We start from the raw sequence: 49,298 nt of genomic DNA, 5'->3' as shown, positions 1-49,298 counted from the left end.
TGAAACTCAGTATATTGTATAAAAGTCGCTCAACTTTAGGAGGTTTGGTTTCTCGTCTGAATTACGCAACAAAGCCACTCAGAGTTGGTGATCTTTAATATGTTCTATCTGATATAGTTTCGTTTTTACTCCTTTTTATTTTTTAAGTGGCTACTTCTAATTTATTGATTTTTATTGCTTTGTTTTGAATCCGACTGTTGTGGGATGATAAATGGGATCTGATGTGAAGAGCTATTTATTGACGGAAAGAGATAAGATATAAAAACGACGGCGTGTGATAACTAGATTAGATTACATAATTAACAGTGTAATAAATGCCATTCTTTATGGATTATTTTCAACGAGACTTAATTGTTACGGTTCGTTATTATTAACTCGTTAACGCATCCATTGCTAGGAAGTTAACTTACGCATATTGTTTTTTTCATCATTTGCAGCAAATATAATTTGCTGCTTTTTTTTAGCCAAAAAAGTTCAAAGCTTGAACTACAAGCTCTGAACTCTTATTTATACTTAGTGATTTTCTACTTTAATAAGTAAAACACCGTTTAAAAGTATCGCGTAACCTAGTAACTCTAAGCTTTCTTCAACCAAGTTTTTCACGTCTCTATTGTATGAGTTCCCCATGAACTCGACCCAAAAATCACCATACCCTGCAAATCGTGAGAATAAGAAAACAATAAAAAATCCAATCGTTAATGTCGTGAAGCTAGAATGAGAAATGAAAAGTTTTACCTCATTTTTTATGTTAACTATATTATTAAAACAAAAATAACAGACCGAGACTATTATAATCCAAGCAGGATACTTCCATGAACCGTGAGGGAAATACTGCTCTATGTGGTAGTCCATTTCTCTAACGAATATAACCATAAAAAATGAAGACATTATTACTAATATGTGTTTGAGTTCAAGATATTCCTTAGATTTATACAAACACATTAACGATGAAAAAAGCACAAATGCTATTTGAGTCATTTCTATAAGAGAGTTCTCCGATGTGCTTTTGTCCATTTTTACGCTAAAGTAAATCGTTGCTAACGTATAAATAACCAAAAAAATAAGATAAGATATTTTATATACTAACAAACTAGTGACCGAGGTGTGTTTTTCTTCAATATACATCGTAACTTGTATAGGTGATGGATTTGTTAGTATTATAAATCAAGAATTTTTTATATTTAGTGAATTAAGCGCCATTTAGAATGGAACTTAATTCACCTAACATTAAACTTCGATGAATATTAAACGTTACTGGTTTAATTTATTGTTTTTATTTGATTTTTTATTTTATGTTAATTTTGGTTAAATAGAATCACCTAGCTTTTATTGAAATGCTTTTCCCATATTGGTGGTATGCCAATTTCTTCTTGAACGATATCAATGAATGCCCTAACCAATGGTGATTGCTGACGGTGTGAGTACATAGCATAAATATCACCAAAATCTTGAGTTTCATATTCTGGTAAAAGTTGAACTAAATTAGAAGACTCTAGGTTGTTAGGAAGCATAAATTGACCTATAAGTGCTGCGCCCAGACCTGACTTTACGCTTTCAATTATTAGCTCAGCTTCATTTACCATATATGACCCTGATATTGGGTATGTATCTAAACCATCTGATTTTTCTTTGTCGTAGAATTTAAGTTTGTCGACAATAAAATTACCATTTGAATAAATAATAAAAGGTAGCTTAACTAACTCATCAGGCGTTTCTGGGTTACCATGTTTTTCAATTAAGTTTCGAGAAGCAATGATTGCAGTCGTATTTTTTGCTAATTTTCTTGCTACCATTGATGAGTCCCTCATAGGTCCGATTCGAAAAGCAATATCAAAATTACTTCTAATCACGTCTACATGAAGATCATCTAGCATTAGTTCAACACTTGCTTTTGGGTACTTATGTAAAAACTTCTCTATCGAAGGTTGTAGATAGAGTTTTCCAAATAATGTTGAGCTTGAAATTCGTACTTTCCCTGAAGGCTCAGTCTGAAAGTTCTCCGCTATTTGTTGAGTATCATCAAGGAGTTGAGATATTTGGTCTGCTTTTTCAACTATTTGCTGGCCGACTTGTGTTAATGAAAGAGAGCGAGTTGTTCTGTTTAATAGCCTAACGCCTAAGTGCTCTTCTAACTGCTTGATGTGTTTAGATAAAACAGAGCGGTCGATATTCATCCCATCTGCTGCTTTTGCAAAAGATCCAGCTTTAGAGACTTCTAAAAGCAGGTGTAGTTTATTTGCTAAATCCACAATGTTTATCCAAGTTAGATATTAGCGTATTAGTTTCATGTATAACTACTGCTCTGTCTAGAAATTATTAATATACTTAATAACCAAAAGAAAAGGGAGCAATAGCTCCCTTTAGTATGAATTTAAATGAGTATTTATATTATGGTTATAGTGTTTGACGTTTTTTGTTTCGACTCACTAACATGTAAAAAACAGGTGTGAGTAGTAATCCAAATACCGTTACGCCTACCATACCCGAGAATACGGCAATACCCATTGCTTGTCGCATTTCCGCTCCGGCCCCTGTACCAATCATTAATGGAATAACACCAGCGGTAAATGCAATTGATGTCATTAGAATCGGTCGAAGACGTAAACGACATGCTTCCAAAATCGCTGATAAGGTATCTTGGCCATTGTCTTTAAGTTCTTTAGCGAACTCCACCATCAAGATGGCATTTTTACACGCTAGAGCCACAAGGACAATCAAAGCAATTTGTGTGAATATATTGTTGTCACCACCAATGAACCAAACACCTGCTAGTGCAGAAAAAATGGTCATAGGAACGATCAAAATGATAGCGAATGGCAGTTTTAAACTCTCGTACTGCGAAGCTAGCACCATGAAAACTAACAAGACAACAAGTGGGAATATATACACCATCGTGTTACCAGCCAAAATCTGCTGGTAGGTTACATCAGTCCATTCATAAACCATTCCCTCTGCTAGGTTTTGATCCAGTACTTCCTCAATAGCCGTTTGGGCTTGATCTGAACTGTAACCAAAAGCAGGACTGCCGTTTAGTTCTGCACTAGGGTAGCCGTTATAGTGCATCACGCGGTCAGGCCCAATCGTGGGTATGATCTCCAGTACAGCGCCGAGAGGAACCATTTGTCCGGCAGCATTTCTTACTTTGTAGTTAAGTATTTGGTCAGGTTCGAGACGATAGTTCATGTCTGCCTGGGCATTCACTTTGTATGTTCTACCAAACATATTGAAGTCATTGACGTATAATGATCCTAAATAAACTTGAAGCGCATCAAAAACCTGCTCTAGAGGAACACCTTGCAGCATCGCTTGTTCACGATCTATTTGGATGTCCATCTGCGGCACTTGTATACGAAATGTGGAATATAATCCCATCAGCTCGGGTCTTGTTGATGCCTCACTTATTACCAAGTTCAATTGCTTGAAGAGCTCATCAAACCCCTTGTTCGCACGGTCTTCGATTTGAAGTTTAAAGCCGCCAGTAGAGCCAAGTCCTTGGATTGGTGGTGGTGGAAAAATCGCAACGAAGGCTTCATCAATGATTGAAAAGCTCTTATTCAAAGATGCAACAATCGCATTTGCTCCGAGAGTTGGATCATTTCGTTTATCGAAGTCCTCAAGCGTAACAAAAACGATGCCACTATTCGGACTGTTAGTAAAACCATTGACCGATAAGCCTGGGAAAGAAATGGTTTGTGCTACGCCAGGTGTTGCCAGCGCGAGGTTTTCCATTTCTTTAATAACGGACTCTGTTCGATCTAAACTTGCTGCATCTGGAAGTTGGGCGATCGCAACTAAATACTGCTTATCTTGTTGAGGAATGAATCCTCCAGGAACAGCTTTGAATAGAGAAACCGTTCCCCCGAGTAACGCAATGTATACCACCACAACAACAAGGCTAAAGCGAATCAGCTTCTTGACCAGAGCTTGATATTGGTTCGAGCTATACTCAAAAATTCTATTGAATGGCGCAAAAACATACTTACCAAAAACCGCATCCAAGAGCTTGGTTAGCCGATCGGGTTTTGCGTTCTTATCTTGTAATAGCAGTGCTGATAAAGCAGGCGATAACGTCAACGAGTTAATTGCTGAAATAATCGTCGAGATCGTAATTGTTAGTGCGAACTGCTTATAAAACTGACCGGATAACCCTGTAATAAAGGTCGTCGGGATGAACACCGCACATAACACTAAAGCAATTGCAATAATTGGCCCGGTAACTTCGGTCATTGCTTGTTTCGTTGCTTCTAGTGGTGCAAGTCCATTATGGATGTTCCGTTCCACGTTTTCGACGACGACAATGGCGTCATCGACGACGATGCCTATGGCGAGAACAAGCCCAAACAACGAAAGCGTGTTAATCGATACTCCAAGCATTTGCATTACGGCGAACGTACCGATTAATGAAACAGGCACCGCAATGATAGGGATGATAGACGCGCGCCATGTTTGCAAAAACAAAATGACTACAACAACAACTAGTACAATTGCCTCTAGCAGAGTATGAACCACCGCGTCTATCGATCCACGAACAAAGACGGTCGGGTCGTAGGCTATTTCATATGAAACTCCAGCTGGAAAGGCTGCTTGTAAACGGTCCATGGTTGAACGAACCTGATTAGATAGCTCAATAGCATTAGCACCAGGGCGTTGGAATACGGGCATCGCCACCGCTGGTTTACCATTTAACAAGGCGCGCAGTGCATAAGAGTTTTGACCTAGCTCTACGCGTGCAACGTCTTTAAGACGTGTCAAAGCCCCTGTTTCGTCAACTTTTACTACAATGTCGTTGAATTCATCAATATTCTCCAAGCGGCCTTTTACGTTCAACAAAACTTGGAATTGGTTTTCATTAGCGGCTGGTTGCGCACCTAATGAGCCTGCTGCCACCTGTTGGTTTTGAGATCGGACGGCGGACACAACGTCCATTACGGTTAGATTTCTAGAAGCGAGCTCATCTGGATTTAACCACAAGCGCATTGAGTACTCGTCACCACCGAAAAGGCGCACATCGCCGACGCCTCCGAGCCGAGCTATCTCATCTTTCAAGTTTAAATTAGCGTAGTTAGCTAAATAACTGACTTCACGGCTAGAATCTGGAGAATATATATGCACAACCATAGTGAGATCAGGAGAGGCTTTTTCGGCAACAACTCCTAACCGTTGGACGGCTTCTGGTAATCGGGGCAAAGCTGTAGTGACGCGATTTTGAATTTGAACCTGAGCTTTGTCCAAGTCCGTACCTAAAGCAAAGGTTACGGTCAATGTCATTCTGCCGTCACTGGTTGCCTGTGAAAACATATATAACATGTTTTCTGTACCATTAATTTCTTGCTCCAGAGGCGTAGCAACTGTTTCTGCGATTACTTTTGGGTTCGCACCAGGATAGTTTGCTGTAACTACTACTGTAGGAGGGACAACCTCTGGATATTCACTCACAGGCAACTGTAAAAGTGAAATTGCGCCTACTATTAATATCAATAGCGATAACATAGAGGCAAATATGGGTCTTTGAATAAAAAAGTGTGCAAATTTCATTCGGTTGTCTTCTTAGTCTTGAGCTAAACGTTTATTTGGCAACGATGTTGAGTTTGAAGCCATAATCAATGAGGTGTTGCTAATATCTAGCGTGACATTTTTTGGTGTGATTTTGCTATTTGGGCCAACTTTTGCTGGGCCATTTACCGCAATAACTGAGTCGGCGTTCAAGCCATTCTCGATGGCACGAAATGTTCCGTAACGTTCGCCTAAGGTTACGATGCTGTATTGCAACGTATTCTCTCCATTGAGTGTTAATACAAAGCGGTTTTCTAGATCTGTGCCAATAGAACGCTCTGGAACGAGAACTCGTTCAACTGGTTTGGTTGTTGATATCTGAACTCGGCCAAACGATCCCACTTTTAAGTTTGATTTTGTTGCATCGAATACCGCTCGAACCTGCAAAGTACCGGTGTTTTCGTTGATGGAGTTGTCGACAAAGTCAACGCGTCCAAAAAACTCCTGCCCATTTTGTCCAGATAGTTCAAGACGAGTAGGTAAGTTAGAGTCGGCATTGATTGTCGAGAAGTAACGGTTCCAAGTTCGCTCATCGACATCAAAGTATGCATATACCTGATCGTTAGAGACAATGTTTGATATAACGCTTTGATTTGCGTTTACATTGTTTCCTTTAGTAATGAATGCTCTTGAAATAGTGCCGCTAATAGGGGCATATATCTTCGTAAACTCAAGATCTAACTTTGCGGATTCTAACTGAGCACGCAAGGCCATTAGTTCTGCAGAGCGTTGTTTTACTGCGGTATCTCGGGCCTCTGCTTGTTCCGCTGAGATGGCCTTTCGCTTAACAAGTTGAGCGGCTCTCTTTTGTTCGTTTGCTGCTTGCTCTAGCGCAGCTCGAGCACTCTTAACTTGCGCTTCAAGTCGTGAGACCTGAGCTTTGAAGGTTCGATCATCAAGAGTGACGAGTAAGTCGCCTTTGTTGACACTCTGTCCGTCTTTGAACTCTACCGTTTCAATAACTCCGGAAACGCGCGGCATTAAAGAAACTTTCTCTGGGGCTTGAAGCCTTGTTGTAAAGGTGAACCACGATTGAACGGGCTCATAGATGACTTTGGAGACGTCTATCGTAGGTAAGGGAGTATTAGGTTGTTTGGTTATCTCTTCGTCTGCACAAGCAGCTAAAACGGATAAAAGGCCAATGCCGAAAACTTTCTTTAACATTTGTCGCGCCCTAAATGATTCTGTTCATACTAAAAGGAACGGCATTGTATTCATTGTACCTATGGGTAAATAGGCCCTCAGCGAACATAGAGTAGTGATAAAAATGCACGATTAAATATTGGTCAAAATGCTCACTTTTTGGTTTGAAAAAGGTCAGTTTAGGGTTTTAAAGACGTGGAGTATTGTTAAATGTAATAAGCCATAATAGATAGGAATAACTAAACAGAAGCTAAAGATAGCGACGAAAATTAAAGCGTTTTTAATTCGTGCATTATTTGCAATTCACTGATGCAATTTGAACCATAAAAAATTGAAATTAATTTTGTAAAATCCATTTCCCATCACATAAAGAATAAAAACTAAATAAGGAATTGTGCAGTGGATCTCGCAAGCCAACTTGAATTACTACTGGATGTCTCTGAATACGGAACTTTTGCTAAAGCTGCTGACAGAAATCATATAGATCGTTCAGCTTTGTCAAAACAGATCAAAAAGCTAGAGGATGAATTGGGCTTACGGCTGTTAAACCGTTCCACGCGTTCGCTATCCCTGACCAATGCTGGTGTTGAGATGGTGGCGCAAGCTAAGAAAGTAAGAGAGGTTCTAACTGAAACTCGTAGTATTGCTGCTACATTTCAGGATGAACCGAAGGGTAACCTGAAAATATCAAGCTCCACTTTCTTTGGCAGAGCTTACTTAAATCAGGCAGTTAAAGAGTTTATAAAACAGTACCCAAACATTACTGTAGAGCTGCTGCTCGATGATAATCGAGTCGATGTTATCCACGAAGGTTTTGATGTTGTGTTTCGTATCGGACCAATCCGAGAGTCCAACATGATAGTGCGTAAGTTGGCAAGCAATAATATGGCACTGGTTGCATCGAAGAGTTTTATTGACAAGTATGGAACCCCGAGCTCTCCAGAAGAGCTTATAAAAATGCCAGCAGTAATATACTCTAATGCTAACTTTAAGGCGGATAAGCTACGTATAGCGCCAAGCCAGTCATCAAGCGACGTTAGAACGTATAATATCAACGGGCAGTACTTCGTGAATGAAACTGAGTTAATGCTCGATGCCGTAAAATCTGATCTAGGGTATGCTTTAATAGGGCAGTTCTTTCTTCAGGAGAGTTTGAGTAAACAAGATCTTGTACAGTTGCTTCCTGATTATAATCTTCCCGCAATAGGGGAAATATATGCAATGTATACTCACCGAAATCAACAACCATTAGCCAAACTGTTCATTGATACTGTTCAAAAAATAATAGGAACGCCTCCTGTTTGGATGGATTATCTCGACTAATATGAGTACTAGGACATAATGTTTTAGATTGAGAGCTTGTTTATATTTATCCATAGAATATGGTTGAATTTGCACTTTAAAAATAATTGCCACTGTTCATAATTTCACTCGATTCAAACAACACAAGTAGTGGTAATTAAATGAAAATGACAAGAACGTCGATCGCAATCGCAGCACTTTTCTCTGCAAGTGCTGCAAATTCAGCCGTAGTTTATGAAGATCAAGAATCAGTGTTAAATATTCATGGCCGAGCGCAAGGGATGTATTATTTCTCTGATGATAAAAATGCTGACGGAGATAATAGCTACATTCGTGTAGGACTTTCAGGTGAGTCTAAAATAAATGAAGATCTTTATGCCTTCGGCTTATATGAGTTGGAATTTAAGTCTAATCGCAGAGATACTGATGGGATTGAAGATGATGAATTTGATATCCGAAAAGGCTATGTAGGCGTTGGTGCAGATTACGGAACAGTAAGTTATGGACGTCAATACGGTGCGGTCACTTTAGTATCTGATTACACGGATATTTTCCCGGAGTTTGGTAATGAAGCTGCTGGCGTAAGTGCGGATCTATATGGTACCGGTCGCTCCGATTCAGTATTTAAGCTAACGACAAGCTATGAAGGTTTGAATATTCATGTTAGCTATCAGGCTGAAAACGATGAAGTGTCAACAGATGCAGCCTCTTATGGTGCGGCGGCGGACTACAAGTTGCCATATGGCTTCAAAGTTGCGCTTGGTTACAACGAAGGTGAAGGGCAATCGGGTGCAGAAGATGCAGAGCTGCTAACGGGTGCTATTGCATTTGAATACGACAAGTTTTATGCCTCTGTTTTATACAGTGATGGTGAAAACTGGGCTAAAGATGGTTCTGAAAGTAATATTGATTACACCGGTATTGAAGCAGTTGCCACTTATGAAGTAACAGATAAGCTTTGGGCACTAGTTGGCTATAACAATCTAGAGCGTGATGATGAAGATGTCGTCGATTACTACTCACTAGGTGCAGAGTACGATTTGACTTCTAATTTTAAAGCACTAGCAGAATACAGAATTACAGATGTAGACAATGAAGACGATATTCTTGCAATAGCTGCGAGATATTCATTCTAAAAAATTAATAAATATAAAAAGCCTGAAACTATTTTCAGGCTTTTTATTTATCGGTGTAATTTTATAAGTGCTGATTTTCATCCATATATAATGGATTATATTGATCGTTACTTGTTAAAGTGTTTTGGATATAATTGTTTTGTTAGCTAGTCCACTGCTAGTTTTCATTTTCATATTTTTTGAATGATGATTTTTTCTTTGGCAACAAGAAGTATCTTGTTGCCTTTTTTTTACGTCTTATGGTTAATTAAAACAAAAAGAGTTTTTTTATATATTGCTATAAACGAGAAAAATATAACGAAAATTGTCAATCTTAGGTTGAGTTAATCTTCATAAAAAAGTGAACTCAATTTCAAGGGTCTTTTTCATTTAAGTGATGTGGAATCCATATGGCGAACCAAGTGAATGATAAAGCGCCAAACGACGAAATGTATCTCAATGAAGATTGGAAAAATTATTTTTATGTAAACGATAGAGGTAGGGATTGATACTGTTTATGTAAGGAGAGAGCGATTTATGAAAAGCAGTCGTTTCAATATGATTAGACACCTTTACTTTCTTAAAATAGGAAGGGCTCTAAGAAAGTAAAGGTGCAGATGATTTTTTAGTTTTTACCGCCGTCACTTGTTCTGAAGTGATAATCGAAGTTTATGATTGCACGATATTTAACTTCATCACGGTTAAGTGCGTATTCTTCAACTCTCACTTTACTATCATCGATTGCAATATCACGAGGGAAACCGCTTCCAATGATGTTTAGACGATTTCTAAGTTCATGTTTTGATAGCGTTTGGTATTCATCGACAAGATCAAACGCAGAGCTATAAGCGGCATCTTTTGTCGTAAAGTCATTGAGAACAACTTTGTTTGTAGAGTGTTCGACATGAATACCAGCAGTAGCAGATAAACTGAATAATAATAGTGATGAGAGCGTCATTAGTTTTTTCATATAGTCACCTTTTTATTTGTATTACAAAGTCAAGATGTCCAACGAATCCTTGTTAATATCTCTCGACAAAGGTGATAGTGCCATTATAGAAATGTGCTGTACATCACATTTGTGACCATTAACTATGGAAGAATTGTCAACAATAAAACTCAAGCACTCTTGACATTACGGTCAATGTGAAAAAGCGAATATCTGTATGGTTTCGTTATTAATTAAACCACTCTCGGAAACGCTGACTATTCAGTCAAAGCGTATGTTTCTTGTCGTTATAGTGACCTGCCTACAACTTAATCACTTAATGCATGCAATTCAATTGCAATGGCTTGGTATAGATTTTCATTCAGATCTTCCAGCTTAGTAACGATCCTACAAATTCTAGTGATTAAAAAGTCATTGTTTGTGGTTTTTTATTCTATTGTCGTGTATAAAAAAACTTTACAACAAATGATAAAGGAATATCCATGAAAAAGTTATTGTGTTTTGCTGCACTGGGGTTAGCTGTTTCGACGACGGTTAATGCAGACCCAATTTTAGACGACATCAAAAGTACAGGGGAGCTAAAAGTCTGCTTTGATTCTGGGTATATGCCTTTTGAAATGACAGCAAAAAATGGGCAGTACATCGGGTTTGATATCGATTTGGGTAAGCAAATGGCGCGTGCCATGGATGTTAAGTTTGTTCCGGTAAACACTTCATGGGATGGCATTATCCCAACACTGTTGACTGGTAAGTGTCACATGATTATGGGCGGGATGACTATCACACCTATGCGAAATACTCAGGTGAATTTCGCTGATCCCTATGTGGTTATTGGTCAATCTATTCTCGTAGATCTCAAGCATGAAGGTAAAGTGTCTAGTTACCGTGATCTCAATAGTCCAGATTATGTTGTTGCAACTAAGCTTGGGACAACGGGTGAGCAAGCGGTAAAACGATACCTTCCGAAAGCTAAGATAAATCTATACGAAACCCAGTCTGAAGCGGTACTTGAGGTTGCCAACGGAAAGGTAGATGCGTTTGTTTATGACTTTCCTTACAACTCTATTTATGTGGCGGAAAACAAAGGGCAGTTAATGCACTTGGCTAAACCGTTTACTTACGAGCCTTTGGGTTGGGCTGTGCCGCAAGGAAATCCAGATACGCTTAACTTCTTAAACAACTATTTACGTCAAATTAAGGGCGATGGAACTTACGATCGCATTTACGATAAGTGGTTTAACGACGATAAATGGTTAAAGCAAGTCAAGTAATCATATTGTTATTGTAGAGGAGCGGTTAGCTTCTGGCTCGGTTCATCGCCAACCAAACGGTTCGTGCTGTGAAGCTAACGCTTTTCTTTATTCAAATACCCAACCAACTTTAATCAAAGTCATTCTCGGAATCACATGCAAAATAACTTTAAATCCCTATTGTGGAACGCTGTTTTTGTTCTTGTTTTGCTATCAATTTGCGGTCTTGTCTATCTGTCAGGTAAGCGAATCGATTACAGCTGGAATTGGGAGCGTGTCCTTCCTTATATTGCCACTAACGCTGCTTCATCCATTACCGCGCCTGTCGATGGGAACATCATTCTCGACGAGAATAACCAACTGGCTCTGGAGAGTATTCATGGTGATATTGTTCTTGAACTAAGCCAATATAAGTCTGTGGACGTCTATGAAGGTGATCTTATTTTTGAAGGAGATACCTTAGCAACTATAAAAGAGTGGCGCTCTGGCCCAATTTTAGATGGTGTTGTGACGACAATTAAAATCTCGCTCTGGTCACTTATCATTGCTCTAGCGTTGGGCTTAGTTGTCGGACTAATGCGTATATCCAGCAATCCGGCATTAAAAAAGCTGGCGCTTGTGTATGTCGAGGTCATTCGTGGAACGCCTCTTTTAGTACAGATTTTTATCGTTTACTTCTTTATTGGTACTGTGCTTGACCTTGAGCGTTTTACTGCGGGAGTGATAGCGCTCTCCGTGTTTACCGCCGCTTATGTCGCAGAAATTGTGCGGTCAGGAATCCAGTCAATCCCAAGAGGACAAATGGAAGCGGCGCGTTCACTAGGAATGAATTATCCCAAAGCGATGATTTATGTCATTTTACCTCAAGCGTTTAAGCAGACATTACCTCCCTTAGCCGGGCAGTTTATCAACCTGATAAAAGATTCCTCACTTGTCTCCGTGATTTCGATTACTGATCTGACAAAAGCGGGCAGGGAAGTCGTAAGTGGTAGTTTTGCCCCATTTGAAGTTTGGTTTACCGTAGCGGCCCTTTATTTGCTTCTGACTAGTACCTTATCTTGGGCAATACAAACGTTAGAAAAGAAATTGGCAGCAAGTGATTAATGGTGGAGTCATTAATGGAATACATTATTTCAGCAAAAACAATTAATAAAATTTACCCTAATGGCTGCCATGCGCTCAAGGACGTATCGGTAAATGTAGAAAAAGGGGAAGTGATTGTCATCGTAGGACCGTCAGGTTCTGGTAAGTCAACATTCTTACGGACGATCAATCAATTAGAGACAATAAATAGTGGGTCTATTATCGTAGATGGTATCGATATGTACCACAAATCTACGGATATCAATAAACTACGCGCTGATGTGGGCATGGTATTTCAAGGCTTCAACCTTTTTCCACATAAAACGGCGATAGAGAACGTCATGTTAGCACCTTTAAAGGTTTCTAAACGTGACCCTGAATCGGTGAAGAAAGAAGCAAAAGATTTGCTTTATAAAGTTGGTCTGTCGGAGAGAATGGATAATTATCCTAATCATTTATCAGGCGGACAGCAGCAGCGCGTCGCAATCGCTCGTGCGTTAGCAATGAAGCCCAACATTATGTTGTTTGATGAACCCACATCAGCACTAGACCCTGAAATGGTTGGAGAAGTTCTTGATGTGATGAAAGATTTGGCCAAGGACGGAATGACCATGGTCGTGGTTACTCATGAAATGGGTTTCGCAAAAGAGGTCGCTGATAGGGTGTTGTTTATGGAAGATGGTGAGCTTTTGGTTTCTGACTCTCCTGAGCGATTTTTTGATAACCCCTCCAATCCTAGATTACAGAAGTTTTTATCTAAGGTCTTATAATAAAAAGAAAATTTGATTGAGGGTTAGTCCCTCAATCACTTCATGCACTATTGTGGCTCGTAACGCCCGCCTCGCCGAGAGACATAGATAATGGGCTTTTTACTCGAAGTTAATGGCGATAACATTATCTTGGTCCGAATGAAAGGTCTGGTAAATACTAGAGTGTTTAATCAGCCATTAAGTTTTTGTTCACTTTAAACATAACAATTTCATTTTGAATTGATAAAAATTGTGTTTGAATAGAGCTTATGGATGTTTGGCGGTATGGATGTCTAAATGAAGAAAGTAACAATTTTAGATGGTGGCATGGGGCGAGAGTTAAAACGTATTGGCGCCCCTTTTTCTCAGCCGCTTTGGAGTGCACAAGCGCTAATTGAATCACCACAACATGTAAAAATGGCCCATGAGAATTTCATAGACGCTGGCGCAGAGATTATCACTGTCAACAGTTATGCATGTGTCCCATTTCACTTAGGCGAGGAACTCTATGCAAAACGGGGGACTGAGTTAGCAAAATCTGCAGCTAAAATTGTCAGAGATGTAGTCACCAGCTCTAACGATAGAGTGCTCGTTGCGGGCTCTCTTCCTCCTGTAATGGGGTCTTACAGGCCTGAATTATTCGAGCCGAAAAGGGCACTGGAAGTGGCCTCTGAGTTATTTGAAGCTCAAGATCAATATGTTGATATTTGGTTAGCTGAGACCGTGTCTAGCCTCGCTGAAGTTGAAGTTCTATCAATAATTTTAGCCAAAACAGATAAGCCCAATTATATTGCTTTCACCTTAATGGATGAGCCTAACTCTTTGCCTCGCCTTCGCTCAGGGGAATCTCTTAAAGTCGCGGTTAATACGCTGTTGAAAACAAATGTTTCAGGTATCTTTTTCAATTGCTCTATTCCTGAAGTTGTCGAGCAAGCGATCATAGATACACAAGCAGTATTGAGTGAGTCAGGTAGAGAATTGACGATAGGTGTTTTCGCAAATAGCTTTGCTCCGATAAAGCAAGCGCACCAAGCCAACGAGACCATTCAGGAAGTTCGTCATTTCTCTCCGACTGAATATCTTGAGTATGCTAAAAAGTGGCATGCGCAGGGAGCGAGCATTATTGGTGGTTGCTGTGGGATTGAACCACGTCATATTAAATTGCTAGCGACTTGGAGAGACACTCTCGAAAACGCTTAATTTTGGTGAAGCGCAGGGAAGTATGGCAAGAGGTTTTGTTTTTCATTCATCGTTATAGACAAAATAAAGGTCTTTCATATCTGGCAAAGTAACAAGATGCTTTAACTTGCTCATTACTTTGCCAGTTTTCCTCGAGATCTTTATTAATTATTTTTGGTTCAGATTAACGACAATCTTTCCAACTGTTCTCTGATTTCGCATGTCCAAGAGTGCGTTACCTACATCCTCTAAGCCGATGATCTTCAGTTTCGGTACTTCCAATTCTCCATTTTCTAATAGCTCAGACACTTCCTTTCCGGCATTAACGATACTTGCAAACCCTCTCTCGCCAAAGACATGACCAGAGCCCAAACTTATTTGGTGGAAGCCCAAGCCTTTTAAGAAGGCATCTGGATATTGAGAAGGGTCGACAGTCTTGACGAGCTCCACCATTTCGCCCTCAAAGGTTAACACCGAGGCTGCAATTCGGTCGTTATCACCGCCTACACAATCGAGTGCAACCTCAACGCCATGATTTCCGGTAATGTCCATTACTCGCTGAACTACATCTTCATGATGATAATCAATCATATGGGTTGCTCCTAACGAGGACAAATATGCGTGATTAGCTTCTGAACTAGTAGCAATGATCTGTTCAACACCAAATGTCTTTGCTAACTGAATAGCAAAGCTTCCAACGCCGCCAGCACCTCCGGCGATAAAAATGCTGCTTCGATTTGAAATATCGAGCTTGTCTACCAAAGCGCGATATGCGGTCCAGGCTGCGCAAGGTGTAGATGCTGCTACTTCAACCGGAACCTGAGGGTGCTTTATAAGCGTTCTTGAATCATGGATAGCAAATTCAGCGAATCCTCCGTGATGGCGTCTCATGTTTCCGTGATACAACACTTTATCGCCAACCTTCCAATCAACGACCGCATCGCCTACAGAGACTATTTCTCCTGATACGTCTAACCCGCCAACAAAATTGTTATCCATGTTAGTGACCATGTCTGACCAATAATGGATTTTTGCATCGACAGGGTTCAAACCAACAGCGTTAACTTTAACCAATACATCAAATTGGGTTTCTAGTTTTGGTGTAGGTAATTCGGATAAAGAGAAAGTATCTTTATCTCGTTGGTAAGTTATCGCTCTCATAGGTTTTCCTTATTATTAAGAATGGTCGAAAGTCATACTAACTCAGAGGGTGCTGCTGCAATAATTATGGTTTTTTCTTATTTTGATAATTTTAGGTTATGTTTGATAAAAAGGATTCGAGATGCTCTGAAATTATCATCGACAACCAGTCTGCATAGCTAACGACATGTCACTTTATGATAAGTAATGACTAGTTTTATTATTCCATTTTTATGGAAATATTTTGTTGATCTTTTGTTTTGTGATTCTATAATTCCAGAAATATCGAAATAAAGGCTTATCTATCAGGTAAGCTTGTTAGCGAAAAATGACGAGGAGAGTAAATGTGAATACAGAAATTATAACTATGGCTAAAGAAGCGCTGGATATGTTTGCGTTTCTAGCAACCGAACTTATCATCTTATTTCTGGCAATTAGCTACATTGTCGGTGTGTTGCAAGATTTTCTAACGCCAGAAAAAATTCAATCTATTCTCAGCTCGAAAAAGGGTAAAGGTTACTTCATTGCTGCGTTGCTAGGTTCGATTACGCCTTTCTGTTCGTGTTCGACCATTCCTTTCTTAAAAGGCTTGTTGCGTGCAAGAGCAGGTTTTGGACCTATGATGGTGTTCCTATTTGCAAGCCCGTTGCTTAACCCAGTGATTATTGGCTTGTTTGTGGTGACTTTTGGTTGGAAAGTTGCGGTATTTTACTTTGCTATCGCGATGTCAGTATCAGTGGTAGCAGGCTATGTACTTGAAAAACTAGGGTTTGAACGTTACGTCAAACCAGAAGCATATCAAGCGGTAGGTTCTTCTTCGTGCGGTACTTCTTGTGGCGATTCAAGCAAGAAAAAAGAAGAAGCGAGACCAGCATCAAGCTGTGATACCAGCGCCTGCAATGAACCTACGCCAGTTGCGGCGAAAACATCTTGTTGTGGTGATGTACCAAAACCTGAACCTAAAGTGGAAGTATCTTGCTGTTCATCTGGCGGTAGTGCAACAGCGACAGTCGTGGAAGAGAAAGAGCCTAGCCGCTGGGTACGTATTTGGCAATCAACTTGGAAAGACTTTAAGCAAGTGTTCCCTTATCTCATGATGGGCATTGCGATTGGTTCATTTATCTATGGCTTCATCCCGACGGAGTTCATTGCGGAGTTCGCTGGTGAAGCGAAGTGGTACGCGATTCCGGTCGCAGCAATCATTGGTATTCCATTGTACATCCGTGCAGAGGCGGTCATTCCACTTAGCGCGGCACTAGTACAAAAAGGTATGGCTCTTGGATCTGTTATGGCGCTTATTATTGGTAGTGCTGGCGCAAGTCTTACAGAAGTGATTTTGTTGAAATCAATTTTTAAGAACCAAATGATCGCTGCCTTCCTAATCGTTATCTTAACGATGGCCATGGGAGCGGGTTACTTATATAGCTGGGCTTTTTTATAAAAATAACCCTCGGGCGATTGCTCGAGGGCTCTGTTTTTGTCGCCATATAGGGAAAGGGAAGTTTCCTATACCGCGCAGACTATAAAAAAATAACGAGGTTACTCGTAAATACTATAGGAGAAATACTTGCTGGCGATGGTTTTATGCTTACCGCTCTGGATCAATTTTTGTATTCCGCTATCGAGTAATGCTTTTAATTCTTTGTCTTGTTTTCTCACTGCTACGCCAATGCCACGGCCGAACCACTTTTCCTCTGTAAACGCTGGTCCAGTAAAGTGATAGCCTTCACCTTGTGCAGTTTCAAGAAAACCAGCACTTAAACCGATTGAGCCGCCAAATACAGCATCTAACCGTCCATTGAGTAGATCGGTAAATGCCTCATCGAACGTACCATAACGACGAATATCAATATCTGGATACAAGGCAGAAAGGTACTTATCACCAATTGTGGCTCTTTGAACTCCAATAGATAAACGATTTAGGCTGCCGTCATCCATGTTGATTTCTCTATCATTTTTCATTACAAAACGAGTCGGTACTTTTGCATAAGGGACGGTGAAATCGACTTTCTTTTCTCGTTCTTCTGTGATTGTCATTGCAGCAATAATCGCATCGTTCTTGCGACTAAGGAGAGAAGGGATGATGCCATCCCAATCCATTTTTGAGATAACGCACTTTACTTCTAACTCTTTGCATAACGCGTTAGCGAGGTCGACTTCAAACCCTTCTAGCTTTCCCTCTTTTGTCGTCCAGCTAAATGGGGGGTAAGCCCCTTCAACAGTGAAGCGAATTTGTTTCCACTCTTTCGCATGGCTGAAAACTGAAAATAAGCTAATAAACAATACGACTATCCATTTCATAAACGTTTCCTTGTAACTATTTGGAAACCAATGTTTAACACAAAGTAAGCAAATATCAATGAAAGTGCATATATGTGTGACCTTTCGCCCGCATTGTGTGAGCGAAAGGTTGTGCGTGTATTACAGCTTATCTTCAATAGTTACGAGGGGAACTCTCGTTGAGACAGCGTGAAGTGCAATGTTGTGAATCATTTCATCGACCGTGGTACAGCTATCCATTAAGATCGAAACATCATACTTGTCCGCAGATTTTGAGATAGCAGTATGTGTGACGCAGTTTTGTGTCATCATTCCGCATACAAGTAACTCCGTTACATTTTTGCTTGCCAATACTTCTTCTAAACGTGTTCCTTCAAAGCTATCTGCGAAGTGCTTTACCACGATTTCGGAATTCGGCGCTAAAGCAAGAACTTCTGGGTGAATATTGGCACCGTCGCTGCCTTCATTGAAGAATGGGGCAATACCCATGGCAGGGTCGGCAATATGCTGAATATGAATCACAGGAATGTTTTGCTCATTGGCTTTAGTTATTGCTCTCTTAACATTGTCTAAAGTCGATTCTGTATTCCATAAAGGAAACTTTCCTTCTGGGAAATAGTCGTTTTGCAAATCAATTACAAGTAGGGCTTTTTGAGTCATTTTCTTTTCCTTTTATTGAGGATCATTGCGGTACGAATAATATAAAGACTTTTAGCTACCTTCTTTAGAGTCTAAAATGACACAAAAGAGTCAAAAAGCGACACTTGAAGATAAATGAAAATAGCACTCGTTAATTACCCAGATAGCTCGCAAGCCTCCGTATATGGTTTAAGCGAACTCTTCGAGATGGCAAACCGTGCGGCGGCTAAATTGGGCGTTGATGTACACTTTGAAGTAGAGATATTGGATCACTGGTCAAACACGCACTTCGATGTGAAAACAGCGGTAATGATTCCGCCTAGCGGCACTGGTCAATATTACTTAGAACCAGAGCCAGAGCTACTCGACTGGTTAAAAGTCCAATATAGTAAAGGTGCGATTTTAGCCTCCGCCTGCGCTGGTACTTTTATTCTTGCTCAAACCCAGTTGTTGACCAATAAGTCTTGTACGACACACTGGGGCTTGGCTCCTTCATTAGCGAGTCAGTTTCCCGATATCCACGTAAGACAAGAAGCCATCCTTATTAACGAAGGAACGATCATTACGGCTGGGGGTATGATGTCATGGGTGGATTTAGGTTTGGAGCTGGTTTCCTTATTTGCGTCACCGGCAGTAATGCGCCTGTTAGGCAAAATGTTGGTTATTGATACTGGTCCGAGAGAGCAACGCTTTTATCAACAGTTTACCCCAAACTTCCAACATGGTGATGAGGTAATTGTTCAACTACAGCACTATATAAACGATCATTATCAAGGAAAACTGAGCAATAAAGAGCTTGCAGAGTTGAGTTGTTTAACAGAAAGGACATTGCAGCGACGCTTTAAAAAGGCGACAGGTTTCAATGTTAACCAATACATACAAAGCTTAAGAGTACAAAAAGCTTGTGATTTACTTGAGTCGACAACCCTAACATTTGACGCAATATCATTTAGAGTGGGTTACCAAGATGTGAGCGCGTTCAGGAAAATATTTAATAGGATCGTAGGTTTAACACCGAAGTCGTTCAGATCTCGGTTCTGTTCATGAACGCCAGAAGTAAGATAATGTTGGTATTAAACATTTATAACTCAGAAGCAAACACACATATTTTTACAAGCTGGCTTAGCGTGATGAAAAGGGATAACAAGCTAAGCCAACCGTAGCGATCTTCTAAGTATTGAGAACTTTTTAGGATGCTTAAAGTGTTCTCAAATTACAACGACTTGTATAGGCCGCTGTTAATCGAAAAGCTATGTGATTTCCAAAACCAGTTTCCCAGTATGTTGCTTGCGTGAAAATACTTCTTGCGCTTGACCTATCTGGTTTAAGGGAAATGACTCCGCGACTAAGGGGCGAATTGCGTTCTGTTCGATATAGCGAACCAAGTTACCGAATACTTCTGGTGCCAAAACGGTACAACCAAATAACGCTAGGTCTTTAAGGTAAAGAGTTCTTACATCCAGCTCGACAATTGGGCCGCCTATGGCGCCGGAAACAGCGTATCTTGATCCTGGCTTTAGTACCTGAAGAAATTGTGGCCACTGCTCTCCTGCGACCAAATCAATCACTACGTCAACGCTGTTTTCTCCGAGAGTCGCCGTTAAATTTGCATCGCGAGGGATAACTTGGTTTGCTCCTAATGCCGTGATCTGTTCTTTCTTTTCTGGGCTGGCGATAGCAATGACGTATGCTCCACGCGCCTTCGCCAGTTGGATTGCGGCAGAGCCAACACCACCGGATGCCCCTGAAATCAGTACGGTATCGCTCGCTGTGACATTAGAGCGGACAAGCATGTTCTCGGCAGTTGAATAAGAACAAGGGAAGGAGGCCAAATCGATATCCGATAAACTACTCTTCACTGCATATGCATGTTTACTGTCAACAACAGTGAACTGAGCGAAGCCACCATCACATTCTGAACCGAAGTACCAAGGCGAGCTAAGTGCTTGACTGTTGAAGCGCGTAATACATGGTTCGATGAGCACGCGCTGGCCGACTCGTGATGGGCAGATATTCTCACCAACAGCGACGATGGTACCGCATACATCGGCACCTTGGATTCGAGGGAGAGATAGCGCGTCTCCTGACCAACTTGCATCCATGCTATTGGCGTCGTTTTTAGAATACCATGCTGTTCGGGTATTGATGTCGGTGTTATTGACTCCGGCGGCGGCAACTTGGATCAATACATCATCAGGCGAGGGGACTGGCACAGGTAGATCATCGCGGTAACGAAGCATATCTGGCCCACCATGACCGATAAGTTGGACGCCTTTCATGACTTTCGGGATTGTGGTCATTGATTGTTCTCCTTCATTAGTTCTAGCAGAGTGTGCTCAGCGGATGCAAAGGCAGCGTGACCGAGAACCGGCCATGCGTTGGATAGACCTTCATGTAACAAGAAGAGTGTGGTTGCGAGGTCTTCTCGCTGACTTAGTTGGCCCATAAGCTGACGGACCGCCAATTTGTGTTGTTTTACTGCTTGATTAATTGATAGATTTTCTGGATAGGCTGCTAATGCATTGATGGACATGCAGCCATTCGGTGCAAACTCCTTCATCCAATCCTCGAGGCGAGTGAATAGGTGTAATACAGCCGGTGTTCCATTGGCAGGGGCGTCTTCGAGCAAAAAACTCAAATACCTTTGATGGCGATGCTCGAGAGCTGCAACAATCATCGCTTCCTTGGAGGGGTAGTATTTGTACAGGGTTCTCAGGCTGACTTCGCAGGCGTTTTTGAGTTGGGGTACGCTAGGCTCGGCGAAGCCATACTGACTGAATGCTTTTTCTAGGCTTGCTGCGATTTTTTCTTTCACTATTTGATACACCAGGTAGAACGTTTGTTTTACCTAAGGGTAGAATAAACTTTCTACCTCAGTCAATGGTGTATTTAAACTCTGTATTGAAAGCCCGACGTAATGCCGGGCTAATTTAAGTGATTTTTATCGATTTGGAACGTGAATCAGTGTGCCGTTGCGTGCTGCTCTCCACGCTTGTCTAGCATTCCGCTGAAACGGGTTAGTAGTAGAGCACCTAATACTACGATCGCGCCAATCCAAGGTGTGTGCATCAGCCCAGCATTGGCCACGATAAGGCCACCGCCCCAAGAACCCAGTGCAATACCTACGTTAAATGCAGCAATGTTGAGACCAGAAGCCACGTCGACTGCATCAGGTGAATATTTCTCTGCTAGTTTGACAACATAAACTTGAAGCCCTGGAACGTTACCAAAGGCAAACGCACCCCAGACAAGAATGGTCACTACTGCAGAAATTGGATTAAATGCTGTGACACTAAACACGAGCAATACCACAATTAGGCCCGAGAAAATCGCTGTCAGAGCTTTGATTGGCCCCATAGAGTCGGCCATCTTTCCGCCCCAGATGTTGCCGAATGCGACTGATACACCATAAACCAACATAATTAGGCTGATAGCGCTAGAGCCAAACCCCGAAACTTCTTCCAAAATAGGAGCCAAGTAAGTGAAGGCTGTGAACGTACCACCGTAACCGAGCGCGGTGATTGCGTACACCAAAAGTAGACGAGGTTGAGTCAAGACTTTTACTTGCGATGACAGCTTGGTTGCTGGTGGTTGTTTCAGATTACTCGGCACTAGCAGAGCGCTTCCTATCAGTGCGATGATTCCAAGGATCGCGACGATTAGGAAGGTTGCCTGCCAACCAAATGTCTGGCCAATCCAGGTGCCAAGTGGCACGCCCGTCACTAGAGCTACGGTGAGACCGGTAAACATAATAGCAATTGCGCTAGCGGCTTTTTCTTTTGACACTAGGCCAGTGGCGATAGTCGAGCCGATCGAAAAGAACACACCGTGTGCAAGCCCGGTCAGTATCCTTGCTGTAACTAGTGTGTTGTATCCAGGTGCTTGCCAGGCTAACAGATTGCCAAGAACAAACAGTGCCATAACAGAAAGCAGAACGTACTTTCTTTTCCAGTTACCAGTCAGCGCTGTTAAAACGGGAGCACCAACCGCGACACCAAGTGCGTACAGGCTAACTAAAAGACCCGCTGAAGGTAATGATACGTTGAGGTCGGAGGCCATAGTCGGTATCAGACCGACAATTACAAACTCCGTGGTTCCAATAGCAAAGGCGCTAAGCGTCAATGCAAGTAAAGCTAAAGGCATAACAACTCTCTCTTAAAATCATTGAATATGAATGGATAAACGAATAGCCCGTCTCCATGTCGTGTATTATTAAAGAGTTATTCGTTGCGAAAAATGGTGTTTATTACAAAATACTTTTGTTATAAATGATTAAAATGCGCAGTTAAGAAAGGGGATGAAATGTTAACCCGATCAGATGAATTAGAGATTCTCATGGCAGTTGTGGATAGTGGTGGATTTTCTTCCGCTGCTGATGCACTAGGTATTCAAGTCGCTAGGGTATCTCGTGCGGTTAGTAAAGTTGAATCACAGTTGGGGGTAACCTTGCTGAATCGCACGACACGCAGAGTGGAAGTTACTGAGGAAGGGCATCAGTTTGTTGAAGCGGTTCGCTTAGGTTTACTACAAATACAGCAAGCTGAAGAAGAGATCATCACACGAGGTGAATTACCCAAGGGGCGCTTAAGAGTTGATGCCGCTAGCCCATTTGTTTTACATCAACTCGTGCCGTTAATTCAGCCATTTAAAGAGGCTTATCCTGATATTCAACTCGATCTTACCTCTAATGAGGGTTTTGTGGATCTATTGGAAAAAAGAACCGATGTGGCGATACGTATTGGACGATTATCGGATTCAACACTGCATGCTAAACCTTTAGGAACAAGCCCACTATTTATCGTTGCCACGCCTGGTTATTTATCTAAACGAGGTTTCCCTGAAGCGGTGAGCGATTTGCGCAGTCATAACTTGATCGGTTTTTCTGGCGCTAAAGTGTTAAATCAGTGGCCATTACGAGGGTTTGAGATGATAGAGCCTGATATCCTATCCAGCAGTGGTGAAACGGTTAGACAGTTAGTGCTGGCAGGGAACGGCATTGCATGTTTATCTGGCTTTATGGTGAAAGATGATCTTGATTCTGGACGGTTAGTGGCATTGTTTGAATCGGAAAAAATCACAAATACTGGACGAGAACAGGTCAATGCTGTCTTCTACAAATCTTCTTCAGTCTCTAAACGTATTTCCGCGTTCATCGACTTTATTCAACCAAGACTTACTTTAAAATAACTCTATTATTGTTGTTTTAACAAAAGAGTTTTGTCGTTATTGCAGCTTTTGTTTTTCCAAGTGCCAAGCCTAGCGTGCCACCCCTTAGTAAGGTGGCACATATTTTTATTTGATCTTAGTTAAAGCGTGGCAACACGTACTGAGCGATCTGTTCCATTGATTTCTCAATTGGTTGGCTATTACGACGGAAATGCAACCCGATGTGATTGACTCCTGCTTCTTGCATTTTTTCTAGCTCATCGCTCAAGCCATTGACTCCGGCCCGGATACCAAAATGATGCCGAACGACTGGTGCATTTGGGTTATCGACTAAATCAAGATGAATAAAGCTGGCGTAGGGTTTGTTTCCCGCTACGGAGCGCCAAAGTGCAACGCGGTGTTCATGATCATCAGGTGTGCCTGGGTAGGCGAGCCAGCCGTCTAGGTTTTCTCCTATCCATTGTGGACTTTGCTGCGCTAACCCTGCGACATAGATAGGAATATCAGCAAACTCGGGTAATAACTGTAGATCGTTACCCAGCTTATCATTTTGCGTATCTTTCAAAATCTCTACACTTTCTCGAAAAGCTGAGCCACGGCTGTCAAAGTTGGCATTAAAAACGGGATATTCACTAGGGCGGTCTCCACTAGCCACACCGAGTATCAGGCGGTCACCACTTAACTCGTTGATGGTCGCAGCGGCTTTTTTCACTAGCCAAGGTTGTCTTAACGGTAATACTATCGCTGCTGTCCCTAGTAGAATGTTGTCGGTGCACGCAGAGAGATAGCCAAGATAACTGAACGGTTCATAAATTTGTGCCGCGTCTCCAAAGTTAGGGTCGTACAACGGGACATCTCTCACCCACGCTACGTTAAAGCCTAACTTATCGGCTAACATAATACGCTGTTTATGTGCACTCATGTCTGGTACGCCGAACGGTTTTCGTTGGAGCAGGCGTTTTTTCTGGCCTTCTTGGGTCCAGTCATTATCTAGGGGGAGCTCAACCCCGATGGTGAATCTGTTACTTAAATCTTTATGCATTATGAAGCCTGACTATTACTGTGAGTACTAGGAGGCAAGGTGCCTCCCTGATATTCAGGACACTATGAGATTTTTGTTGTGAGAAAAAGCGGCAAAAAGACAAAAGTGTTTTGCCACAAACAGCGGTGGTCTTTAAAGGAACTGGTGGTTCTCTACCTTGATTTCTTGCTTGATGAAGTCAATAAAAGAGCTGATCCGGCGTGAGGTACTGGCATTTTTGTAATACACCGCATGAACGGGCTGTTCGACATTATGCGTGTGTTCACTAAGCACGCCCACTAAGCGACCAGCTTGTCGGTCAGAGTAGGTCATAAAGTCAGACAGGCAAGCTATCCCCGCACCATGTAAGGCTAAACATCTTAGCGTCTCGCCATTATCAGATCTTAGGCTACTCATAATACGCAGAAGTTTGTTCTTATCATCCATGATCGGCCATTCCTTAAGATACTCCGGCTTGTTGAATCCAAGTAGCTTGTGATTGAGTAACTGATCTATTGAGGTTGGAGTACCATGTTGTCTTAAATACTCTGGACTTGCGACGATTCGAATCCGACTTTTACCAAGAAATATCGCGCGCATGGTTGAGTTTTGTAGCTCACCGATACGAAAAGCAATATCGGTTTTTGTTCCCAAAAGGCTAATATTTTCCTCATTGGAATTGAGATCGATTTCGACTTCTGGATACAAGCTCTGATATTTAGCAATGTGCGGCGTTAGTACGTGCAGTAAGAAGGGGGTAGCTGCGTTTATTCGTAGGAGGCCAGAAGGCTTATATTTCTGGCTTTTCAGTTGTGCTTCGGCATTCTCTACTGCTTCTACAATATGTCTGACTTTATCGAGGTATATCGTTCCTTCATTAGTAACATCTAACTTACGGGTTGTGCGATTTAACAAGGTCGTTTCGAGTTTGGCTTCTAGCCGAGATACCGATCGACTCACCGCCGAGACGGTCATCGATAACAGTTCAGCCGCAGAGCTGATTGAACCCGTATCGACCACGGCCATAAAGGTGCGCATTTCATCTAGAGTAGCTTTCATTGTTGAATATATTTCAAATTAGATTTGAGTATTGTTAACTTTACGGAAAGTTTCTTGCGGCGTAAAGTTTTGCTTCGAATCAACTATAAAATCGATAATTCAGGAGATTTAGATGAAAGTACCATCATTTGGCGTCGGCACGTTTCGTTTAGAGGGTGAAGTAGTTAAGGATTCAGTCCGTAATGCGTTAGAAGTGGGTTACCGCGTAATTGATACTGCACAGATTTACGGTAATGAGGCAGAAATCGGTGAAGTATTGACACAGTCCGGTATTGCACGTGATGAGCTATTCATTACGACGAAGATCTGGGTTGATAACATGAACACGGAACAACTCATTCCAAGTCTAAAAGAGAGCTTAGAAAAGCTAAATACAGATTATGTGGATTTGACCTTGATCCACTGGCCTGGCAATAACAATAACTTGAACGAATACATGGCTTCATTACTTGAAGCTAAATCGCAAGGGTTAACCCGTAATATTGGCGTATCCAACTTTAATATTGACTTGTTGCAACAAGCGATAGAAGTGGTCGGTAAAGAGAATATTGTTACTAACCAAATCGAGCTTAGCCCTTATTTGCAAAATCGTAAGTTGGTCAGCTTCATGCAGGAAAACGATATTCAGGTAACGTCTTACATGACCTTGGCATATGGGAAAGTACTTGGGGACCCAACTATTGCAGGTATTGCTGAGGACTATCAGGCCACGCCCGCTCAAGTCGCGCTTGCTTGGGCTTTGTCAAAAGGTTACGCGGTGATCCCGTCTTCAACTAAACGAGAGAATTTGGCAAGTAACCTGAAAGCACTTGAACTTAATCTGAGTGAAGAGACGATTGCAAAGATAGATGCGTTGGAAAGAAATGGCCGCGAAGTAAACCCTGAAGGGCTAGCGCCTGAGTGGGATGATTGAGTGAGTTTCACGGGAAATCATTGTCTAAATGACACCTCTGCAATCGCTGACTTCCTCAGCGTTTGACGGTAGTACAACACCATAGACGATAACGGCTCGCTTGTCTGACGATAGTGCGAGCTTTTATCTTTTTGGCCTATTAGTTTACTGTATTCTCCCGGCCTTCAATTTGGCCGGGAGACGTCATTTAGAGAACAGTTACCATTCGATTGTAGAGCCATCAAATACGCGGAAGCTTCCGGATTGCTCAAGTGTTAGCTGTTCTGCGACCGAAACAATACCAGCAACACTTTCCTCGGCAGAAAAGGTTGCGTCCTCACCGCCCATATCGGTTTTTACCCAGCCGGGATGAACTGCGACAGTTTTTACTCCTCGCGATTCGAGATTGCGTGCTGCTGATACTAGAACCTGATTAAGCGCTGCTTTAGATGCTCGATAACTGTACATGTTACCTGAACTGTTATCGCTTAAACTCGCAACTCGGGTTGAGATTCCCACGATGGTTTTGTGCTGACTTTTCGCAACGTTGTCTTGTAGTGCTTGAATTAGCAGGGCAGGTGCGACGGTATTTATGTTTAGTACTTCTAGCCATTTTTTCTGGGTCATTTCGCCAAGCGTTGCACACTCTTCGCCTAATACACCTGCATTCAGAATTAAATGATCGAGCGGACGATCCGCTAATCGAGTGGCTAACTGATCGATATCTTGTTGGTTAGTGACGTCTAGAGCCATCAGTTGAAGTTGATTAGATTGGGTTACTAGTTCATTGAGCTGCTTAGCATTTTCTGGTGAACGACAAGTTGCGATAACTTGCCAACCTTTTCCAAGGTAGTGGCGGACAAATTGCAAGCCTAAGCCACGGTTAGCGCCAGTGATTAATACAGTAGACATCGCTTCTCCTACGTTGTTGAGTTGAACAACGACCATATTAGAGGCGACGTATAAGCATGTAATCAAAACAGTATAAAAATGGCCTAGAATTCGACATTGTCAAACCTTAAAGTTTGAGAAAGATGCTGGCAAAGTGTTTTAGCCTAGTGACCGTCAGTTCGGAGGCAGCACCGCTGACACCTGCAACAGCAACGACCTTACCATCCAAGTAAAGGGGGATCGCTAAGCAATTGAGGTTTGGCTCTGCCTCTTCTAAATCGAGTGCGTAACCTGATAATACAACCTGATTAAGTTCAGTTTCTAACGTGGGGGATATTTGGCTTTCAAGGCGCAATGTTCGGCGAAGCTCATCATCAAAACTAAGAAAAACCTTGCCGATCGCAGATGTTGTGAGTCCTTCTCGTTTCCCTCTCGGGCTACGGATAGTAAGAGGGTTATCCTGCTCTATAGCATCGATATACAAGTACTCTTTAGCGCCACTTTGTACAGCGAGGTAAGCAGTGTTGTTAGTCATTTGGGCCATTTTTTTCAGCAATGGAACAAAATGTTGTCGGATAGCTTCGTTTTTTTGTTCAATCGGCTTAGACAGTTCATAGCATCTAAACCCTAGGCTGTAGCTATGGTTGTGTTTGGATACATATCCAAGAGAGTGTAGAGTCGCAAGTAACCCGTGAACAGTCGTCTTATTTAACTGGATCGCATTACTGATCGTCTGTAATGATAGGGGAGACTCACTCATCGAGAGCAACTCGAGGATTAGAAAACCTCGCTCTAGAGACTGAATGTTTTTTCTTGCCTTGGGCACAAAGACTCCTTGATGATGGTGTTGCATCTGAATGGCTTACTGATGCTTCCACCTATAACAAACCACTACGCTGGTGGTTTGGTTTTATTAGAGAATATACTCAGCACTTAAACTGATCGGCTCGTTGTATGCGTCCACAAGGGAGTTTTTTCCTTGCTTCTTAGCATTGTATAACGCTTGGTCTAATATCGAATAGAGCTCATCAAAGTTGGTGAGTGGCATTGAGGTTGATAGATAGGCCAGACTCGCAGATATATTCAATTGATGGTCATTAAGCGAATGTACACTCTTTTCTGAAATTGTTTTATGCAGACTTTGTATTCTAAAGGGAACGTCAATCTCATCGACGTTTTTCAATAGCAAGATAAACTCTTCTCCACCTAAACGACCCAAGTAATCTCCCTTATTAAGTTTAGCTTTAAGCGCTTTGCATACCTGTTGTAGTACTAAGTCGCCAGTCGGATGACCGTACTGATCATTAATCGCCTTAAAGTCATCTAGATCGATTAATGCTAGAACGTAGCGGAAGTCTCCTTCCGCTTTGGAGGTTTGGCTTTTAATCGTCTCTATAATTGCCGCTCTGTTTAATGCACACGTTAAGCTGTCTATTTTGGCTTTTAAGCGTGTTTGTCGCTGAACCATCAATGCCAGAGCGAGGAGAATCAATAAACAGAAAACAACAAAATTATAAGTGCGTTGTTGGTCTGTGAGTTTTTCAAACTGGTACTGACTTAGAAGAGTTTCGTTGTTCAACTGCGCGACTTGTAGATTATATTCATACTCTTTTTTAGAGAGATCTAGTGCCTCTAACGCCTTGATATTACTCGCGTCTCGGTTCGTTAGTTCAATCGTCGAGTAGGCCTTGTGATGCTCCAGTGCCTTTTTGTAATCATTTTGAGCTTGGTATGCTTTTGAGAGGAGTAATTGGGCTTGCGCTTGCAATAAGGGCCTAGCGTTTTTTACCGCTAATCTTAACGCAATTGTACCGTGTTCAATCGATTTTTCGGGTGTATGGTTCTTTAAATATGCCAATCCAGCAGCCAAATGACCCTCTGTTTCAAGGTGCGTATTCTCATAAGTTTGGGCAATGTTTAATGCTCTTCCAATGTAATCTACCGCGGTATCCAATTGCCCAGAATCGGCCAAAGCAGCAGATAACCCTAAATAGGTCAACCCTTGCCCGTATGGATAATGAAGTTGTTCGAGAATCGTTAATGCATTTTTGTAGTGGCTGATGGACTTATCGAGTTCTTTGCATTTTCTGTACATCGCTCCTAGACTATGTTCGACTTGCGCAACTTCAAGAGGTGTCCCTTCATCTTGGCGAACCAGTAAGGCTTGAATGAGATATTGCTCTGATTGTTCAAATTGCCCCAGCTCTGCAAGTAAATTGCCGACGTCATTGTAAATCCCTGAAGGATCGCTTTGCGTCGACATGTTGGCCATCAACTGTCGATACAAACTTAAGGCTTTTTCATAGTCACCGCGGTAATTGTAGTTATTTGCTATTACGCGCAAAGCAAGATCAACAGGGAAGTTTTCTTGATGCTTATGATTTAAGTGGCTCTCTAAGGATGAGCAATAAAAGTTTGCTTTGTGATAACGACCTTGTTGATTCAGCGTATAACAAAGTTGATAGTTCATCAGAGCCTTGCCTTCGGAATCGGATATTTTCTTCATTGTCTGTCGCAAAGAAGAAAAGCTATCTACTGAGGCCTCGTAACTACCATGCTTACGTTCCTTTAAGGCAAGAATATATTCTGATTCTAATTGAGAAAAACGGTTGTCTAAGACTTGACTGCTGCCGTAGTAAGGCTGATTTATGTTTGACATATATTCATAAATCAATCCACTTACGTAGAGCTTTTCGCTGTCCGATTTCGCTGTATGGTAGCGATCTTGAAGCATGCTCAATGCCGACTCAGGGTTGCTTCGTAGTGTGGTTTGGTAGACAGAGTGCCACTGTGTGATATTTTGGTTTGGTTCAATATCTTGAGTGTCGCTTGCGTATGCTGGAGTGAGCAAAAGTGACGCAAGCAAGGGATAGAGCACGCGCATGTTTAAACGAGCCTTTAATTTAAGGTGCCTTTAAAGTTGAGTTATCATAGCGCTTTTAACGCATCAGCGTTGTGATTAAGTTGGGTGTACTAAGAAAAAGAGCAGTAAAACTATGTACTTGGTCGAGATATTGAAAAAAGAGGCATAAAAAAGAAAGACCTCAACATAAAGTTGAGGTCAGAAATCTTTAATCAATGTAAAGCTTTGCTAGATCTTGAGGCTCCATTTCTTTGCCTTCTAACTGATCGTTCCAGTTAGTTCCAACAAGAACACCATCTTCAGCAAGAGTCAAAAGCCAATCCTCAACAAAGATATCTAATGGGATTTCTAGTACAGTAAAATCTGCCCATTCTTCAACATTATGTGCTTCTGCATCTTCTTTAGAAGACCAGAAAGGCATGACTTCGCTGTTTTCGAATTCAGTTGAATCGCAAGATAGCCAACCTTCTTCATTGCGTAAACCCCAAACCAATTGGTTTTCTTTCGTTTCTGCAACAAAAAGGTCAAGGTTCGCTTGGATATCTGATGTAAGTTTGCTCATTTCAAAACTCTCGTTGTTATGACGTGGCTAGAGTAACACTAAAGTGCCGATTCCTAAAGCATAATACGGTTGTCGAAATGAGTAAAAATAAAGGAGCCGAAGCTCCTTTTCTGAGGTTAAGTATTCACTCGTTTTTGTTTGCTTTATGCTCACAGAGCAAACAAAAACAGGTACTTTACCTTTCTGGAAGAGTTGTGAATATTGTCCACTCTCTTTTTATCTCGCCTTTGTAACCAACGACTGATGCGGTTACTCGACGATTTAAAGCATGGCTGACTTCATCGGTCCCTTGCTGTGCTAAGTGAGTGTCACCAAAACCAACAATGCGGACTCTACTCGGTTCGATTTCGTAGCTTAGTAGGGCTTCACGGACATTGCGTGCTCGTCTTTCAGAAAGATCTTGGTTATGCTTTGAACCACCAACTTTACTAGCATAGCCGTGCAGCTCTATCGAAGTAGTAGGGTACTCTTTTAAAAAGTCGGAAAGCTCTCGAACTTGTCTTCTGAAGACTGGATTGATCTCATCAGAGTCGTTAGCAAAAAGTATCCGCACTTGCATGTTATCTGATGCTTTAATGTATTCTCCACAACCGTCGTTGTCGACCTCTGAGCCTTCAGGTGTACCTGGGCACATATCTCGAGCATTGATGACACCATCGTTATCGTCATCTTGCAAATCTGCTATTTGTTCTGCATTTGGTACAGGACGATACTCATATTCGTCTTCAGCAACAACGTGTTGAGTGATGGCGAGCATACCCAATGCAAATAGAATCTTCACTGGTTTCATGATCAGTACTCCACCTTTTCATTCCATTCTGTAGGTACATCGACACGCAAGGCATTTAACAATTGGCCAGTCGCGTTCATAACGCGGTACTTGGCGTACTGCTCTGAGTATCGAGCATCCAAGTAGTTCTTTCTCGCTTCGAAAAGTTCGTTTTCAGTATTTAACAAGTCCAGCAGAGTGCGTTTTCCAATGCGATACTGCTTTTCGTAGGCGATGACAGTTTCAGAGGCCGAATCTACGTGATCCGCTAGGAACTCTTTTTGTTGAAGTGTTAAATCTAACGCACTCCAAGATAGACGAAGACCTTCTTCGACTTGGCGGTATGCACGTTCTCTTAAGTCTTTTGCTTTATTTAGTTGGTAGGCAAAACTTTCAGCGTTGGCTACGTCACTACCACCGTTAAAGAGGTTGTAACGCATGCGCAACATCGCTGTTGTCTCTTCGCTGCTTCCTTCAATACCGCTTGCATCATCACGCCATGTTTGAGCCGCTTCTACCGATATCGTTGGGTAGTAAGCTCCCTTAGATTGCTTGTATTGGAACTTTGCAGAGTCCACATCAGCTACCGAGATTTTGATTACTGGGTGTGACTCGAATGCCAAGTCAATCGCTTCATCGATGGTGTAGGGAATAAAGTTTTGGTCCGCTCTTGGGAAAATCAATCCTTGTGGTGACTGTCCGACAAGGCGTGTAAAGGTGGTGTGGCTGTCATATAAGTTGTTCTGAGCTGCCACCAAGTTACCGTGAGCCTTTGCTAAACGAGCCTCTACCTGGGTTAGGTCTGCTGTAGAACCGATACCTGAGTTAACTCGCTTTTTAATGTCTTCATAGATCTTCTTATGCACTTTCAAGTTATTCTCGGAAAGTGTAAGAATTTCATAAGCTTTTACTGAGTCTAAATAAACTTTCGCGACCTCTAGAGCGGTGTCTTGGGCATCAGCTAGAAGTTGATAACGGACCGATTCAGCATCAGCTGCTGTTCGATCCATATCATTAAGTGTCGCTGAACCATCCCATATTAGCTGGGTTAGTGTCACGGTGGCTTCTTTTCTTGTCAGATCGGTTGAATCTCGCCCTGACTCTGCAGGTTTGATTCCTTCGTAACCGATACCGGCATCTAAGTCTACGGATGGGAGGTAAGCACCACCAGATGCTTCATTCACATACTGCTTGCTAACGAATTCATTGAACGCACTTTTGATGTCAGGATTGGTTTTTAATGTGTTTTCAACCGCTTGCTCTAGCGTTTGCCCAAAAGCATGACTAGCGGTGAACATACCAATACAAAAGGCGTTGGCACGAGTCCACTTCACTGTGATTCTCCCTGACCAAGCGACGGTCAACGTCACCGTGAATGCGGTGAACGACACGCCTGTGGTTGAAAGCGGCATTGCAGACCAAACCTTGGCAGAAGACTTTACGCCATACAGCATCGATCTAAATACCGCTTTCAGCGATGTGGATAACGCCGATGGTGAGTTAACGTTTAGTGTCTCTGGCAACAGCAACATTCAAGTGGCGATCGTCAATGGGATTGCTACGTTCACTCCAACCGCAGACTGGAACGGCTCAGAAGCGCTGACCTTTACTGCCACCGATCCAAGCGGTGAAAGCGTTAGCCAAACGGTGAACTTCACGGTTACCCCTGTGGCGGACATCGTGGCAGATAAAGCGACGGTTGTGGAAGACACGCCAACCATCATTAAGGTCTTAGGCAACGACACGTTCGAAGGCAACGACAAAGTGGTGTCGCTGGATAGCAATAACGGTCCAGCTAACGGCACGGTCTCCGTCAACCCGGATGGCAGCGTCACTTACACGCCAAACGACAACTACCACGGTACAGACAGCTTCACCTACATCGTCACGTCCGGTGGGGTATCAGAGTCCACCACGGTGAACGTCGATGTGACGCCAGTGAATGATGCGCCAGTGGCGACCAATGACAATGCCGTTACTGACGAAGATACACCAGTGACGATTGATGTCCTGCCAAACGATACTGATATTGATGGTGATACGCTGTCTATCCAATCGGCGTCCGTACCTGAAGCGCAAGGCACAGTCGAGATTGTTGATGGCAAACTGGTGTTCACACCGGCTGAGGACTTCCATGGTGATGCTGAAATCACTTACACCGTGACCGATGGTTCGCTGACTGACCAAGCGACGGTCAACGTCACCGTGAATGCGGTGAACGACACGCCTGTGGTTGAAAGCGGCATTGCAGACCAAACCTTGGCAGAAGACTTTACGCCATACAGCATCGATCTAAATACCGCTTTCAGCGATGTGGATAACGCCGATGGTGAGTTAACGTTTAGTGTCTCTGGCAACAGCAACATTCAAGTGGCGATCGTCAATGGTATTGCTACGTTCACTCCAACCGCAGACTGGAACGGCTCAGAAGCGTTAACCTTTACGGCCACCGATCCAAGCGGCGAGAGCGTTAGCCAAACGGTGAACTTCATAGTAGCGCCAGTGGCGGATATCGTGGCAGATAAAGCGACGGTTGTGGAAGACACGCCAACCATCATTAAGGTCTTAGGTAACGACACGTTCGAAGGCGACGACAAAGTGGTGTCGCTCGATACCAACAACGGTCCAGCCAACGGCACGGTCTCGGTCAACCCGGATGGTAGCGTAACCTACACGCCAAACGACAACTACCACGGTGCAGACAGCTTTACCTACATCGTTACCTCCGGTGGGGTATCGGAGTCCACCATGGTGAACATCGATGTGACGCCAGTGAATGACGCGCCAGTGGCGACCAATGACAATGCCGTTACTGACGAAGACACGCCAGTGACGATTGATGTCCTGCCAAACGATACTGACATTGATGGCGATACGCTGTCTATCCAATCGGCGTCTGTGCCGAGTGACCAAGGGACAGTTGAAATTGTTGACGGCAAGTTGGTGTTCACACCGGCCGAGAACTTCCATGGCGACGCTGAAATCACTTACACCGTTACCGATGGTTCGCTGACTGACCAAGCGACGGTCAACGTCACCGTGAATACGGTGAACGACACGCCTGTGGTTGAAAGCAGCCTCGCAGACCAAACCTTGGCGGAAGACTTTACGCCATACAGCATCGATCTGAATACCGCTTTCAGCGATGTGGATAACGTGGATGGCGAGTTAACGTTTAGCGTCTCTGGCAACAGCAACGTGTTGGTGTCGATTGAAAATGGCATCGCGACCATTAGCCCAACGGCAGACTGGAACGGCTCTGAAGCGCTGACCTTTACTGCCGCCGATCCAAGCGGCGAGAGCGTTAGCCAAACGGTGAACTTCACGGTAGCGCCTGTGGCGGACATCGTGGCAGATAAAGCGACGGTTGTGGAAGACACGCCGACCATCATCAAGGTCTTAGGTAACGACACGTTCGAAGGCGACGATAAAGTGGTGTCGCTCGATACCAACAACGGTCCAGCCAACGGCACGGTCTCGGTCAACCCGGACGGCAGCGTGACCTACACGCCAAACGACAACTACCACGGTACAGACAGCTTTACCTACATCGTTACGTCCGGTGGCGTCAGCGAGTCCACCACGGTGAACGTCGATGTGACGCCAGTCAATGACAAGCCTGACAGTGAGGACTTTACGCATGTGACTGACAAGCCTGTGACGCAAGTTGTATTTGATACTGATACGAAACCTTTAGGTGATGGCGACTCTCAAGATCATATCGCGGATGTTGAAGACGACTTAAAAGGCAACGATCTACATGTCCGAATTACTGAACTGCCAACCTCAGGTACGTTGTTCTTTAAAGATAGTGATGGTGAGTTGCACGAAATTAAAGAAGTAAGCGATACGCTTTATGACAAAGACAGCCTTTACTATGAAGCTGATAATGTTGGCTTCTTATTAGGTATCAAAGATCGTCCAAATACGCCTAATGGCTCGGAATCTACAACAGATTTCAATAACTGGGGATTAAGTGAGGATGGTGGTTCATCACATTCCCGTACTGAGCATTTAGCAAATGGAGCTTCTATCACCATTTCTTCTGATAGCGGTGAGCTTGCGCAGTACAACCGCCAGGTGTCACACATCGGCAATGGTATCGCTGACAATGATGGGCAGGGTATTGAGAAAGGTGAATCGATTACGATCGATTTGTCTAATAATCCTGTGGGCAGCGTAAACCTTGGCTTAGATGGATTAGGTGGATTGTTTGATTACGGTGATGACAACGCAGCACTTATTACGGTTACATACTTAGATTCAAATAATGTCCAACAGACTCAAACGTTCGAGTTTTTGAAGCCTGAAGGCAACTTCATGCTATTCCAAGAAACAAGCGTTGGTTATGGGAAAGATCTAGCTCTTCCTGAAGGTTCGGTCATTACTCAGTTAGATTTTTCTACGAAAAATGAAGGTAACTGGGAGTTACGTTATGTAGAAGGTGTTCCTGCCGAAGACAGCTTTGGATATGTGGCAGTCGACTCTGAAAATGGCGTTAGCGATCCATCTACAGTCAATATCGTTAACGAAATGTTAGATGGTAATGTTGCGGAAAACGGGCCAAGTCTGTCTGTGGTCGGTGATAGTGTGACCGAGGGTGACAATGTCACGTTCTCGGTTGTTCTAAATGAAACCACTAGCACTGCCGTTAAGTACCAAGTTGATATGCTTGCTCAAGGTTCTTCAGTTGATAAGAATGACGTAAATCTATCAAATGCAACCTATACAAATGGTGTTGTTTTCTTAGGTGGTTACTTGATTGTTCCTGCAGGTATAAGTAGCTTCGAAATATCGATTCCGACTATTGATGACTTGGTTGTGGAAAGCAGCGAAACGATCGTTCTTGAGATCGGCGGTGAAACGGGGACGGCAACAGTTCTTGATAATGACAGTACAAAACTTAGCGTAGTAGATGCCGGCGATGTCATTGAAGGAACTGACGCAATATTTACCGTTTTACTCTCTAACCCTGTTCAAGAGGCCGTTGTCGTCAATCTGAAGTCAACAACAAATGATAGCTATACTGCGGAAGATGTTGATTTAGGCGCTATGGCAGTGACCTATGTGGATACTCATGGTCAAACTCAAACATTAGATATGGCGCCTAATGGAGACGTTACCATACCTCCAGGTGTCGCTGAAATTAAAGTCGCAGTCCCGACCAAACTAGATAATGTCCATGAAGGTGATGAGAGCTTTGGTCTGACGGTTACGGAAATCGGTAGTGTCACCAGTAATGGTATTGCAACTGGTAACGCAAATATTGTGGATTCTGATCCTGCACCTTTAGTTAGTATTAGTGCCGATCAAAACAGCGTAAATGAAGGTGAAACGGCAGGCTTTACGCTGACACTTGATAAAGTTGCAGATGAGAGTGTTACGGTTCATGTCGAATATAGTGGCGTGGCCCAAGATGGAAAAGATTTTGTTGGCGTTCTGAGTGTTGAAGTTCCTGCGGGTCAATCTTCAGCTGCTCTTGACTTACTGACGGTCACCGATGGTATTTATGAGGGCGCAGAATCTTTCACAGTAACCATTAAAGAGGTGGATGGCGCTGATGCGAGCATTGCTTCAAATAACAGCGCAAGTGTTGTGATCGTTGATGCCCAAAGTGCACCGAAAGTGACTATTAGCTCAGATCAATCCTCAGTTGATGAAGGTAGTGATGCAAAATTTATCGTCAACATTGACCAAAAAGCAGATGAAGATGTACTGGTAACATTCACAATCGGAGGGAATGTTGATGACAAAGATTATATTGCTCCAAGTACGTACACAGTCACGATTCCAGCGGGTAAAACGTCGGCGCCGATTGATATAAAAACTCTCGATGATGGTATTTACGAAGATCTTGAAAACCTAACCGTGACTCTAATTGATACGGTTGGTGCAGATTCGACGCTTGCAAGTGACTCGAATGAAGCAACAGTCTCTATTATAGATGCTCAGCACGCTCCAGAGTTCATTTCTGGCGGCGATAGTGCTGGTGACAAGCCAAATGATGATGTTTACGACTTCGGGTCAGTTAACGAAAACACGGCGAGTGGGGCCGTTATCGGCACGGTCGTTGCTGAAGATCACGATAATGACGTGCTTGTATACCGCTTTGCAGATGGCTCGAGCACTAATGGTATTTTTGATATCGACCCGACAAGCGGACAGATTTCATTGAACAAGACAATCGATGATGTTGACTTGGGCGATTATACGCTTCAGGTTGAGGTTATCGATGGAACTGGCGGGATTGATACTGCCGAGGTCAATGTTTCTCTGGTAAATGTGAATGATGCTCCTGAATCTTCGCCTTCAGTGGTTGAGATGAATGAAGATACTCAAGTGATGCTTGATTGGTCATCATTCGGTATTAGCGATGTGGACTCTGACGTATCAGATCTCTCCGTCCAAATTACAACGCTTCCTAGCGATGGATCATTAGAGTACAGAGATTCGCAAGGCGATTGGCAGTCTGTACAAATCGATCAAGTCCTCGATAAATCGCTTTTTGAGGAAAACGGTGTTCGTTTTGTACCTGAATTAAATGAATCAGGCAGTGACAGCTTCGGCGGAAATCAAGTCGGAGATCAGGAATCTAGTTACGCTCAAATTGGTTTTAAACCGACAGATGGGCAGAGCTCTGGTCAAGAGTCGACACTGACAATAGACGTGAACCCTGTAGCTGACAAACCGAACTTAATTGCAGTGACGCCATTAAACTCATTGCCTCAACAAGAGTTTAACGTTACGACATGGAGTAATGTTCAAGTTGGTTCTAGTGATGGTATGGGGGTCAATGGAGAGACTCTAATCTCAGCGATCAACGCTCTTAATGAAGCCGATGGTACTCGATTGAGTTGGGCAAATGTGGAAGATTTAGGGACTCATGCAACCTTGGCAAATGAGGCCGTTCTAGTCACATCTCTTGTTTATCTCGAAGCTGGCTCGAGTTACGACTTTGTTGGGCAAGCAGATGATAGCCTTGCAATCAAGTTGGGTGGTACGTTACTTGATCAAGCTCGTTGGGGGAGCGACAGTGGTGATATTAAGGGAGCTAGCTTTACCCCTTCGGTATCTGGCTTTTATCCAATTGAAATTTATCACCATAACCAAAGTGGTCCGGGTAACTTTAATGTGGATGTATCCATTAATGGACAAGCGCCTGTCAACCTGAGCAATAGTAGTCTTTACGTAGTTAGTGATGAAAGTGCACTAGAAGCAACTGATATCAGAACGTCTGAACTACAAGAAGTTAATGGTGTTGCGTTTTACGAAACATACCAGCTGAACGAAGGGTTACAAGATACAGCGATACCGCTCTCTGAAATTAAAGCAAGCTTAAATGATACAGATGGCTCTGAATCACTTAAAGTCACGCTAACTGGCTTACCTGTAGGTGCGATCCTTTCAGATGGAAATAGTTCTATTACTGTCGCAACTATTGATGAAGAACTGGACGTGACAAGTTGGGCATTAGATGCACTTACTGTGACTCCACCTGCGGGCTCCCATGATGACTTCACTATCAATTTGACTGCAACGAGTACAGAAAGCTCGAATGGTGATTCAGCAGAATCTAACTTGGCGATCAATGTTGTAGTACATGAGAACTTACCTACGGAAACGGAAAGTGATTTGGGCGAAACCATAGAAGACAATACTCTACAAGGGAATGTATTGCTTAATGACTCTGACGGCGACAATATTCTGATGGTAGATCATCTTACTATCGATGGTGCTGATTACGAGGTAGGCGAAAGTGTTTCTTTGACTAGTGGTACGTTACTAGTAAACCGAGATGGTAGTTACATATTTGAACCTGCTGAGCATTGGTCAGGTGACGTTCCATTAATTAGCTATACCACAAATACTGGCGTAACAAATACACTTGATATCAATGTTGTTGCTATCGCAGATGCACCTACGATCACGATCAATGTTGGCGACTTAGTTAAACGAGATGCTATTGATCCAAACCATCACTTAGCTACATCGGCAATAAATAATACCAATACCGAAAATGAGGCTGTCGCAGCCAACCTTGGGTTGGATAATGCAGTACCTAAAATTAATACACACGCTGGTGTTGTGTTGGGAGTCAATACTGACTTAAGTGACACCGACAGCTTGTTTGTTGGGACAGATTTCAACGATGTATTCTATGGTGGCGGTGGCGATGACGTATTTGTTGGCGGTGGTAACAATGATACGTTTTATGGTGATGACGCGACCAGTCTTACTCTGCATGATGGTAAAGATACAGTCTACTTAACAGGGAACTTTGATGACTACAAAATGACCTTCAAAGACGATCATGGAGGTAAAGTTCCATATTGGATTTTATTAGATAGTCGTTCTATCGATTCGGTAAACGATCATACAGGTAGTGATGACCGAGGTGATCATTTATATGAAATTGAACGCGTTGTTTTTGCAGACAAAATTGTTGATTTGAAACCTGATGGCACTTATGAAGTGCTTCAAGATCGCTGGATTTCGGTCGATGTGGATGTTGATCTAGTTGATGTCGATGGAAGTGAGGATTTAGCGCAGACTGCTCTTGTACAAGATCTACCAGACGGTGTTGACGTGTATGTTGATGGTGTCGCAATTAAGCAAGATTCAAATGGAGATTACCCTGTCACTCTTGGTACAGATGGTAAGCTTTCCCTGGATATCAGAGTGCCATTCGATTATGAAGGCAGCTTAGAGTTCCCGCTAAGCGTTACTGCTACGTCTGTTGAAGGATCAAATAATGACGCAGCTTCAACAACTGAATCCGTTGAGCTTACAGCTCGTGACTATGTGTTGGAGTCGGGATCGCATGGGAATGATCAGATAACGGGTAGTGACGATCACGATATTATTGTTGGTGATGTTCAAGGATTGGAGATCATTGCAGGTCAGGACTACAACATCGCATTTGTTCTGGACACTTCAGGGAGCATGGGTAACTGGGTAGGAACTGCGAAGCAAGAAGTGCTAGATGTGTTTGATGAGCTGTTAAGTGCGGTAAATCAAGGAGAGAAGCCAGGGACAGTGAATATTCACCTTAGTGAATTTGCTTCAAGTGCATCAGCGGTGATTTCTGTTGACTTGAGTTCTCTTACAGCAAGAAAAGAGTTTGTAGAAGAGTTGAATCGTGTAATTGATGATGAGGGTTCTGGCGGCACAAACTATGAGGCGGGCTTACAGTCGGCCGTTGAATGGTTCAGCAGTCAACCTAACCCTAATGGCCAAAATATCACGTACTTTGTTACGGATGGTCAACCAAATAGAGCAACATACCTCTATGGTGTAGCACCGAGTGAATTCTCGAAAGTGATTTTGGACGTCGATAATTCTGGCAAGCTTGTTACCCTGCAAGATATTGCGAGTAAAAACAATTACTCATACGGACAAACAGTTACCTACAAAGGTGATGTCGTTATAGATAGTTACGGTAAGGTTTATTCACCGCTAACAGGAAGAATCCTTGGCGATATCGACAGATATTATGGCTCTATCCGTTATTACGATGAAGGGAATAGCTCGACACAAGCTCAACACATGTATCAAGTACTAGCGGCATTGTCCTCTATAGAAGCGATAGGTCTTGGGAGTGGCGTTGATGAACATACACTCAAGCAGTATGACACTGATGGTGTGGTAGAGTCAGATATTGATGTTACTAAGCTTGCTGAAACGATATTGGGTCAAGATGTACCTCTCAAACAAGGTTCAGACACTATTCAAGGAGGTGAAGGTAACGATATCTTGTTAGGTGACTTAATTGAGTTTGGTGGTAATGAACAAGGCTTAAGTGCGATTCAATCACATGTGGCGCAGCAAACGGGTCAGGATGTGTCTACCGTTGACGGCGAAGATATACATGAGTACGTTAGAAATAACTTGGAAGAATTCAACCAAACTCACCAAGGAGATAAATCGGATAATTTATATGGCGGCGCTGGTGATGACTTACTATTTGGTCATGGTGGCAACGACATACTCGTTGGCGGTGAAGGGGATGATATTCTGATTGGTGGTTTAGGTAGTGATACTTTAACAGGGTCAGAAGGGGCCGACATCTTTAAGTGGAGTGAAGTCACTAACGATGTTGATACTGTCACTGACTTCAATAAAAATGAAGACGCTCTAGACTTCTCAGATCTGTTTGACGACTTATCTAAAGATGAAATTGGAGAGCTTCTTAATGATCTTCAATCAGGTGATCATACTGGTGATGTCGGAGAGTATCATGTAGAAGTGGCACCAGACGGGGGATCTGAGGCAAACCTGAGTATTACAAAAGGGAGCTCGACATTGGACATCCATTTTGACGGTGCAAGTGTTGATGATGTGACTCAAAGCTTAATTGCGAGTTTAGAAGCTCAGTACAAAGACATGTAGTAGCGCTAAACTGTAGTCAAATTTAAAATCAAAAAGGTCTAGCAATTTGCTAGACCTTTTATTTTTACGGTCTGTTTATTGTTGTGCTAGCTTTTTGGAAGTGTTGTGAAAACGGTCCATTCTTTCTTCACTTCACCCTTGTGGCCAATCACTGTTGCGGTTACTCGACGGTTCAATGCGTGACTAACTTGGTCTGTACCTTGTGTCGCAAGTACTGTGTCTCCATAGCCGACAATGGTAACTCTATCTCCACTAATGCCGTTCTTCATGAGCTCTTTTCTAACGTTTTCAGCGCGGCGCTTAGATAAGTCAAGATTATGTTCTGCAGTACCAGTGCGACTAGCATAACCTTGAATCTCTATAGACGTGTTCGGGTACTCTTTCAAAAAGTCGGATAGTTCAAGAATTTGTTGCGTAAAGATAGGGTTGATCACATCGGAATCGTTCGCAAATAGTACTCGAATTTGCATTTCTTGTGAGGAGTCAACGTACGAACCGCAACCGTCGTTGTCTATTTCGGCACCCAAAGGTGTACCCGGGCACAAATCTCGCTCGTTAATGACTCCGTCAGAGTCATCATCTATATGATCAGCCCACTGATCGGCAATTGGGGTATCTATGTAATCATATTCATCACCACGATCTGATGAACTGCATGCGGAGAGCATTAATGAGAGTGTAATAAAAGCTATGTGTTTCATAATTAATACTCCACTTCTTCTAGCCATTCTTTAGGCATTTCAACCCTTAATGCACTCAACAGTTGCCCAGTTGCGTTCATCACTCGATATTTGGCGTACTGCTCTGCGTATTTAGAATCTAAGTAGTCTTTACGCGCCTCAAAGAGCTCGTTTTCAGTGTTCAATAGATCAAGCAGTGTTCGTTTACCGATGCGATATTGCTTCTCGTAAGCAATTACGGTTTCAGACGCAGAGTCTACATGATCTGATAGAAACTCTTTTTGTTGTAATGTTAAATCAAGCGCACTCCAAGAAAGCCTTAACCCTTCTTCAACATTGCGATAGGCACCTTCACGCAAGTCTTTTGCTTTATTTAGCTGGTAGGCAAAGTTTTCTGAGTTCGCTGCATCACTGCCACCATTGAATAGGTTGTAGCGTAGACGCAGCATGGCAAGTGTCTCATCACTTCGACCTTTTAAACCATCAGCGTCGTCACGCCATGTTTGCGAAGCTTCAATTGAAATGGTTGGGTAATTAACACCTTTAGACTGTTTGTATTGAAACTTAGCCGAGTCTACGTCTGCGAGCGCCACTTGAATAACGGGATGAAGTTCAAATGCCAAGCCTACCGCTTCATCAACCGTGTACGGGATAAAGTTTTGGTCCGCTCTCGGAAAGATTAACCCTTGTGGTGTTTGACCGACTAAACGAGTGAACATCGTGTGAGAGTCATACAGGTTATTTTGAGCAGCAGCTAAGTTTCCGTGTGCTTTTGCCAAACGTGCTTCTACCTGCGTCAAGTCAGCAGTAGAGCCGATACCCGAGTTGACTCGTTTTTTAATGTCATCGTAAATATCTTTATGAACAGCAAGGTTGTTTTCTGAAAGCTTTAGGACTTCATACGCTTTAACAGCGTCCAAGTACACTTTAGTCACTTCAAGTGCCTTATCTGAAGCATCTGCTAAGAGTTGAAATCTAACAGATTCAGCATCAGCTGCGGTTCGATCAATATCATTTAATGTAGCGCTACCATCCCATATTAGTTGGGTCAGTGTCACTGAAGCTTCCTTTCGAGTGTAATCCGTGTCTCCTCGACCAACTTCATCTGACGGGTCTAATCCTTCATATCCAATTCCAGCATCTAGATCAACAGAGGGGAGGTAAGCACCTGATGAAGCTTCATTTATGTACTTCTGGCTCATAAACTCGTTAAATGCACTCTTAATATCGGGGTTATTTTGTAGCGTCTGTGCAACCGCTTGCTCTAGAGTTTGACCGAAAACTGGTGAAGACACTATTAAGCAACAGCAGGCTATATGTACTCGATTCCATCTCACGTTAGTTCTCCTAAAATCATGTCGCTCTTATTCTGTTTCATATTTGAGACGAGAAGTTACAAACAATGAATTTTCTTAGTGCGTATTATCAACTTGTTGATGTTTAAATGTTTAATTCAATAAAAAACAACAATCTTACTCTCTAAACTCTAGCATACGAGGCAAAGCTTGCTTGGTAAGTGGTCGATTTTTTCGTAGAAAACCTTTTTATCTTAAGAGCATAGCGGAAACTGGTTTAAATGAAGGCAAATTCTTCGGTTATTTTCCTTATTACTCTCAAAAAACTAAATCCTCTTGGAATAAAACGAAAAATTCATATTTTGTCTAAACTATAGACGTGTTTAGTGCAGTAACAAGCCTTTAATTAAACTAATACAAGGATGAAGAGCATGGATCGAGTAGCGTTAAGCTCATTGATGAGCAATGTCGTGGTTATAGGGCTTGATGGGAACCTGAGAAGTCTTGAAAGTGGTCAGCTACCTCAGCCTGGTGAATTAATTATTGAGGAAGTTTCTGATACATCAGAATTAATTGTACAACAGGTAACACCGCAAGGTAGTTCAATTAACGTTACTGATGATGTCACTGCGCTAATCGAGGCTATCGCTAGTGGAGAAGACCCTACTGCTCTTGGTGAGGATTTTGAGCCAGCTGCAGGTGAGGAAAGTGGTTCTAGCCCCCAAAATACTGGTGCAATAGATCGTACTGGCGCTGAATTGTTGGCTAGTACGAATTTTGAGACCGTCGGTATTGATGGAATCGGACTATCTACAACTCAAGCACTATCTTTGTTGGATCTTTTCAGAGTAATTAATGGCCCTGTACCACCGACTATCTTAGTTCAAGAAATATCTAGTCCGACTATCAACGAAGGTGACCAAGTTGTATTCGATATTACTCTAAGTCAAACAACTGAAGACAACACTGATGTCATTCTTTCTCTCCTTGATGGAACCGCAACAGGCGGCTCAGCTGACGAGAACGGGAGTGACTACGTCAATGAGCGTGTCCTCATAACATTTTCTGATGGTACAACAGAAGAAGTTTCAGTCGGTGAAAGCGGAACCTTTACCATTTCGATCCCACCGGGTGAAAGTGACTTTACGGTCTCTATAGACTCTATTGACGACTCTGTATTTGAAGGCCCAGAAACGTTTACGCTCTCTGGCACGACAGAAGAACAAAGCACACCTGTTACTGGGACTGCCACTATTTTAGATGATGGTAGTGGACCTGGCTCAAATCCTGATGATGATCGCCCAGCGGTAACGATGAGTGATGCAGGTACGGTTAATGAGGGTGAGACAGCGAACTTCAAAGTGACGCTGTCGAATGCCTCCGAGTCCACTGTTCAAGTCGAGCTAGGCCTGAACTTAGGTGACACCGAAGTTGGAGACTTAGGCACCTTAGAATACAACACAGGCTCCGGTTGGGTTGCAGTGCCAAACGATGGCGTAGTAACGGTGCCAGCGGGGCAAACTGAGTTTGATGTGCGTATCGCTTCCATTGATGACGCCGTTTATGAAGGTCCTGAAGATTTCAGTGTGACAGTGACTGGCATTGGTGCAGTGCAAGGCAGCGATACGGGGACGGCGACGATCGTGGACGACGGCAGTGGTCCGGGCCCTGATCCGGATGATGACCGTCCAAGCGTGACTATCTCAGATGCTGGCACCATCAATGAGGGTGAGACAGCGAACTTCAAAGTGACGCTGTCGAATGCCTCCGAGTCCACTGTTCAAGTCGAGCTAGGCCTGAACTTAGGTGACACCGAAGTTGGAGACTTAGGCACCTTAGAATACAACACAGGCTCCGGTTGGGTTGCAGTGCCAAACGATGGCGTGGTAACGGTGCCAGCAGGGCAAACTGAGTTTGATGTGCGCATCGCTTCTGTTGATGACGCCGTTTACGAAGGCCCTGAAGATTTCAGTGTGACAGTAACCGGCATTGGCGCAGTACAAGGCAGCGATACGGGGACGGCGACGATCGTGGACGATGGCACTGGGCCAGGCCCCGATCCGGATGATGACCGCCCGAATGTGACTATTTCAGATGCTGGCACCATCAATGAGGGTGAGACAGCCAACTTCAAAGTGACGTTGTCGAATGCCTCCGAGTCCACTGTTCAAGTCGAGCTAGGCCTGAACTTGGGCGATACCGAAACCGGTGACTTAGGTACCTTGGAATACAACACAGGCTCCGGTTGGGTTGCAGTGCCAAACGATGGCGTAGTAACGGTGCCAGCGGGGCAAACCGAGTTTGATGTGCGTATCGCTTCCATTGATGATGCTGTTTATGAAGGTCCAGAAGATTTCAGCGTGACGGTGACTGGCATTGGCGCAGTGCAAGGCAGCGATACGGGAACGGCAACGATAGTGGACGACGGCACGGGTCCAGGCTCTGATCCGGATGATGACCGTCCAAGCGTGACAATTTCAGACGCTGGCACCATCAATGAGGGGGATACGGCGAACTTCAAAGTGACGCTGTCGAATGCCTCCGAGTCCACTGTTCAAGTCGAGCTAGGCCTGAACTTAGGTGACACCGAAGTTGGAGACTTAGGCACCTTAGAATACAACACCGGAACCGGTTGGGTTGCAGTACCAAACGATGGCGTAGTAACGGTGCCAGCAGGGCAAACTGAGTTTGATGTGCGTATTGCTTCCATTGATGATGCTGTTTATGAAGGCCCAGAAGATTTCAGTGTGACGGTGACTGGCATTGGGGCGGTGCAAGGCAGCGTTACGGGGACAGCAACGATAGTGGATGACGGTACGGGTCCAGGCCCCGATCCGGATGATGACCGTCCAAGCGTGACTATTTCAGATGCTGGCACCATTAATGAGGGAGATACGGCGAACTTCAAAGTCACCTTATCGAACGCGTCTGAAGCGGAAACGCAAGTGGAGCTGGGTCTTAATCTCGGCGATGCCGAAGCCGGTGACTTAGGTACCTTGGAATACAACACGGGAAGCGGTTGGGTTGCAGTGCCAAACGATGGCGTGGTGACGGTGCCAGCAGGGCAAACTGAGTTTGATGTGCGCATTGCTTCTATTGATGACGCGGTGTACGAAGGCCCTGAAGATTTCAGTGTGACGGTGACTGGCATTGGCGCAGTGCAAGGCAGCGATACGGGGACGGCAACGATAGTGGATGACGGTACGGGGCCAGGACCTGATCCGGATGATGACCGTCCAAGCGTGACTATTTCAGACGCTGGCACCATTAATGAGGGTGAGACTGCGAACTTCAAAGTGACGCTGTCGAACGCCTCTGAAGCGGAAACGCAAGTAGAGTTGGGTCTTAATCTCGGCGATACCGAAGCCGGTGACTTAGGCACCTTGGAATACAACACGGGAAGTGGTTGGGTTGCAGTGCCAAACGATGGCGTGGTGACGGTGCCGGCGGGGCAAACTGAGTTTGATGTGCGCATTGCTTCCACTGATGACGCCGTTTATGAAGGCCCAGAAGATTTCAGTGTCACGGTGACTGGCATTGGGGCGGTGCAAGGCAGCGATACGGGAACGGCAACGATAGTGGATGATGGCAGTGGTCCGGGCCCTGATCCGGATGATGACCGCCCGAATGTGACTATTTCAGATGCTGGCACCATCAATGAGGGTGAGACAGCCAACTTCAAAGTCACCTTATCGAACGCGTCTGAAGCGGAAACGCAGGTGGAACTGGGTCTTAATCTTGGTGATACCGAAGTTGGAGATTTGGGCACCCTAGAATACAACACGGGAAGTGGTTGGGTTGCAGTGCCAAACGATGGCGTGGTGACGGTGCCAGCAGGGCAAACTGAGTTTGATGTGCGCATTGCTTCTATTGATGACGCGGTGTACGAAGGCCCTGAAGATTTCAGTGTGACGGTGACTGGCATTGGGGCGGTGCAAGGTAGCGATACGGGAACGGCAACGATTGTGGATGACGGCACGGGTCCAGGCCCCGATCCGGATGATGATCGTCCAAGCGTGACTATTTCAGACGCTGGCACCATCAATGAGGGTGACACAGCGAACTTCAAAGTGACGCTGTCGAACGCGTCTGAAGCGGAAACGCAAGTGGAATTGGGTCTTAATCTTGGCGATACCGAAGTTGGAGACTTAGGTACCTTAGAATACAACACAGGCTCCGGTTGGGTTGCAGTGCCAAACGATGGCGTAGTAACGGTGCCAGCAGGGCAAACTGAGTTTGATGTGCGTATCGCTTCTATTGATGACGCTGTTTATGAAGGCCCTGAAGATTTCAGCGTGACAGTAACCGGCATTGGCGCAGTGCAAGGTAGCGATACCGGTACGGCAACGATAGTGGATGACGGCAGTGGCCCGGGCCCTGATCCGGATGATGACCGTCCAAGCGTGACTATTACCGATGCTGGCACCATCAATGAGGGGGATACGGCGAACTTCAAAGTCACCTTATCGAACGCCTCTGAAGCGGAAACGCAAGTGGAGTTGGGTCTTAATCTCGGCGATACCGAAGCCGGTGACTTAGGTACCTTGGAATACAACACGGGAAGTGGTTGGGTTGCAGTGCCAAACGATGGCGTGGTGACGGTGCCAGCGGGGCAAACTGAGTTTGATGTGCGCATCGCTTCCACTGATGACGCCGTTTATGAAGGCCCTGAAGATTTCAGCGTGACAGTAACCGGCATTGGGGCAGTGCAAGGCAGCGATACGGGTACGGCAACGATAGTGGATGATGGCAGTGGTCCGGGCCCTGATCCGGATGATGACCGCCCGAATGTGATTATTTCAGACGCTGGCACCATCAATGAGGGTGAGACAGCCAACTTCAAAGTCACCTTATCGAACGCGTCTGAAGCGGAAACGCAGGTGGAACTGGGTCTTAATCTTGGTGATACCGAAGTTGGAGATTTGGGCACCCTAGAATACAACACGGGAAGTGGTTGGGTTGCAGTGCCAAACGATGGCGTGGTGACGGTGCCAGCAGGGCAAACTGAGTTTGATGTGCGCATTGCTTCTATTGATGACGCGGTGTACGAAGGCCCTGAAGATTTCAGTGTGACGGTGACTGGCATTGGCGCAGTGCAAGGCAGCGATACGGGGACGGCAACGATAGTGGATGACGGTACGGGGCCAGGACCTGATCCGGATGATGACCGTCCAAGCGTGACTATTACCGATGCTGGCACCATCAATGAGGGGGATACAGCCAATTTCAAAGTGACGTTGTCGAACGCCTCTGAGTCCACTGTTCAAGTCGAGCTAGGCCTGAACTTAGGTGACACCGAAGTTGGAGACTTAGGCACCTTAGAATACAA

Annotated in this window: 32 protein-coding genes; 12 read left to right on the top strand and 20 right to left on the bottom strand. The window is 43.6% G+C overall.

What is annotated here, in order from left to right:
* Positions 1-1,319: 1,319 nt before the first annotated feature.
* The 3 genes from R7127_RS22715 to R7127_RS22705 all read right to left on the bottom strand — a co-directional run bounded on the left by R7127_RS22715 (position 1,320) and on the right by R7127_RS22705 (position 6,717).
* Entirely contained in the window at positions 1,320-2,249 is a 930-nt protein-coding gene (locus R7127_RS22715; protein WP_137282041.1) for a LysR family transcriptional regulator, read from the bottom strand.
* Between the two features lie 145 nt (positions 2,250-2,394).
* Positions 2,395-5,535, bottom strand: coding sequence for an efflux RND transporter permease subunit (locus R7127_RS22710; protein ID WP_005377311.1), 3,141 nt, complete (start codon positions 5,533-5,535; stop codon positions 2,395-2,397).
* Positions 5,536-5,547: 12 nt separating this feature from the next.
* Positions 5,548-6,717, bottom strand: a complete 1,170-nt coding sequence (locus R7127_RS22705; RefSeq protein WP_172563242.1) for an efflux RND transporter periplasmic adaptor subunit — start codon at positions 6,715-6,717, stop codon at positions 5,548-5,550.
* 378 nt (positions 6,718-7,095) lie between these two features.
* On the opposite strand from R7127_RS22705, the gene R7127_RS22700 reads away from it, so the two are divergent.
* A complete protein-coding gene (locus R7127_RS22700) occupies positions 7,096-8,019 on the top strand; it encodes a LysR family transcriptional regulator (RefSeq protein ID WP_017821684.1) in 924 nt (307 codons plus the stop codon).
* A 140-nt stretch (positions 8,020-8,159) separates the two neighbouring features.
* Positions 8,160-9,134, top strand: coding sequence for a porin (locus R7127_RS22695; protein ID WP_172563243.1), 975 nt, complete (start codon positions 8,160-8,162; stop codon positions 9,132-9,134).
* A gap of 604 nt (positions 9,135-9,738) precedes the next feature.
* On the opposite strand, the gene R7127_RS22690 is transcribed toward R7127_RS22695, so the two are convergent.
* Positions 9,739-10,083, bottom strand: coding sequence for a DUF3316 domain-containing protein (locus tag R7127_RS22690; RefSeq protein ID WP_005377323.1), 345 nt, complete (start codon positions 10,081-10,083; stop codon positions 9,739-9,741).
* 461 nt (positions 10,084-10,544) lie between these two features.
* On the opposite strand from R7127_RS22690, the gene R7127_RS22685 reads away from it, so the two are divergent.
* From R7127_RS22685 to R7127_RS22670, 4 genes are all read left to right on the top strand, one after another.
* Complete coding sequence (locus R7127_RS22685; protein ID WP_017821680.1) at positions 10,545-11,333, top strand: transporter substrate-binding domain-containing protein; 789 nt, start codon at positions 10,545-10,547, stop codon at positions 11,331-11,333.
* A 135-nt stretch (positions 11,334-11,468) separates the two neighbouring features.
* Positions 11,469-12,416, top strand: coding sequence for an amino acid ABC transporter permease (locus R7127_RS22680; RefSeq protein ID WP_005377325.1), 948 nt, complete (start codon positions 11,469-11,471; stop codon positions 12,414-12,416).
* A gap of 14 nt (positions 12,417-12,430) precedes the next feature.
* Entirely contained in the window at positions 12,431-13,165 is a 735-nt protein-coding gene (locus R7127_RS22675) for an amino acid ABC transporter ATP-binding protein (protein ID WP_005377326.1), read from the top strand.
* Between the two features lie 276 nt (positions 13,166-13,441).
* On the top strand, positions 13,442-14,344 hold the full coding sequence (locus R7127_RS22670) for a homocysteine S-methyltransferase family protein (RefSeq protein ID WP_318148536.1): 903 nt from the start codon (positions 13,442-13,444) through the stop codon (positions 14,342-14,344).
* Positions 14,345-14,491: 147 nt separating this feature from the next.
* Here the strand turns inward: R7127_RS22670 and R7127_RS22665 are convergent, their stop codons facing one another.
* Positions 14,492-15,484 (bottom strand): zinc-binding dehydrogenase, encoded by a 993-nt coding sequence (locus R7127_RS22665; RefSeq protein ID WP_064376739.1) that lies wholly within the window; start codon positions 15,482-15,484, stop codon positions 14,492-14,494.
* A 346-nt stretch (positions 15,485-15,830) separates the two neighbouring features.
* Between R7127_RS22665 and R7127_RS22660 the strand changes: the two genes are divergently transcribed.
* Positions 15,831-16,904, top strand: a complete 1,074-nt coding sequence (locus R7127_RS22660; RefSeq protein ID WP_228010009.1) for a permease — start codon at positions 15,831-15,833, stop codon at positions 16,902-16,904.
* A 98-nt stretch (positions 16,905-17,002) separates the two neighbouring features.
* On the opposite strand, the gene R7127_RS22655 is transcribed toward R7127_RS22660, so the two are convergent.
* Both R7127_RS22655 and R7127_RS22650 read right to left on the bottom strand, forming a co-directional pair.
* Complete coding sequence (locus R7127_RS22655) at positions 17,003-17,764, bottom strand: transporter substrate-binding domain-containing protein (protein WP_005388903.1); 762 nt, start codon at positions 17,762-17,764, stop codon at positions 17,003-17,005.
* Positions 17,765-17,884: 120 nt separating this feature from the next.
* Positions 17,885-18,403 carry a cysteine hydrolase family protein gene (locus R7127_RS22650; protein ID WP_005377333.1) on the bottom strand — a complete coding sequence of 173 codons (519 nt, stop codon included), beginning with the start codon at positions 18,401-18,403 and terminating at the stop codon, positions 17,885-17,887.
* A gap of 114 nt (positions 18,404-18,517) precedes the next feature.
* Here R7127_RS22650 and R7127_RS22645 point away from each other — a divergent pair, with 114 nt between their 5' ends.
* Positions 18,518-19,429, top strand: coding sequence for a GlxA family transcriptional regulator (locus R7127_RS22645; protein ID WP_149192492.1), 912 nt, complete (start codon positions 18,518-18,520; stop codon positions 19,427-19,429).
* A gap of 203 nt (positions 19,430-19,632) precedes the next feature.
* Here the strand turns inward: R7127_RS22645 and R7127_RS22640 are convergent, their stop codons facing one another.
* From R7127_RS22640 to R7127_RS22630, 3 genes are all read right to left on the bottom strand, one after another.
* Positions 19,633-20,682 (bottom strand): alcohol dehydrogenase family protein, encoded by a 1,050-nt coding sequence (locus tag R7127_RS22640; RefSeq protein WP_172563244.1) that lies wholly within the window; start codon positions 20,680-20,682, stop codon positions 19,633-19,635.
* Positions 20,679-21,200, bottom strand: a complete 522-nt coding sequence (locus tag R7127_RS22635; protein ID WP_064376743.1) for a TetR/AcrR family transcriptional regulator — start codon at positions 21,198-21,200, stop codon at positions 20,679-20,681. Before R7127_RS22635 ends, R7127_RS22640 begins: the two co-directional genes overlap by 4 nt.
* Positions 21,201-21,343: 143 nt before the next feature.
* Positions 21,344-22,525: an MFS transporter gene (locus R7127_RS22630; RefSeq protein ID WP_017635963.1), complete on the bottom strand. Its 1,182-nt coding sequence runs from the start codon at positions 22,523-22,525 to the stop codon at positions 21,344-21,346.
* 159 nt (positions 22,526-22,684) lie between these two features.
* Between R7127_RS22630 and R7127_RS22625 the strand changes: the two genes are divergently transcribed.
* A complete protein-coding gene (locus R7127_RS22625; RefSeq protein WP_005377338.1) occupies positions 22,685-23,569 on the top strand; it encodes a LysR family transcriptional regulator in 885 nt (294 codons plus the stop codon).
* A 115-nt stretch (positions 23,570-23,684) separates the two neighbouring features.
* Here R7127_RS22625 and R7127_RS22620 read toward each other — a convergent pair whose 3' ends face one another.
* On the bottom strand, positions 23,685-24,590 hold the full coding sequence (locus tag R7127_RS22620) for a TIGR03571 family LLM class oxidoreductase (protein ID WP_064353954.1): 906 nt from the start codon (positions 24,588-24,590) through the stop codon (positions 23,685-23,687).
* A 132-nt stretch (positions 24,591-24,722) separates the two neighbouring features.
* On the bottom strand, positions 24,723-25,628 hold the full coding sequence (locus R7127_RS22615; protein WP_005377343.1) for a LysR family transcriptional regulator: 906 nt from the start codon (positions 25,626-25,628) through the stop codon (positions 24,723-24,725).
* Positions 25,629-25,740: 112 nt separating this feature from the next.
* On the opposite strand from R7127_RS22615, the gene dkgB reads away from it, so the two are divergent.
* The gene (gene dkgB / locus R7127_RS22610; RefSeq protein WP_017821668.1) at positions 25,741-26,541 is read left to right on the top strand and encodes a 2,5-didehydrogluconate reductase DkgB; all 801 of its coding nucleotides are present in this window, start codon (positions 25,741-25,743) and stop codon (positions 26,539-26,541) included.
* 198 nt (positions 26,542-26,739) lie between these two features.
* Here the strand turns inward: dkgB and R7127_RS22605 are convergent, their stop codons facing one another.
* The 6 genes from R7127_RS22605 to R7127_RS22580 form a co-directional block, all read right to left on the bottom strand.
* Entirely contained in the window at positions 26,740-27,432 is a 693-nt protein-coding gene (locus tag R7127_RS22605; RefSeq protein WP_033906133.1) for an SDR family oxidoreductase, read from the bottom strand.
* 106 nt (positions 27,433-27,538) lie between these two features.
* Complete coding sequence (locus tag R7127_RS22600; RefSeq protein ID WP_017635969.1) at positions 27,539-28,237, bottom strand: IclR family transcriptional regulator; 699 nt, start codon at positions 28,235-28,237, stop codon at positions 27,539-27,541.
* An 87-nt stretch (positions 28,238-28,324) separates the two neighbouring features.
* Positions 28,325-30,295, bottom strand: a complete 1,971-nt coding sequence (locus tag R7127_RS22595; RefSeq protein ID WP_318142094.1) for a tetratricopeptide repeat-containing diguanylate cyclase — start codon at positions 30,293-30,295, stop codon at positions 28,325-28,327.
* A gap of 187 nt (positions 30,296-30,482) precedes the next feature.
* A complete protein-coding gene (locus R7127_RS22590; protein WP_005377352.1) occupies positions 30,483-30,836 on the bottom strand; it encodes a DUF2750 domain-containing protein in 354 nt (117 codons plus the stop codon).
* Between the two features lie 175 nt (positions 30,837-31,011).
* Positions 31,012-31,626 carry an OmpA family protein gene (locus R7127_RS22585; protein ID WP_033906131.1) on the bottom strand — a complete coding sequence of 205 codons (615 nt, stop codon included), beginning with the start codon at positions 31,624-31,626 and terminating at the stop codon, positions 31,012-31,014.
* A gap of 2 nt (positions 31,627-31,628) precedes the next feature.
* Positions 31,629-32,903, bottom strand: coding sequence for a TolC family outer membrane protein (locus tag R7127_RS22580; RefSeq protein ID WP_212756271.1), 1,275 nt, complete (start codon positions 32,901-32,903; stop codon positions 31,629-31,631).
* On the opposite strand from R7127_RS22580, the gene R7127_RS22575 reads away from it, so the two are divergent.
* Positions 32,896-41,994: a tandem-95 repeat protein gene (locus R7127_RS22575; protein WP_318142095.1), complete on the top strand. Its 9,099-nt coding sequence runs from the start codon at positions 32,896-32,898 to the stop codon at positions 41,992-41,994. The genes R7127_RS22580 and R7127_RS22575 overlap by 8 nt on opposite strands.
* A gap of 86 nt (positions 41,995-42,080) precedes the next feature.
* Here R7127_RS22575 and R7127_RS22570 read toward each other — a convergent pair whose 3' ends face one another.
* Both R7127_RS22570 and R7127_RS22565 read right to left on the bottom strand, forming a co-directional pair.
* Complete coding sequence (locus R7127_RS22570) at positions 42,081-42,695, bottom strand: OmpA family protein (protein WP_005377363.1); 615 nt, start codon at positions 42,693-42,695, stop codon at positions 42,081-42,083.
* Positions 42,696-42,697: 2 nt separating this feature from the next.
* Positions 42,698-44,011, bottom strand: a complete 1,314-nt coding sequence (locus R7127_RS22565) for a TolC family outer membrane protein (RefSeq protein ID WP_021707835.1) — start codon at positions 44,009-44,011, stop codon at positions 42,698-42,700.
* Between the two features lie 389 nt (positions 44,012-44,400).
* Here R7127_RS22565 and R7127_RS22560 point away from each other — a divergent pair.
* Positions 44,401-49,298: Calx-beta domain-containing protein (locus tag R7127_RS22560; RefSeq protein WP_318148535.1), on the top strand; the 4,898-nt coding region annotated here is incomplete at its 3' end.

Source organism: Vibrio sp. 1159 (genome assembly GCF_033340395.1).
In the GTDB taxonomy this organism is placed as follows: domain Bacteria; phylum Pseudomonadota; class Gammaproteobacteria; order Enterobacterales; family Vibrionaceae; genus Vibrio; species Vibrio alginolyticus.
Note: the sequence above shows the minus strand (reverse complement) of the source record. Positions and strands in the feature narration are given on the sequence as shown.

What these genes read in the sequence shown, in the direction of transcription:
- R7127_RS22710 (WP_005377311.1), bottom strand. Translation starts at nt 5,535, where the DNA reads ATGAAATTTGCACACTTTTTTATTCAAAGACCCATATTTGCCTCTATG.
- R7127_RS22705 (WP_172563242.1), bottom strand. Translation starts at nt 6,717, where the DNA reads ATGTTAAAGAAAGTTTTCGGCATTGGCCTTTTATCCGTTTTAGCTGCT.
- R7127_RS22695 (WP_172563243.1), top strand. Translation starts at nt 8,160, where the DNA reads ATGAAAATGACAAGAACGTCGATCGCAATCGCAGCACTTTTCTCTGCA.
- R7127_RS22690 (WP_005377323.1), bottom strand. Translation starts at nt 10,083, where the DNA reads ATGAAAAAACTAATGACGCTCTCATCACTATTATTATTCAGTTTATCT.
- R7127_RS22685 (WP_017821680.1), top strand. Translation starts at nt 10,545, where the DNA reads ATGAAAAAGTTATTGTGTTTTGCTGCACTGGGGTTAGCTGTTTCGACG.
- R7127_RS22680 (WP_005377325.1), top strand. Translation starts at nt 11,469, where the DNA reads ATGCAAAATAACTTTAAATCCCTATTGTGGAACGCTGTTTTTGTTCTT.
- R7127_RS22675 (WP_005377326.1), top strand. Translation starts at nt 12,431, where the DNA reads ATGGAATACATTATTTCAGCAAAAACAATTAATAAAATTTACCCTAAT.
- R7127_RS22670 (WP_318148536.1), top strand. Translation starts at nt 13,442, where the DNA reads ATGAAGAAAGTAACAATTTTAGATGGTGGCATGGGGCGAGAGTTAAAA.
- R7127_RS22665 (WP_064376739.1), bottom strand. Translation starts at nt 15,484, where the DNA reads ATGAGAGCGATAACTTACCAACGAGATAAAGATACTTTCTCTTTATCC.
- R7127_RS22660 (WP_228010009.1), top strand. Translation starts at nt 15,831, where the DNA reads ATGGCTAAAGAAGCGCTGGATATGTTTGCGTTTCTAGCAACCGAACTT.
- R7127_RS22655 (WP_005388903.1), bottom strand. Translation starts at nt 17,764, where the DNA reads ATGAAATGGATAGTCGTATTGTTTATTAGCTTATTTTCAGTTTTCAGC.
- R7127_RS22650 (WP_005377333.1), bottom strand. Translation starts at nt 18,403, where the DNA reads ATGACTCAAAAAGCCCTACTTGTAATTGATTTGCAAAACGACTATTTC.
- R7127_RS22645 (WP_149192492.1), top strand. Translation starts at nt 18,518, where the DNA reads ATGAAAATAGCACTCGTTAATTACCCAGATAGCTCGCAAGCCTCCGTA.
- R7127_RS22640 (WP_172563244.1), bottom strand. Translation starts at nt 20,682, where the DNA reads ATGACCACAATCCCGAAAGTCATGAAAGGCGTCCAACTTATCGGTCAT.
- R7127_RS22630 (WP_017635963.1), bottom strand. Translation starts at nt 22,525, where the DNA reads ATGCCTTTAGCTTTACTTGCATTGACGCTTAGCGCCTTTGCTATTGGA.
- R7127_RS22625 (WP_005377338.1), top strand. Translation starts at nt 22,685, where the DNA reads ATGTTAACCCGATCAGATGAATTAGAGATTCTCATGGCAGTTGTGGAT.
- R7127_RS22620 (WP_064353954.1), bottom strand. Translation starts at nt 24,590, where the DNA reads ATGCATAAAGATTTAAGTAACAGATTCACCATCGGGGTTGAGCTCCCC.
- R7127_RS22615 (WP_005377343.1), bottom strand. Translation starts at nt 25,628, where the DNA reads ATGAAAGCTACTCTAGATGAAATGCGCACCTTTATGGCCGTGGTCGAT.
- dkgB (WP_017821668.1), top strand. Translation starts at nt 25,741, where the DNA reads ATGAAAGTACCATCATTTGGCGTCGGCACGTTTCGTTTAGAGGGTGAA.
- R7127_RS22605 (WP_033906133.1), bottom strand. Translation starts at nt 27,432, where the DNA reads ATGTCTACTGTATTAATCACTGGCGCTAACCGTGGCTTAGGCTTGCAA.
- R7127_RS22595 (WP_318142094.1), bottom strand. Translation starts at nt 30,295, where the DNA reads ATGCGCGTGCTCTATCCCTTGCTTGCGTCACTTTTGCTCACTCCAGCA.
- R7127_RS22590 (WP_005377352.1), bottom strand. Translation starts at nt 30,836, where the DNA reads ATGAGCAAACTTACATCAGATATCCAAGCGAACCTTGACCTTTTTGTT.
- R7127_RS22585 (WP_033906131.1), bottom strand. Translation starts at nt 31,626, where the DNA reads ATGAAACCAGTGAAGATTCTATTTGCATTGGGTATGCTCGCCATCACT.
- R7127_RS22580 (WP_212756271.1), bottom strand. Translation starts at nt 32,903, where the DNA reads ATGTTCACCGCTAGTCATGCTTTTGGGCAAACGCTAGAGCAAGCGGTT.
- R7127_RS22570 (WP_005377363.1), bottom strand. Translation starts at nt 42,695, where the DNA reads ATGAAACACATAGCTTTTATTACACTCTCATTAATGCTCTCCGCATGC.